33 protein-coding genes and 5 pseudogenes (1 of these 38 running past the window's edge) are annotated in these 57,671 nt (G+C 71.1%); 15 read left to right on the plus strand and 23 right to left on the minus strand.

The genetic code is table 11. The features are described 5' to 3' along the window. Positions 1-677, minus strand: a 677-nt coding sequence (locus M8H82_RS18220) for a PAS domain-containing protein (protein WP_250075280.1), incomplete at its 3' end; no start/stop codon positions are given. Between the two features lie 1,608 nt (positions 678-2,285). Between M8H82_RS18220 and M8H82_RS18225 the strand changes: the two genes are divergently transcribed. The 5 genes from M8H82_RS18225 to M8H82_RS18245 all read left to right on the plus strand — a co-directional run bounded on the left by M8H82_RS18225 (position 2,286) and on the right by M8H82_RS18245 (position 6,634). Further along, on the plus strand, positions 2,286-2,690 hold the full coding sequence (locus M8H82_RS18225; RefSeq protein WP_250075282.1) for a hypothetical protein: 405 nt from the start codon (positions 2,286-2,288) through the stop codon (positions 2,688-2,690). A gap of 9 nt (positions 2,691-2,699) precedes the next feature. Continuing rightward, the gene (locus M8H82_RS18230; protein ID WP_250075284.1) at positions 2,700-3,596 is read left to right on the plus strand and encodes a hypothetical protein; all 897 of its coding nucleotides are present in this window, start codon (positions 2,700-2,702) and stop codon (positions 3,594-3,596) included. A gap of 37 nt (positions 3,597-3,633) precedes the next feature. Continuing rightward, positions 3,634-4,683, plus strand: a complete 1,050-nt coding sequence (locus M8H82_RS18235; RefSeq protein WP_250075286.1) for a caspase family protein — start codon at positions 3,634-3,636, stop codon at positions 4,681-4,683. 93 nt (positions 4,684-4,776) lie between these two features. Beyond that, positions 4,777-5,046, plus strand: a complete 270-nt coding sequence (locus M8H82_RS18240; RefSeq protein WP_250075288.1) for a hypothetical protein — start codon at positions 4,777-4,779, stop codon at positions 5,044-5,046. A gap of 118 nt (positions 5,047-5,164) precedes the next feature. Further along, positions 5,165-6,634 (plus strand): HEXXH motif-containing putative peptide modification protein, encoded by a 1,470-nt coding sequence (locus M8H82_RS18245; RefSeq protein ID WP_250075290.1) that lies wholly within the window; start codon positions 5,165-5,167, stop codon positions 6,632-6,634. Between the two features lie 403 nt (positions 6,635-7,037). On the opposite strand, the gene M8H82_RS18250 is transcribed toward M8H82_RS18245, so the two are convergent. Then, a complete protein-coding gene (locus tag M8H82_RS18250) occupies positions 7,038-7,967 on the minus strand; it encodes a LysR family transcriptional regulator (RefSeq protein ID WP_250075292.1) in 930 nt (309 codons plus the stop codon). 533 nt (positions 7,968-8,500) lie between these two features. Here M8H82_RS18250 and M8H82_RS36450 point away from each other — a divergent pair. Then, a complete protein-coding gene (locus tag M8H82_RS36450; protein WP_284049051.1) occupies positions 8,501-8,629 on the plus strand; it encodes a hypothetical protein in 129 nt (42 codons plus the stop codon). 47 nt (positions 8,630-8,676) lie between these two features. Beyond that, on the plus strand, positions 8,677-8,805 hold the full coding sequence (locus M8H82_RS36455; RefSeq protein ID WP_284049052.1) for a hypothetical protein: 129 nt from the start codon (positions 8,677-8,679) through the stop codon (positions 8,803-8,805). Positions 8,806-9,348: 543 nt separating this feature from the next. Here M8H82_RS36455 and M8H82_RS18255 read toward each other — a convergent pair. Continuing rightward, positions 9,349-10,002 carry a hypothetical protein gene (locus tag M8H82_RS18255; RefSeq protein ID WP_250075294.1) on the minus strand — a complete coding sequence of 218 codons (654 nt, stop codon included), beginning with the start codon at positions 10,000-10,002 and terminating at the stop codon, positions 9,349-9,351. A 142-nt stretch (positions 10,003-10,144) separates the two neighbouring features. Between M8H82_RS18255 and M8H82_RS18260 the strand changes: the two are divergent. Next, positions 10,145-10,339: pseudogene (locus tag M8H82_RS18260) on the plus strand (helix-turn-helix domain-containing protein); the annotation flags it as partial. A gap of 254 nt (positions 10,340-10,593) precedes the next feature. Here M8H82_RS18260 and M8H82_RS18265 read toward each other — a convergent pair. The 10 genes and pseudogenes from M8H82_RS18265 to M8H82_RS18310 form a co-directional block, all read right to left on the minus strand. Continuing rightward, positions 10,594-12,411 carry a hypothetical protein gene (locus M8H82_RS18265; RefSeq protein WP_250075296.1) on the minus strand — a complete coding sequence of 606 codons (1,818 nt, stop codon included), beginning with the start codon at positions 12,409-12,411 and terminating at the stop codon, positions 10,594-10,596. Next, positions 12,408-17,645: a hypothetical protein gene (locus tag M8H82_RS18270; protein WP_250075297.1), complete on the minus strand. Its 5,238-nt coding sequence runs from the start codon at positions 17,643-17,645 to the stop codon at positions 12,408-12,410. Before M8H82_RS18270 ends, M8H82_RS18265 begins: the two co-directional genes overlap by 4 nt. Then, positions 17,642-20,779: a hypothetical protein gene (locus M8H82_RS18275; protein ID WP_250075300.1), complete on the minus strand. Its 3,138-nt coding sequence runs from the start codon at positions 20,777-20,779 to the stop codon at positions 17,642-17,644. The genes M8H82_RS18270 and M8H82_RS18275 overlap by 4 nt, the downstream gene beginning before the upstream one ends. Then, entirely contained in the window at positions 20,776-21,957 is a 1,182-nt protein-coding gene (locus M8H82_RS18280; RefSeq protein WP_250075302.1) for a kelch repeat-containing protein, read from the minus strand. The genes M8H82_RS18275 and M8H82_RS18280 overlap by 4 nt, the downstream gene beginning before the upstream one ends. 15 nt (positions 21,958-21,972) lie before the next feature. Continuing rightward, positions 21,973-26,682 carry a DUF6603 domain-containing protein gene (locus M8H82_RS18285; RefSeq protein ID WP_250075304.1) on the minus strand — a complete coding sequence of 1,570 codons (4,710 nt, stop codon included), beginning with the start codon at positions 26,680-26,682 and terminating at the stop codon, positions 21,973-21,975. After that, a complete protein-coding gene (locus tag M8H82_RS36630; protein ID WP_250075306.1) occupies positions 26,675-29,221 on the minus strand; it encodes a M64 family metallopeptidase in 2,547 nt (848 codons plus the stop codon). Before M8H82_RS36630 ends, M8H82_RS18285 begins: the two co-directional genes overlap by 8 nt. Before the next feature lie 143 nt (positions 29,222-29,364). Next, positions 29,365-29,536 (minus strand): annotated as a pseudogene (locus tag M8H82_RS18295) (transposase); the annotation flags it as partial. Positions 29,537-29,614: 78 nt separating this feature from the next. Beyond that, complete coding sequence (locus tag M8H82_RS18300) at positions 29,615-30,334, minus strand: GDSL-type esterase/lipase family protein (RefSeq protein ID WP_250075310.1); 720 nt, start codon at positions 30,332-30,334, stop codon at positions 29,615-29,617. Then, on the minus strand, positions 30,331-30,801 hold the full coding sequence (locus M8H82_RS18305; RefSeq protein WP_250075312.1) for a cupin domain-containing protein: 471 nt from the start codon (positions 30,799-30,801) through the stop codon (positions 30,331-30,333). The genes M8H82_RS18300 and M8H82_RS18305 overlap by 4 nt, the downstream gene beginning before the upstream one ends. An 82-nt stretch (positions 30,802-30,883) precedes the next feature. After that, a complete protein-coding gene (locus M8H82_RS18310) occupies positions 30,884-31,720 on the minus strand; it encodes a helix-turn-helix domain-containing protein (protein WP_250075314.1) in 837 nt (278 codons plus the stop codon). 64 nt (positions 31,721-31,784) lie between these two features. On the opposite strand from M8H82_RS18310, the gene M8H82_RS18315 reads away from it, so the two are divergent. The 3 genes and pseudogenes from M8H82_RS18315 (at position 31,785) to M8H82_RS18325 (ending at position 34,017) form a co-directional block, all read left to right on the plus strand. Next, the gene (locus M8H82_RS18315) at positions 31,785-32,051 is read left to right on the plus strand and encodes a hypothetical protein (RefSeq protein WP_250075315.1); all 267 of its coding nucleotides are present in this window, start codon (positions 31,785-31,787) and stop codon (positions 32,049-32,051) included. Positions 32,052-32,207: 156 nt separating this feature from the next. Beyond that, positions 32,208-32,590, plus strand: a pseudogene (locus tag M8H82_RS18320) (VOC family protein). Between the two features lie 320 nt (positions 32,591-32,910). Beyond that, positions 32,911-34,017 (plus strand): hypothetical protein, encoded by a 1,107-nt coding sequence (locus M8H82_RS18325; protein ID WP_250075317.1) that lies wholly within the window; start codon positions 32,911-32,913, stop codon positions 34,015-34,017. A gap of 525 nt (positions 34,018-34,542) precedes the next feature. On the opposite strand, the pseudogene M8H82_RS36790 reads toward M8H82_RS18325, so the two are convergent. Both M8H82_RS36790 and M8H82_RS18330 read right to left on the minus strand, forming a co-directional pair. Next, a pseudogene (locus tag M8H82_RS36790) lies at positions 34,543-34,695 on the minus strand (transposase); the annotation flags it as partial. A 195-nt stretch (positions 34,696-34,890) separates the two neighbouring features. After that, positions 34,891-35,493 (minus strand): TetR/AcrR family transcriptional regulator, encoded by a 603-nt coding sequence (locus M8H82_RS18330; RefSeq protein ID WP_250075319.1) that lies wholly within the window; start codon positions 35,491-35,493, stop codon positions 34,891-34,893. Positions 35,494-35,651: 158 nt separating this feature from the next. Between M8H82_RS18330 and M8H82_RS18335 the strand changes: the two genes are divergently transcribed. The 3 genes and pseudogenes from M8H82_RS18335 to M8H82_RS36795 all read left to right on the plus strand — a co-directional run. Continuing rightward, positions 35,652-36,788, plus strand: coding sequence for an MFS transporter (locus tag M8H82_RS18335; protein ID WP_250075321.1), 1,137 nt, complete (start codon positions 35,652-35,654; stop codon positions 36,786-36,788). 172 nt (positions 36,789-36,960) lie between these two features. Next, positions 36,961-37,548 carry a 3'-5' exonuclease gene (locus tag M8H82_RS18340; protein WP_250075323.1) on the plus strand — a complete coding sequence of 196 codons (588 nt, stop codon included), beginning with the start codon at positions 36,961-36,963 and terminating at the stop codon, positions 37,546-37,548. Between the two features lie 9 nt (positions 37,549-37,557). After that, positions 37,558-37,768: pseudogene (locus M8H82_RS36795) on the plus strand (hypothetical protein); the annotation flags it as partial. A 545-nt stretch (positions 37,769-38,313) separates the two neighbouring features. On the opposite strand, the gene M8H82_RS18345 reads toward M8H82_RS36795, so the two are convergent. The 8 genes from M8H82_RS18345 to M8H82_RS18380 all read right to left on the minus strand — a co-directional run bounded on the left by M8H82_RS18345 (position 38,314) and on the right by M8H82_RS18380 (position 56,405). Further along, on the minus strand, positions 38,314-44,217 hold the full coding sequence (locus M8H82_RS18345; protein ID WP_250075325.1) for a non-ribosomal peptide synthetase/MFS transporter: 5,904 nt from the start codon (positions 44,215-44,217) through the stop codon (positions 38,314-38,316). Then, positions 44,214-47,531: an amino acid adenylation domain-containing protein gene (locus tag M8H82_RS18350; RefSeq protein ID WP_250075327.1), complete on the minus strand. Its 3,318-nt coding sequence runs from the start codon at positions 47,529-47,531 to the stop codon at positions 44,214-44,216. Before M8H82_RS18350 ends, M8H82_RS18345 begins: the two co-directional genes overlap by 4 nt. Continuing rightward, on the minus strand, positions 47,524-49,350 hold the full coding sequence (locus M8H82_RS18355; RefSeq protein WP_250075329.1) for a condensation domain-containing protein: 1,827 nt from the start codon (positions 49,348-49,350) through the stop codon (positions 47,524-47,526). The genes M8H82_RS18350 and M8H82_RS18355 overlap by 8 nt, the downstream gene beginning before the upstream one ends. A 191-nt stretch (positions 49,351-49,541) precedes the next feature. Beyond that, positions 49,542-50,843 (minus strand): 2-oxo acid dehydrogenase subunit E2, encoded by a 1,302-nt coding sequence (locus M8H82_RS18360; RefSeq protein WP_250075333.1) that lies wholly within the window; start codon positions 50,841-50,843, stop codon positions 49,542-49,544. A 20-nt stretch (positions 50,844-50,863) separates the two neighbouring features. Next, positions 50,864-52,906: an alpha-ketoacid dehydrogenase subunit alpha/beta gene (locus M8H82_RS18365; RefSeq protein ID WP_250075339.1), complete on the minus strand. Its 2,043-nt coding sequence runs from the start codon at positions 52,904-52,906 to the stop codon at positions 50,864-50,866. Between the two features lie 231 nt (positions 52,907-53,137). Further along, positions 53,138-54,592, minus strand: a complete 1,455-nt coding sequence (locus M8H82_RS18370; RefSeq protein ID WP_250075346.1) for a glycosyltransferase — start codon at positions 54,590-54,592, stop codon at positions 53,138-53,140. Further along, on the minus strand, positions 54,589-56,040 hold the full coding sequence (locus M8H82_RS18375) for a nucleotide disphospho-sugar-binding domain-containing protein (RefSeq protein WP_250075350.1): 1,452 nt from the start codon (positions 56,038-56,040) through the stop codon (positions 54,589-54,591). Before M8H82_RS18375 ends, M8H82_RS18370 begins: the two co-directional genes overlap by 4 nt. A gap of 8 nt (positions 56,041-56,048) precedes the next feature. Next, on the minus strand, positions 56,049-56,405 hold the full coding sequence (locus M8H82_RS18380) for a phosphopantetheine-binding protein (RefSeq protein ID WP_250075356.1): 357 nt from the start codon (positions 56,403-56,405) through the stop codon (positions 56,049-56,051). A 616-nt stretch (positions 56,406-57,021) separates the two neighbouring features. Here M8H82_RS18380 and M8H82_RS18385 point away from each other — a divergent pair. Next, positions 57,022-57,671, plus strand: the 5' portion of a protein-coding gene (locus tag M8H82_RS18385) for an SDR family oxidoreductase (protein WP_250075360.1). The gene runs 100 nt beyond the window's last position; the window shows 650 of its 750 coding nt (coding positions 1-650); the start codon lies at positions 57,022-57,024; its stop codon lies off the right edge, out of view.

Below are 57,671 nucleotides of genomic sequence, written 5' to 3' on the forward strand. Positions count from 1 at the left end.
CGTTCCGGAAGGACGCGCGGGGGCCACTGCCCGGCGGCGAACATCCCGAGCGCGTGCGCACGCGCCACCAGCGCGGGGCGGTTGGGCGCATCGAATCTCCGCAGCATCTGCCCGACGCGGTACTCGATTCCCTGTCGGCTCAGATAGAGACGGGAGGCCAACTGCACGGTGGACTGGCCACTCGCGACCCCTTCCAGAACCTGCGCGTCGAGGGCGCTGAGCACCGGCCCGCCGGACACCCCGTCCGCGGTGCGGCGCAGAAAGACCACCACGCCGACCAAGGCGCCCGAGGGATTCCGGACGGCGACCCCGGTGACTTCCGCGTGGAATTTCCCACCGGTTCCGTCCCGGCCCGTCACGCTTTCCGTGAAGCGCGGACGATGCCCCGCGGAAAGGGCGTTGAACTGTTCTTGGAGCCGGGCGGGAACGGGTGAACGGAGCAGGTCGAGAAGACCGTGTCCGCATATCTCGTCGGCGCTCAGGCCGAATTGCCCGGCGAATTCGGGTTCCGCGGCCGTGATGGCCAGGTCCCCCGGTGAGGCGTGAGCGATGCAGGCGCCGGCCGACGCGGCACCACGGGGCGCGCCGTTCCCGGCGGGTTCGCGGTGGACGGGAGGAGCCGGGGTGGCGGCTTTCTTCTTGCGGGGCGAGGCGTCGGGGAAACTCGTGGTCGCCACGGACGTACCGTCCTTCTTCCTGCGCGTGGGGGCGCGTGGGGGAGGGAAGGGTGAACGAACACGGAACGGACCGATGCGCTGTGCCTGGGTGTCGGCGAGCGCCCGGTGACGGCGGGTGCCACCTCGTCGGTGGCGGGCCCGGGTGTCCGCGTCGTCCCGGAAGCCCGGCTGCGGACGCCGGGCTCCCGGGCGGGATCAGGGTGAGCAGAGGATGCGGCGCCGAGGCGGCCGACAGGGGAACGGGGACAGCACAGCGGATAACGTTGTCATGATCACTCGATCTCGCTGGTCGAACGCGGGCCCGGACGGAAGCAGGGCAGCACGAAAAACCTCCACGGGACGAAGAGGGGATCGCAACAGGGGGAACGACGCATTCGAGATTAAGGGTCGGCCACTCCCGTGGCAAGGGTTGACCAAGTGACCTCGGCAACCTGTCAACTCCTTTACGATCGGGCCTTTTTCGGGCACCGAGAACCCCCAATACAAACATTCCCGGGGAGCCGTACACCGCCTCTGCAATGGGCAGTTGACCTGCACTCAATGGGATGTCGCCTCTTGCCGCGCTCAAAAAGCGCTGCCAACTCCGCGCCCGAACGGGCAGACCCGCAGAGGGGCGGGAGCCGGAAAGGCCCGCCGATCGCGCCACGGAACCAGAGGAGGAGATGTTCGAAGCCGCTGCATTTCGGCCGTCGACCCCTGCCGCGACCGGGTACGGCGCCGGCTGATGGTCATGCCAGGACCGCGCCGACGAGGGCGTCGCCGCCCTGCGACGGCGCCGTCCTGGCAGCCGGTCCGGAGACCTGGAACTCGCCTCACCGGACCCGGCCCAGCGGCGCCTGCGAGCGATGCTGGCTCTCGCCGTACTCAATTGCAGCAAGAGGGACGCGTCCGAGGATCTTCTTGACGGCATCTGTGCCGTCGGGGCCTGGAGCGACCGACGATGCATCGAGGTGGAGTGCCTCCTGGGCCCGCGTGACCAGTGCCGGCACCTTGGCGTGCTCTTCCTGCGGAGCCCGGGGCGCCGGGACGGACGGGCCGGTGGATTCAGGGCATATTTCCATCTGACGCGGAATGCGTGCCGGGTCAGTGGCAGCTGCCCTCTCGGCGTCACCACTACAGGGGACCTGCTGGAACTCCTGGATGTGCTGGCCGCTGTTCTCCCTTGCCGCATTCGCCGTCCTCGCCCTGATCGCCGCTGCCGCGACAACGGCCCACCTTGCCGGACCGGCGCGGCTTGTCCCGCTGACCTGTCCCGAACTTGTCCGACTCCTTCGGGCGCTCGTCCGCACGTCACCTGTCCGGATGCGGAACACGACCTGCACTGGGTGGCCTGGGGCCGCCGCCATCAAGCCATCGCACGAGCCTGCCACCAGCGTCGACACGCTCTTGTGGGCCAGCCGTGACCAGGACGACAGCTGCCGTGCCAGATAGCCCGTTCGTGCCCACGAACTGCGGAACTCAGGTGCGGGCGGTACAACAAATCTGGAAGACGTCGGTCACCGGCCCCGCAACTTCCTTGTCCACGGTAAGCCTGTACTCCCAGATCGTCGGATGCACCTGCGCTGGCGACGGGACTCTACGTCCTGCCTGCAGCGAAGGGGTGATTCCATGGAACGACCCGTGATGTGTCCGAGTGCACCTGCGGCGGAGGGCGCGGTCATCCTGGGCGTGGTGAACGCCGATGGCTCGATCGCCTATCTCGGCCAGAGGCTGATCGCCACGCGCGAATTTGTGGACATCGCACGTGTCGGGCGTGAGCCGGAGCGACGGTTCCGCTTTGCCAGTCCCTGCCGGCAGGACGGTTGCAAGCAGTGGGTCGACGGCGAATGTGGTGTGCCCGGTCGGGTCAAGGAGATTCTTCCCGCAGCTACCGCCGTCGATCACCTGCCGAGATGCTCGATCCGGCCGCAATGCCGCTGGTATCGACAGTCGGGGGCTGAGAGCTGCCGGATCTGTCCATGGGTGATCACGCGCGGCCCTGTCGAGGACGAGATCAGCTCAGCAGCGAACTAGGGAGGCGGCATGAACGGTCGGCAGAGATCGGCTGGGACGCGGTTTGCGATCGACCTCGGGGATGTCCAGCTGCCACCCATGACCGTGAAGGCGGTGGAAGCCGAGATTCGCTCCGTGGTTCTTCGCGCGATCGCGGCGCTGGACTCAGGAGGTCAAAGGGCCAAGGACAAGGACTGGCACAGATTCCCCGGCGGCACTGCCGGCGGCGTCTGGTCTGGTCCCACCCCCCGCAGCGACGCTTGCTTCCTGTGCGGGCAACCGCTACCGGGTCCGTGGCCGCCTCCGGAGGGCGGCGAGGAACTCTCCCCGCAGGACCACACGCTGATCCTGCGGGCGATCATGGCGCATCCCAAGGCGGTGGTCGCGAACCTCAATGGCCGTGAGGGGAGCGCCAACCCGTCGGGCACCGAGGTGTTGGAGGCTGCTCTCCAGGTAGACCAGATCGACCCCTACACCAAGGAACGGATCGAGGCGGTGCTCGATGTTCTGCCGAAGGTCGAGGGGGCGCGAAACAGGATGCCGACCGCGCTGCAGCGTTCCGTGAAGGAGCTTCAGGAGCGGATCACCGACCGGTCCATTCCGGAACGAGTCCGTGTTCTACGAGAATCCAGGTCCAGGTACCGCTCTTCAGGGATGGCTGAGGGTTTGGAGCTGGCAGCGCAGATCCTTGAGGATGGAGCGTCGTCCATCTACTCCCCCGGGCATCCCTTCTTTCGGATGCTGAAGGAGAGCCCAAAAGGAGGCAGGAAGTCATCCCTTCGGGACATGGCGGATGCGATCCCAGCGACGGTCGCCGGCGCAGTCGGGGTGGTGGCTGAGGGCGTAGGCGCCGACCACGGTGCGGTCGCGGCAAGCACGAAAGCGTCTGCTCGCGTGGTGATCAGAGCCTTCATCAACCGGCGCTAACAGCTGACTTAGGAAAGGTCACTACATGCCCAGAGGAATGGCCATTCACATCGGGCTGAACCGTGTGGACCCGGACGCATACGCCGGCTGGGACGGCGCCTTGGAGTTCTGCGAGAACGACGCGCTGTCCATGCGAGAAATTACCGACAGCCTCGGCTACGAGGTCCAGCAACTTCTCAGCGAGGACGCAACCGTAGGCGCAGTTTTCGGCGCCATTCAGGAGGCCGCATCCTCGCTCGAACCCGGCGACATCTGCGTGGTCACCTATGCCGGCCACGGCGGCCAGTTGCAGGACATCAGTGCCGATGAACCCGATAGCCTGGATGAAACGTGGAATCTGTTCGACCGCGAAGTCCTCGACGACGAAATTCACGTGGCGCTGTCTGCATTCGCCGCAGGTGTCAGGGTCCTCGTCTTGTCGGACAGCTGCAACAGCGGCACTGTCGTCCGCAAGCGGGATGGCCGGTCTGTACGCGCGCGCGGGACACCGACTGTGATCCAAAGGGCAGTACTCGCGAAGCACCGAGGACTCTACGAAGAGATTCGGGCGAAGACGCCCAGCCGCGAAGACGTCGGCGTCGATGCCAGCGTCATCCTCATCTCAGGCTGTCAGGACGATCAGTCATCCATGGAAGTCGACGGCCACGGGGTATTCACCGCCGCCCTGCTGGAGGTCTGGAATGGCGGTGGCTTCCGCGGCGACTACCCTGAACTCCATCACGCCATCCTTGGAAGGATGCCTCCGGATCAAGAACCGAATTACCTGACCATCGGCGACCCCTTGCGGGGCTTCGAGGAGCAGGTGCCGTTCTCCATCAACGCCCTGACAGGCAATGATTCAGGCCCAGAAGGCGGCACCGCGGACACTGCTCACGGTGGAAAGGTGAAGCTGTATCAGATCGTCGAACTCAGTCCGGAGGAGCTCGAAGACCTGAAGCTGCACCGGGATGATGACATGGAAGGTCCGAACCCACGCGGCCCACACAACGATCACGGTGTTCATCACGACCACGATTATGGCGGCGCACACCACGATCACGATCATACGAATCCGGGCGGGCAGCACACACACTCGCACCCCCAGTGAACCGGGGTCTTCAACGCGGTTGGCACTTGCTCCTCGTAGAGCATCCGGTAGTCGTCCCGCATCCTCTTCGCAGCTCTCTTAGGAGTGGAAGACATGGCAGAGATATTCGGACCTGACGGCCCTAAGCCGCGACCGTATCGAATCATCGGAATCACCTCGGAGGAGCCGAGACTTGCGCGGATCGTCGAGGTCAGTCCGGAGGAACTCGAAGCCATGAAGCTGAGCGAGGACGGAGTGGAGGAGCCGAACCCGCGGAGTCACATCGATGTCGACAGCACTGGTCATCACAACCATGGGCACGGGTCCGACTTCGATATCGACCATGACTCTGGCGGATCTCATGTTCACACCCATCCAGTATGAGGCACTGAAGGCGGAGGGCTGACGGTTGAGTGTCAATTCATCGCAGGTACTGTCCACGGTTGAGGCCGCCCTGGCATCTCACCGCGGATTTGGGGACTCCGACTACATTCGCGACCAGATGCACGTCGTCTTCATGCGGCGGCTCACGCGGATTGCAGGGACTGTGCCCGAGGCGGGGAGACTGCTCGACGCACTTGACGGCCTGGACGCGATGACACTTCGCCCCGTGATGGGCGACACGGCGCTCAGGTGTGCCATTCAGCACGCGACATGGAGGGTGGAACGAGGCTGGCAGGGTGGTCTGGGGCCGGATCTGTGCGCTGACCTCTTCCGGGAAACGACCGCCTTGCTGGAGCAGGGGTGCACGCGTGCACCGCTCGAGTTCGGCGCCGCTCGACCAGACCGTCTTGGGCTGGAACATCATTCCGGGTGGATCTGGAACAACGAGCATGCTGATGATCCGGCCCTTCGAGCCTTCCAGGATCTCGTCAAACAGAACTATGACGCGTTTCTGTGTTCGCCGAACAAAGAGGAGATCGAGGGGTTGAGGCAAGGTGCTCAGCTACTCACCGAGCTGATGCCGAGACTCAGCCGCAGCGCCCTCAGCCACACCCATGTCGTCGGGATCTGCCCACAGGAGGGCCGGTGGAAGGGAAGCGCATCCAGCTCGCAGTTCCGACTGACCGGAACGATCTTCCTCGACCGCGCGTCGGTGAGCGACCCATGGTGGGTCGTGGAGCACATGTTTCACGAGGCGCTGCATCAGAAGCTGTACGACTTTCGACACGGTCATACACTGTTCGAACCCTACGACCCGTCGCGTGAAGGCCGTACGATCCAGTCACCATGGAACTCATTCGCCGGTGATAGCAACCGGTGGGACGCTTTCCGTGCTTTCGCGGCCTTTCATGTGTACGTGCACCTAGCCCTGCTCGGCGCCTTGGTTGAACAGCGGCATTCGGAACTGCGCGATGAAGACCCAGGACCCGCCGGCCCGATCCGGGTCATCAGCAGCCGAAAGGCCATCGACCGTGCCCGTTACCTCGGCGATGCCCTACGGAGCATTTGCTGGGATCAGCTTGGTGCGGCCGGGAAGCGATTCCATCAGTGGCTGACCGACGTGCTGGATGTCCTGGATCCCGCTCCTGGTCGCGCCGATGCATATGTTCACCTGCTGCTCGACCTTTATCGGAACGAAACCAGCAGGGTGAGTGGCTCCGTGGACGCGGACAGCGCGGAGATCTTGGCATTGGCCACCGAGGAGGCGGAGGCCACCCGGTCGCTACTGCACGACCTCGCCGCCTCCGAAGAAGAAGTACGGCAGTTCAACGCGACGGTGTCTCATCACCTCGGTTCAGGAACTGCCACGGCCCACGAGAGGTTCCGCGAGATTCGCTCATGCGTCTCTGCAGCGATTCAGAGCCTGTGTCGTGACGGCCACCACATCGAGGCAGCTCCCGGCCACCCCGACCCCAACGAAACGGTGTGGCGGATGATCCAACGATCCAGCGAACGCATCAACGTCCTCCTCGCACCACGCAAGGAGACGCTTGAGACGGTGCTCACTCACTCGCCCCGGATCGGATAGAGACTCGATTTCGTCGGCCGAGACGTGAGCAACTACGGAGCTTCCCCGGGCTACGCGGAAGGCAGAGCCGCATGACCTGGACCCTGCCCGAGCCGTTGCTCACCGTGGTCGCCACTCACCCCACCATGACCAGGTGCGACGTCCCCGATGAACTGCAGCTGACCCCCAGCCTGCTCCAGGGGAGAAGGCCACGGCCGAGAACCCCTACTGCCGGCAGCCGTGGAAGGTGCAGGCCCGCAGGGAGTGGATGGCCACCCGGCCCGGTCGCGGACGCCGGGCCGGAGCCGATGTCCAAAGACGGGAGCCGCAGCCACAGACCGCCCCGATCGGGGTACCGCCTGCGCGCGGACTGCATCCATCCGCAGAAGTCGCGCGCCACCCCGACGCATGAAGCTCAGACGCGTTACACGGCGACAGCACAGTCGCGGCTGGTGGCTTCTCGCGCGGCGTGGCGGATGGCTCGGATGGTGGGTTCGGAACGTCTGCGACGCGACCAGGCGAGGGCGGATGTGGAGGGGGTGAGGTCGACGACGTCGATGTATCTGATGCCGGGACGCGGGAAGTATTCGCGGGCGGCCGCCGGCAGAAAGCACATCGCTTCTCCGGCAGCCACTGTGTGCAGCAGGGACTCCATGTCGGTGACGACCGGCCCGTAGCAGACGCGGCTGCCGTCGGGGCGGGGATCGACCGCCCAGAAGTCCCACCACAGGCGGGGAACCTGCGCGGGCATGTCGACCACCGGGATGCCTGAGAGCTGGGCCAGGGTGAGTTGCGGCAGTTTCGCCAAGGGGTGATCGGCACACAGGCAGGCCACTCGTGGCTCGGTGGCCAGGTGGTGCAGTTCGATGTCGTCCGTCACCGGAGGGCGAAGGAAGACCACGTCGGCTTCTTGCTGTGCGAGGGCGGCTATGTGGTCGCCGAAGCCGAGGTTGACCAGTTGCACAGTCGTCCCGGGGTGCCGTTCTTGCAACAGGGCGAGGACGGCGCGGGTGTGCGCCATGGATGCCTCGGCTCCCATGGTGCCCACGATCAGTCGCCCGGAAGCCTGCCTCATCTGCGCGTCGGCGACGCGCCGCAGCCGGTCGACCGCCGCGATCGCCGCTTGGGCTTCGGGAAGGAGTGCCTGCCCGGCATCGGTCAGTGTGACGGTCCGGCCCGTGCGTTCCACCACGCGCAACCCCAGGCGTTTTTCCAGCTCTCTGATCTGCTGACTCAGTGCCGGCTGCGTGATGAACAGGCGCGCGGCGGCACGTCCGAAATGGAGTTCCTCGCACAGCGTGAGGTAGAGCCGGAGCTGGTGAATGCTCGGTTCCTTCGATCCGGACGCCCCCATGCAGGAGTCCCCTTCCATCGTCCAACCTGCCGCGATAACCAGAAAGTTATCAACCAGCAGGCATCATGCGCGCCTGGGATCGATGACATCCCCGCGCGGGCCGTGTGATAGTCGACGGGCCGCCACACGTGATCTTCCCCCTTGACCAAAGGGGGCCCCGAAAGGCACAGCATGTTCTTGCGGAAAGACGAGAGCCGAAGACGCGACCACGTGGGGACCCCGATGACTCGACGCAGTCTCGCACCGGCGGGCCCGGCTCGCCGGTGCGCCGCAGGGGATGCCTAGCAGATCGAGAACCTCAATACACTCAAAACGAAGTGCTGCCTCAGCCTGGGGCCGTTGGTTAAGCCGGCCCTCCACATCCCGGTCCTGGCCCCACACAGATTCGTCCCAGGCAAGGCCCAGCCCGCGGCAGCACCTCCGGCCCACCAGACACGGACATCACAGCACCGGCTTCAGCTTTCGTTGCCACGGCATGCATCAGACACACCGCTTCGAACGTCACCCCACGCCGCCCCTAAAGGAGACCATCTATGCGCAAAACCGTACTCGGCCTGCTCGTGGCACTCACAGCAGCACTCGCCGTCGCACCCCTCACCAACGCCGGAGCCGACCCGTCCCAGACCGTCGCCTGCTGCGGAGGCATGCCCGGCCACGGGTAAAGAGCGACCGCCGATGCCGTAGCTCCCCCTTCCAGCAAGGAGACGAGATGCGCGAAACCGTACTCGGCGTGCTCGTGGCACTGGCAGCAGTACTCGCGGTAGCGCCCATTGCCAGCGCCGGCGCCCACCAGAGCAACACCGTCGCCTGCTGCGGCGGCACGCCCGGCTTCCCGTAGAGGGCGCGCGCCGTTAGCTCAGTGCCTGACGCTTTCGAGCATCCTGCTTCCTGTGGACAGCAACGTCGGCGGCTACCAGGGCGTGCCCAAAATCCACGAGAGCGTCGGCATTTGAGCTATGGACTCCCGACTGCCGGTTCGCACCGTGGTGGTCGATCTACACGATGTGCTCCGCGAGATCGCGCCGGCGCGCGGACGCTGAGCCAGAGGCTGTCTGCGTTCTCGCCTGCGTAGACCATCTAATACGTGACCGCGTTGCTGGACGGTGCTGCACCCCCGCGTCTTGTGGTCGCCAGCACTTTCGCGTACCTCAACCGTGCCGATTCTCCGGCGGCACCCAGCCCGGCACAGTCGGGGCCGACGTGCCCTCGCAGGTCGCCTGCCTAGTGGCCCGCGCGCGGTCCAACTTCAGTGTCGGCGGACAGCGGTGCCGCCCTCAGTCCCGGCTGCTTGAGTGATGATGGGGCGCTGCGTCACTCTCCGGGACGCGTACACGCGGAGCAGCCGGGCGGCCTCGGCCGGATGCAGCTGCCCAGCGGTGTCTCAGGTCTGGCTGCGCCGCAGACCCGGGTCTGACGCGGCGAACGGGTTGGTGTGGCCGGGCAACTGCTGCCCGGGGCGCAGGAACCGCTGGGCGCCCTGTTCGTCGCGTACCGCGAGGAACCCGGCGTCCATCAGCCGTTGCGCAGTCTTCCCACGGCGGATCGCGCCCACCTTGAACGCCACGGTGAAGAGCAGCGCGACCGCCCCGCCGGAGGCGACCGCCTCGACCGGCGACCCTTCGATGAGCAGGAGAACGGTCAGAACCGCGCAGGCAAGGTAGCCCAGCACCTTCTGGGTCCGGTCGGCGCTGTACAGGGCCATGACGTCGAAGGTGACGAGGTCCTTCAGCACGGCCACGGCACCCACCGCTTCGGGGAGCGGCTTCAGCGAGCCCTGCTCCAGCCCCGGCACTGTCCCGCCATTGCCTGCCTGCGGGTGGGTGGTGATGGTGGCCGCCTCGCGGACGCGCGCGTCGGGCCGCGGGTCCCGGTACATCCGGACCTGTACGAGCGAGTTCTTGAACCCGGTCCTGTATGCCGTGCCGTACATGTAGCCGTACTGCTCCGCCACGTGCGCCAAGGCGGCCGCCTTCAGCGTGGTTCCCTGAGGAGCGATATCAATGATGTCCTGCTGACGGGCGATCTGCCGAAGCATCCCCGCTATGTGACGTTCTACGGACACCCTGATTCCCCGCCCCCGGGGCCCTGCGCCTGGGCCCAACCGGCGCATAGCCTACCGACGTTTCCATTTGGTTGTCGGGGCTGACTTGGGTAGACCCCTGCGGTACGCCAGATCTATGAGAGCTGCGCAGGATGGTGGTCTCACGCCGCAGGGCCAGGTCGCGCGGGATCGGGTGCGCAGGCCGGCTGCCGATGGCTTTGCGCGGTGGGAGAAGAACTCGACGATCGCGAGGGAACTACGGGTCAGTGTCAGGTCGGTGGAACGGTGGCGCCGGGCCTGGCGCGAGGGAGGCCGACAGGCATTGCGCCCGTCGGCCCCGGGCAAAGCCACTGCGGCGGCGCTCGGGGCATGGCTGGTCTTCGAGGACGAAGCCGCTGTCTCGATGACGTCGCACCGCTCATGCACCTGGGCACCCGCGGGGTTCACGCCCGCGGTTCGGTTCAACGGCGTCTCCCGCGGGTGTACTTCGATGGCCGCACTGGTGTGCTTGCAGGCTGGCGAACGCAGCCGTCTGATCTACCGGTCTCGCCTGGCGAGATCGCGAAGCGCTGCTGGAGTACGAGGTCAGGTGAGGGGTTTGGTGTCGGTGGGGAGGTCGAAGGTCAGGCCGCTGGAGCCCTCGCCGCGGCCGGTGCCGCGGCGGGCGCTGAGCCAGACGGCGACGCGGCCATTGCCCCAACGAGTCCGGTTGTAGGCGACGGTGACCTTGGTGCCGGTCTGCGGGACCTCCTCTTCGTTGAGGAAGTACGAGCGTTGTGGGGCGGCGTCCAGGCCCTCGCGCAGGATCGTGGTGCGGGGGCGGACGGGTGTGGTGTCGATCTCGCTGGGCATGGCGGCGCGCTGGAGCTGGATCTTGCGGCTGTCGCCGGGGACGTGCACGGGAATGAACGGGATCCAGTGGCCGGGGACCGAGGTCATGGCCTGGTAGGCAATGGGGGCCAGCGGGTCGGTGGGGGGCGTGGGCGGGAAAAGGCGGCGGCGCTGGGCGAGGATCTCGGCGGCGACCTCGCTGCCTCTGCGGCCCGGCCCGGTGGGCAGCCGTACGGTCTGCTCGATGCCCCAGACCATGTTGGCGTTCTCGTCGCGGATGAGGTCGACCTCTTCGAGGACGGGTCCGTCGGCGACCTTGGGGACGGTGGGCGCGAGGAACAGGCCGGTGTCGGCGGGGACGTCGTCTGAGCCGATGGTGTCCAGGGTGAACATGGACCAGCGCTGCCAGTCGTTGTCGGCCCCTGCCCCGGCGGGCGTGATCCACAGGCGCTGGCCGAAGACGTCGGTGACGGCCAGGCCGCGCAGCGAGGCCAGCGTCCCGGTGGGCAGGTCGCACGGCAGGTGGAACCAGTCGTTGCTGTAGACGAGGGCGAATTCCAGGACGACAAGGCGGGCCATGTCGGTGCGGTCCGGACGGACGGCGGCGAAGTTGGTCTTGCCGTCCTCCACCGCCCACCAGCGCGGCAGCGGCATGCCGGAGTAGCGCACCGGCGCCGGGAAGACCGTGCGGTTGATCGGGGCGGGCGGTGCGGCGGCCCCGCCCACCTGTGTGCCGGGATCGATGGAGAAGGCATGCCAGTCCAGCTCGCCGCCCGGGTACTCCTGCGCGGTCAGCACCTGCTCGGCGGCTCCCGGCTGCCCCGCGGCAACCGAGAAACGGTGCTCCAGGCGGCGCGGATCCCAGGTGGCGTCGCCGGCGGGCTGATCGATCAGGCCGTCGAACCAGCCGGTCAGCCGGGTGCCCAGCTCGTTGATCAGCGTGCGGTGCGGTGGCGCGACATGGCCGATGCCGTCGGCGGCCTCATGTCCCGCCTTGATGTGACGGTACAGCTCGTACCCGTCCATCCGGCGGCCGGCGACGGCTTGCAGCGTGGACCAGACCTCGGGGTGAGCCACTCGCGGGGTGTCGGCGTCGCTGGCCGGGGACGGCAGGGCGATGGGATACAGCTCGACGAAGTCCTGCCGATGGTGGCGGATGGGCGGGTGCCGGCTCATCAGCTTGAGCCAGCGGCGGCCGATGGCAAGGCGCAGGTCGTACGAGATCCGCTCCTGCCCGAAGGTGAACGGCAGTGCCCGGCGTTCAGCAACGTCCTCCAACGGACGGTCAGCGGGCAGGTTTTCGGCCGGGCCGCCCGACGCGGACCGGAACCGGCTCGGAACCGCCATCCCCACCGAGTACATGGCGGTGACCGGCGTTCCGGCGTCGGAGCCGCGGAACTCGCCGAGTTGCCACTGCCGGGTGAGCAGCCACAGCGCGTCCCGCACCTCCACACGCAAAGCCCGCTCGAAGTCCGCCGAGCGGGGACGTCCCTCCAGCCGGTTCCACAGGCCGACGGTCGGGTGCTCCCGCTCCGCCAGGGCCTGGGGCAGGTTCTCGATGCGCTCTGTCATGGCTTCTTCCCGCGCAGATTGTTGGTCGCGAAGTCGGTGCTGATGGTGATCGGCTTGCTGGCGGCCGACACCAGCGTGGCGGGCAGCAGGTGGGCATAGGCGGTCTCGTCCAGGTGCGCGGGCTCGACGGCGCGGGCCTTCATCAGGTCGTACGTCTCGTGCAGCGCCGCCACGAGGTCGTCGGTGTTCCACGTCCCGGTACGGGTGGGCGGGGTGACCAGCAGCATGGCCTGCGGCGGCTCGGAATCGGGCTTGTCGTAGTGCAGCGCGATCCCGGTCGTCTCCTTCTGTGCCGGGATGACCTCGGTCCACTCGTCCAGCAGCAGGCCGCAGAAGTCGTCGGTCGGCGGTGCGGGCTTGGCGGCGTAGTGCGCGGTGAACAGCAGCCGGTCCTCATCCAGCGTCGTGCCCGGCGCGAACTCCATGGCCAGCCAGTGGTCGTCGGTCCGGTACGGCAGCTGAATCGGCACCAGCTGCGGCTCCTCGAAGCCGGGCAGATGGCCGAGCAGTCCCCCGTCCCCGCGTAGCGCGTCGCTGAGGATCGCCACCTGCTCCCACAGCCGCGGCTTCTCCCTGACCCGGGCGATGCCGTGCAGCCAGTCGTCCACCGGGAAGTCGCGCCCTGCGTCCTCCAGGTGCTCGATCAGGGCGCCGCTGTCGTCGCGGGCCTTCTTCCAGTTGCTAGCGAGCGCGGCCGACGGCGTGTACTGCGGTACGGCCAGAACATCCTCGCCGAGCAGCGCCTTGAGGGTGTCGAGCGCGGCCTCCACCCGGTCGGGCCCGGTCACTGCGGCGTCGTGCTCGGTCAGCGCCGCGTCGGCGGCGGTCAGCCGCTCGGCGATCTCGGCTTGCAGCGCCCGTGCCCGGTCCAGCAGTTCCCTCCCGTACGCGACGATCAGGTCCTCGTTCGGGGTCAGCGTCAGCCCGGCCGGGTCCAAGCCGGTCAACGGCAACAGCGCGGCGACCTCGGCCAGCAGCCCGCTCAGCGTCTTGTGGCCGGTGTCGGCGACCTCGCGCAGATCCTGCAGCTTGTTCTGGAAGGTCTGCCGCCGGTTGTTGATGATCGAGCGCAGCTGCTGGGGCGTGTTCGGGCGCGGCGTGGTCGGCGTGGTGGTCAGCAGCCGCTCGATCTGCTCCAGGAGCCGGAACCGCTCCGGGGTCACGGTGGCCGCAGGGAGCGCGTCGTAGCCGGCGATGCGCGCGTTGGCGTCGGCCAGCGCCTTGGCCATCCGGTCGGCGACCTCGTCGACGGCCGCGAGCACCTCGGTGTAGCGCTCCCGCCGCCACCCGGCGGCCTCGCCCCAGCCGCTGCGCACCATGCCGAACCCGCCCGCGGTCGCGATCAGATCCCCGTACCGGCGCAGGAGCGTGTCGATGCCGCTGATCACCTCGCTGCGCCGGACCGGCGCAGGCGGCTCGGGGAACAGCGGCCCGAGGTCGTTCAGGTAGCCGGTCACGGCCGTGCGCAGCGCCACCAGCGCGTCCCGCACCGCCACCAGCCGTTCGCGGGGCAGCGTCACGGCCGCGTCGGCGGATCGGTCGACCGGGGCGTCCCCAGCGGCCGGGATCAGGTCGCTGGGCCGCACCGGCCGGGACGTGGTCAGCAGCGACCGCAGAGCGGCGATCAGCGGCGACAGCTCGAAGAACGTCACCTTGCCGGTGATGCGCTGGGTGTGCTCGATCACCAGCCGCGCGTCCGGACGTGGCTGGTCCCGGGTGGCGACCACGCCGATGATCCGGTCGTCCAGATCGGTCATCGACGCCTCGCTCGCGGGCCGGACCGCCCACAGCAGGTCGATCGGCCGCAGCCGCAGGTCCCGCTGGGTGACCACGCTGCTGCGGGCCGCCCCGTTGACCGGGTCGGTCCAGGTGACCAGCGCGGCCACGTCCCGCTGGTCGGGCAGCAGCGTGGGCAGCCAGTCGTCCACGGCGGGCTCGGCCATGGCGCGCGGGCCGTCGCCTTGTACGGACGGTGCGCTGTGGCCCGGCCGGATGCCCGGCGTCAGCTGCAGAGCCATCCGGTGGGTCAAGGTGGTGCCGCTGCGCGGTGTCCGGACCACCTCGGGTTCGGGTGCGACGCCTTCCTTCGCGTAGGCGTCGAGGGTTGTCGTCGCCCGCTCGGGATTGCCTGCGAGCGCCTGGTGCGTGCTCTCCGCCACCGCCAGGTCGGCCAACGCGTCGTGGGTGTCGAGGAGCCGGTGCACCTCGTCGTTGATGGCCTTGCGCTGGTCGGTGTCGGGGGCCGGGAGACCCTGGGCGCCGAACGGGTAGACGTCCGCGCCGGGCACCTGGGTCACCCGCCGCACGAGTGCGAGGCCGTCGATGACGTTGCGGGCCTCGACCAGCTCGACGGCGGTGCCCGGGGCCGGCTTGGTCTCCTCGATACGGCCGGCCCGCAGCGGGAAGGCTCCGCGCAGTGCGGTGATGAACGCGTCCAGTTCGGCATCCGGATACCGGTCGTGCAGGGCCCGTTCGAGCCGGTAGCCGAGCAGGGCGCCCAGGGACTGCCCCTGCCGCAGCCCGTCCAGCAGGGTCAGCGCCACCCGGACGCGTTCGGAACTGAGGTTGACGGCGAACATGTGTCGGTCGGCGGGACTGGCGTTGGCGATGTATCCGGCGCGCAGGACCGCGGCGGTGGTGGCCTGCGCGGGCGAGGGGGCGTGGATGTAGCCGCCGTTGGCCTTGTCGTGCATCAGCGGCTGCGCACCCGGAGGATTGAACACCTCCCCGAGGTCGCCGGTCAGCTCGACCTGTGTCATGCCGGGGCGCGGCGTGGGCCGTACCTCCTCCAGCCAGCCGTACGCACCGAGGTGGATGCCGCGCCGGGCCGGTCCGGTGCCGGACGACCCGTATCGCAGCTCCGCGAGCCGCTCGTTGACCAGCCCCAAGCGCCAGGCGTCGAGCCGGTAGGTCGCGCAGTCCAGGTGCTCGGTCAGTACCCGTTCCAGCCGGGCGGTCGGCTGCCCGGCCAGGTGCTTCAGCGCGTCGATCTGTTCGGTGAGCTGGGTGGTGGCCGGGTTCTGCCCGATGACGTCGGGGATGAAGCTGGCCACCAGCCGGTCCGGACTGCCGGTGATGGCCCGGTCCGGCGAGTACAGCTGGCGGAACCGGCTCTCGCTCTCCACGGGGGGTGCGCCCGGCCGGTTGGGCCGTACGTGGACGAACAGCGGATCGCGCGGGGGCGGCACCGTGCTGCCGGCAGCGGCGGCCAGGCGGCGGGCGGCGTCCTCCCAGGCGAGCAGGACGGCGTGCCGCGCCAGCAGATACAGCAGCGCCGCAGGCGGCTTGTCGCCTTTGAAGCCCAGTTCGAGCCGGATGGTCTCCAAATCGTCCTGGGCGTGCTGGGCGAGCCAGTGCAGGTAGTTGCCGCCGTCGGGCAGGTACGCGCGGATGTGGTCGGTCTCCGACAGCGGCCGGTCATCGACCAGCGGCCCGAGCAGCGGATGCTGGTCGCCCACGAACAGCCGCCGGATCACCTCCGGGTCGGCTCCCGGCGGGATGGCGTAGCCGAGGCGGTTGAGCAGAGCACGGATCGGCTGCGGCATGTTCAGCTGGTCCAGCGCGGGGATGACGCGCGGGCCGCCGCTGTTGAGGTTCTCCTGGTTGAAGATGTCCTCGACGCTCTGCGCATACCGCTGGTAGAACTCCGCCGACGTCGGATGCAGCGCCAGGATGTCCAGCAGCAGCTGGTGCGGGTCCCCGCCCTTGCCCAGGTGGCTGACCTTCGCGACAGCCTTGTGCCAGTCCCCCGCCGCCACGGTGAGCAGCTTGTGCAGCGCGCGGCGGTGCGTCGCGCTGTCCGGGAAGGTCATCTTGGAGAAGGCGGTGGTGGGCAGGATGCCGTACGGCTGCCGCCCGATCTTGACCGCCGGAACCGGGCCGCGCCCCGACACGTATTGCACGAAGAACTCGCGCGTCTGGTCGACCGCCTGCTCGGACAGCATCGGATGCATCATGCCGCGCAGGTACGCGCCCCAAGTCGCGGGCCACAGGGCGATGTTGGCCGCGCGGGCGTCACGCTGGTCGGTGCCGTCGGCGTTGGGCATGCCGCTCAGCACGGCCGGGTCGATGCCGAGCAGGTCGGCCAGCCACTGCCCGTCGGTCCGGGTGCGCCAGTCGTCAGGCGCATCCGCCGCCGCAAACCCGAAGGCGGTGCGCAGCGCGGCCTCGGCTTCGGCGCGGCGGTCCTGCCCGGCGGGGGCGGCCTCGCTGTTGTTGGTCGGGGTGCCCTGGGGCAGCAGCCCGTACCCGGAGGGGCTGCGCAGCTGCCGGGTGATGAGGTCGGCCAGTTGAACGGCCGTCTGCTCCGGGCCGGACTGCTCCCGCAGCCCGAGCACCACCAGCCGGTCCAGGCCGTTGCGGATCTGCGGGGTCAGCGGAATGCGCAGGCCCATGCCGAGCGTCACCGCCCGCCCGAAGTCGGTCAGCCACTGGAGCTCGTCGGGCACCCGCAGCGCGCCGGTCTGCTCGTCCACCTTGAGCTGCTTGTCGGTGTCGGCCTCGGGGTCGGGGCTGACCGCGAGCGCGGCGGGCACCGCCTCGCCGGTCGCTGTCAGCACCTGCTTGCCGCCCACGTATCCGAGCACGGTGAAGCGGTCCGGCAGCAGCCTGGCCTTCGCGGCCTGGGTCCAGGACTGCTCGGCCAGGCTTCCCGCGGCCGGTGGCGGCAGCACCAGGAACGCGACCGTCACCGCGTCGCCGACAGCGGTAGGCGCGGCGTCGAGGCCCACCGGGCGCCGGGACCGGATCGTGTCCGCACGGCCGGCCCCGACGTCGGCGCGCAGCGCGGTGTCGGCGGCGCGCAGCGTGGCCCGGTCGCCGTGCGCGCGCCACACCGCCGTCCAGTACGTGACGGTCGGTTGCCGGTCGGCGGCCGGTACGGCCTGGCCGGTCACGACCACCAGCACGGTCGCACCCTCCGGCACCGTCGCGGGCCGATCGGTGGGATTGAGGGGGGTATGGGTCTGCAGCAGCCAGCTGGCCCGGCCGCCGGGCACCCGGGCGACCAGCTCCTGCCAGGCCGCCTGCTCGGCCAGCGCGTTCCCGCCGGTCCGCCAGTGCGCCGTCCAGTACGCGTCCACCGCCGAGATCTCGGCGCGGGTCGGTTTCGGCTCGAACTTATCGGTGCACCACTCGTCCGGGAAGATCCGGACCAGCAGCTCGGTGGCGGTGAACCGGGTCTCCACCCGGACCGGGCCGAGCAGTACCGGGAAGTCGTCGCTGAGCGCGGTCACAGCAGCATCTCCTGAGCGTGGACGGCCATCAGTACCGGTGCCTGGAACAGCATGTAGGCCACGTCGGCCGAGCTCAGCCCGCCGTGCCAGACGGGCAGGAAGGCGTCCTCCAGGTGCTGGTCGTTCTTCTCCGCGTCGGCCGCGGGGTCGTCGAAGTCCTTGAGCGGGACCTGCACGGTGCTCGCGTCGAGCCGGATGAACCCGGTCCCACCGGGGTCCACGTCGGCCCACGTCAGGTCGTTCCACACCTCGACCCGGGTGGACGGCCCCTCGTCCGCGCCGAACCTGGGGTCGCCGGGACGTTCCTGGATCACGAAGAACCAGCCCGCCGCTCCGGTGGCGACGTCGCCCTTGGCCTCGGCCGCCGTCAGGTCGAAGCCGAGCAGCGTCAGGTCGGGGTCCACCTTGGCTTCGTACAGCGGGAGCCTGATCTCCTGCAGCGTCGGGTGCGCCGGGTCGGCGAGCGTGACCGGGACCCGTTCCTGGGCCGGGTCGGGCGGTCCCGACTCGGGCTGCCAGCGGGCGCGGTGCGCGTAGATCGCGGCGTTGGGGTACTTCTTCAGCAGGTCGCCGCGGATGACCAGCACGAGGTCCTCAGCCTGCTCGCCGGTCTCCCGTGCATCGTTCTCACCGAGCTTGGCGGCCTTGGGCCAGGTGTGCAGCGGCTGGATGTCGTACTGCTTCGCGCCTCCGCGCGTGTCCCAGAATTGCCGGAACGGCGAGCCGCGCTGGTCGGTGGGGTACTCGCGCCAGAGCAGTTCGCGGGCCATCTCGTGGTTGAGCCCGACGAGGTAGGACTCGATGAACTCCTGGTTGGTCTCCAGCAGCGTCACCGTGTTCTGCGGGATCAGCCCGAGGTTGGGGGCGAAGTGGTCCACCGACAGGTCCAGCAGCGCCTTGTACATCGGCAGGTCGATGACGGGATAGGCCATCGCCTCGATGAACCGCTCGGCGAACGTCTGCAGTCGCTCGGGCAGGTTGACCGACGTCAGCAGGCTGGTGGGCACGGTCTGCTCGGCGCGCAGGCCGGTCATCATCGCGTCGGTGGTGGCGCGGACGTTCAGCGGGTTGTCGCCGCCCTCGGTCTGGCCTCCGACGCCCGCCGCGTGCCAGTTCCGGTGGATGTCGCGCAGCCCGTCCTTGAACCGCTTGGCCTCCTCGCTGTCCTCGCCGCCTGCGGAGGGGACGAACGGGTCGCCCGGCAAGGTGATCCGGAAGTCGGCGCTGCGCGGAAGCTGGTCGACCGGATCGGCTGGGTCGGCCTCGGTGGCGGCCGTGAGCCCGATGGGCGGTGGTGCCGGGTGCAGGACATCGTTCAGCTGCTGGGGCGTCACCACCGCGTCGGGAGTCTCCTTGGCGGCGGCCGCCGTCACGGGGTCGTCCGGGTCGTCCATCCGCGGGATCAGCGCGTCGGGCGGCTTGGCCGCGCTGAACGGCAGGTCGCGGATCAGCCGCCCCGGCCGCAGCATCCGCCGCATCGGCGGGGACAGCGGCGCGGCCGTCACGCGGCTGCGCGCCACGTGGAAGCCGACCGCGACCCGCTCGGCCTCGACCGCCACCGCCCCGCGCAGGGCCCGATCACGCGTGGTCACCCGCGAGTTGGCGGGAGCGGTGAGGACGAGGGCCTTGCCGGACGGCACCGGCTGGTCGGCCAGCGTGATCGGTGCGGCGGCGGGCTCCACATGCTTGGCCTGCAGGACGGTCCCGACCTCGCGGGCGAGCTGGGCGGCGCGGATCTTGGCGTTGGCCGCCAGCACGTCGCCGGCCTGAGCCCAGGCGGCGGCCATGAACTCCTCCTGCCGCTCCTTGACGACGCGGGTGCCCAGGTGGGCGGCGACGCGGAAGCGCGGGTCCAGGTTGAGACGGTGCACCCAGTTGCGGTCGGGCGTGATCGGGGTGCCGTCGCGCTCGGTCAGCAGCCGGTTCGCGGGGGCGTGCCAGCGCCCGTACAGCGGCGGGGTGATGATCGGATCGACCTCGCCCGCCACGTCCTGCACCCCGTAGGCGGCGTGCGCGGCGGCCGGGGTCTGGTCGAGGTAGGCGTCGGCCAGGTTGACGACTTTGGCGAGGGCCTTCTGGAAGGGGTGCGGGTACGGCTCGTCCCACTTGTCGTAGGCGTCGCCCTTGGGACGGTTGGGCGACTGGAGTGCGCCGCCCAGCTTGAGCACGCCGTGCAGCTCCGCCGGGCTGGTGATGGGCGGCAGCCCGGGCCCGGCCGGGTTGTGCACGTCGAGGTCGCGGCGGCCGATGGCAGGGTCGGCGGGCCGTGGCTCCAGCAGCCGGACCAGGTACTCGAAGTCGCCCGCGCTGCCGGTGGCGAAGAACCAGCGGTGGTAGTACGGCAACGTTGCGGGCTCGGGGCGGCCCGGGTAGTCGGGGCCCCAGCTGGAGTGCAGCGCGCCGGGCGCGGTGGCCGGGTCCAGGCCGAGCCCGGCCAGGCGGCCCGTCTCGAACGCGGGGACCACGAACGCGTGGTAACCGCTGTCGGGCTTGAGCCGCCGCGGGCACATCAGCCGCGAGCACGCCAGGTCGGCGTTGGTGCTCAGCACCTGGCGCAGGGCGGCGAGCGCTCCGGCCGGATCGTCGTTGGCGACCAGGCCGTCCAGCTCGCCGTTGACGTGCACGTGCGTCCACGCGCCGAGCTGGTCCGGCGGCGGCAGTGTCCCGGCCGGGTCCTTGACCTGGATCGACGGCAGTGGCCGCCCGGCGACCGCGCCCTCGGTGAACTCCGCGCCCGGGTCGCCCGCGGGCTCGGCCGCTGCGGCGAGCACGACGAGCGCCAGCCAGGGCCGCAGCCGCTTGGTGGCCCCGTCGGGCGGGGCCGGGCTGTAACTCCACGGCAGGCCCTCGTCGTAGAACTCGACGTGCGCCAGGTAGTTGGGCTCCACGTTGGTGATCCAGGGACGCGGCTCCACCCGCGAGATCACCCGGGGATCGACCCCCACCACATCGCCCGGTCCGAACAGCTGCACGGTCTTCTCGACGTCGCGGGTGATCGTGCCGCCGGACACGCCGTCCCCGGTCAGCCGCAGCTTGACCGGGAGGACGGCCCGGTCGGCGGTACCCGGATCGGTCGTGATCCGGGTGCTGAGGCCGGTCCGCAGCCACGGCAGGAAGGAGTACGCGTTGCTCACCGTGTCACCGTGCCGGTGCCGAAGATCTCGCTGGTGGCGGTGACCTCGCCGGCGCCAGGATCGGCAGCGGCAAGACCCGCCCGGGTGATGCCGCCTGCGACCAGCACCTTGCCGCCGGTCAGCGGGACCGCGGCGAACCCCCAACGGCCCGCCGCCAGACCGCCGGCCGGACTCCACTTCCGGGTGGCAGCGTCGAAGACCAGCGCGCTGGCATAGCCCACGCCGTTGTCCGGGCTGTCGGTGCCGCCGACCACCAGCACCCTGCCCCCGCCCAGTGAGACCGACCGGTGCAGGCCGCGCCCGGCGGGCATGTCCTCGACCGCGCTCCACGCACCCGCGACGGGGCTGAACGTCTCGGCGGTGGCCCTGCTGAACGGGTCGAAGGTGCCGTTGCCCGGCGCGCCCGGAGGGCTGCCGCCACTGGCCAGGACAGTGCCGTCCGGGAGCAGCGTGGCCTGGTGCCCGCTGCGCGCCACCAGCAGGCTCCCGGTCGGCGTCCAGGTACCGCCGGTGCCCGAGGCCGGGTCGTACAACTCGCAGAAGGCCAGAGCCGCATCGGTCTCGCGGGACACCGGCGCGCTGCCGCCGACCACCAGCACCTTGCCGGTGTTGAGCACGAGCGCCGGGTGGCCGCAGCGCGCGTCGGTCATCGCGGTGACCTCCGTCCATGCGCCGGTGTCCGGGTCGTAGACCTCGGCCGAGCGCAGCGCCTTGACCGACTGCCCGGACCGGGTGGCGCAGCCGCCCGCGACGAGCACCTTCTTGTCGGGCAGCAGCACCGCGCTGTGCCCCCACCGGCCGGTTTTCAGGCTGCCGGTGACCGTCCAGGTGCCCTGCGCGGGGTCGAACACCTCGGCGGAGGCCAGTCCGGCGGACGGGAACGTCGCCGCCCCGGTGATGCCGCCGGTGACCAGCACCTTGCCGCCGTCCAGCAGGGTGACGGTGTGCAGCCGCCTGGCGGTGTGCAGCGCGGCGGCGGCCGTCCACGTCTTGGCGGCCGGGTCGTACAAGGCCGTCTGCCCCAGCGCGGCTCCGGCGGCGTCGGCTCCTCCGGCCACCAGGACCTTCCCGCCGGCGAGCACGGCCGGGCCGTCGTGCTGGCCGGACCACACGCGTGCGGAGGGGAGGGCCCCGGTGCTCACCCACTGGCCGGTAACGGCCACCGTGGGACTGGTCATGAGGTTCCTCCGTCGTCAGGGCGTGAAGATCTCGGCGGTCGGGGTGAGGATGTCGGTGCCGGGGTGCGGGGCGGCAGCGGCCGAGCGGGTCCGGCCGCCGGCCGCGAGCACCCGGCCGTCGGGCAGGTCGATCAGGGCAAACGCCCACCGGCCGGTGGTCAGGCCGCTCGCGAAAGTCCAGGTGTCGGCGGCCGGGTCGTACAGCAGCGCACTGCAAAAGCCGCCGTCGAAGGCGGGGGCACGGGTGCCGCCCGCCACGAGCACCAGGCCGGAACGCAAGGGCAGGGCGCGGTGCCGGGTGCGCCCACCGGGCATGGCGCGGACCGCCGTCCATGTGCCGGACCCGACGGTGAAGCGTTCGGCACTGGCGAGGGCGCCGGGATTGTACGGACCGCGCACCACACCGGCCGGGGCATCGCCGCCGGTCACCAGAACGGTGTCGTCGGCGAGCAGCGTCGCCTGGTGACCCGCGCGAGGCGTGGCGAGCGAGCCGGTCGGGGTCCATGTGCCGGCTGCCGGGTCGTAGATCTCGCAGTAGCCGAGCGCGGCGGTGCCCCGGCCGGTCTTGAGGACGCCGCCGACCACCAGGACCCGGCCGTCCGCGAGCAGTACGGCTTGGTGGTCGCAGCGAGGGTCTGTCATCGCACTCTGGGTCCACTGCCGCTTGGCCGGGTCGTACACCTCGGCGGACGCGAGCGAGTTGCCGCGGGCGCCGGTGCCGCCGGAGACCAGGATCTTGCCGTCGCGCAGCACGGTGGCGCGATGGCCGTGCCTGGCGGTGTGCATCGGCGGAACGTCGCTGCTCCAGGTCGCGGTGAGCGGGTCGTAGATCTCGGTGGTCGCCAGGGGCGCGGCCTGGCTCACGCCACCGGCGGCGAGGACCCGGCCGTCGGGCAGCAGGCAGAGGGTGTGCCCGTCGCGGGCGACCGGAAGCGGCGCGGTGGCGGCCCAGGTCCCGGCGACGGGATCGAAGAGCGCGGCGGCGGCGAGCGGCTCGCCCGCGGCGTCCTGACCGCCGGCGGCGAGGATCCTGCCGCTGCTCAGCCGTACCGCTGCCGGGGCGATGGCCGGGGTGGGCAGGGAGCCGGTGGAGGTCCACGACTGCGGGGTGACGGGCAGGGCCGCCGCCTCGGATTCGGGAATGACGTGGAGCTGGCCGATCAGCGCGGGGTCCGCGATGACCCACTCGGCGAGGGCCTCCTCGGCCGCCGCCTGGCTGCGGAAACTCGCCGTGGCCGAGCCGAGCGAGGCCGGCGGGAAGGCCTGGGCGTTGTTGCGCAGGTAGGCGACCACGAAGCGCTGGCCCTTGACCTGCACGGTCTCGTCAGGGGCGTATGGCTGGCGCTGGTCGGCTTCGCGCCGCGACAGGGGCGAACGGCTGGTGCTGCTGCCCTCCAGAAGCCGGGTGAACACGGCCGGGCTGACGCTGGTCAGCGTCTTGGTGGGCGCGGCGGTGGGGGCGACCTGGCGGACGAGTCCGTCGGCCTGCACGATCGTGCGGGTCGCCGGTCGTACGGTGCCCCGCTGGCGGCGCAGCCTGCTGTCGATGACGATCTGCTCGTAGCGGGCGCTGCGCTTGACGACGCGGGCGGAGGCGATCGCGCCCTGCGCCGCCACCAGCTCCAGCCCCGCGTCCTGGTCCTCGTACGCCGGTCGCGACAGCTTGGTGGCGTCGTCCATGTCCTGGAACTGGGCCATCGCGAACTTCTCGGCGGTGACGGAGGCGCGCACCAGGCCGCTGCCCGACAGGGGCTCGACGGTGAACCGTTTGCCGTCGCGCGGCCGCTGCGCGCCGATGCGATCCAGCCGTACGGCGAGCGGGATCGCACGCTGGCGGATGAACAGCGAGCCGAGGGGGTGCAGCACCAACTCCTCGGTCGGCGCCAAGGTGCGCAGCGTGACCAGCGGGTTGCCGCCGCCGGTCGGCAGCCGGGTCTGCCAGCCTTCGGGCTTGGCGACCTCGCCCGCCAGGAGCGGGAGCACGTCGATCGGGGGCAGCGTGGTGTCGCGGTCCTCGCCCCAGGTGATGTCGAAGTCGGCGGAGATCTCGAAGAACAGCAGCGAGATCGAGCCCCGGCCGTGGGCCCGGAACGGGGCCGGGCCTTCGAGCTGGAAGGCCAGGTCGATACCGAACAGACCGACGCCGAACGCCTTGAGCGAGACCCCTGCGGAGACGGCGATGACGAAGCGGAACGGGGAGAACTGGAAGAGCGCGTCGAAGCTGAGGTGGCCGGAGATGCCGAAGTCGTCGAAGCCCAGCACCATCTCGGCCCGCGCACCGAACTGCACCGTGTTGCTGGTGATCGCGAAGTAGCCGGAGACGGTGATCCGGGCGCCCGGCCGGTTGAGGATGTCCACCCGGATGCGGGGCGGCACCGGGAACGGCAGCGGCGGCGGCTTGTAGGAGGGGTGGAAGCCGCCGACGGAAATGACCAGGTCGGGGTTGTCACCCCAGCCGACCAGCAGCCCCAGCCCGCCTTCGAGGGTCATGAACAGCACGCGCGACTCGAAGAGCTGGGCGAAGAACCACAGGCGCTGCTTGTCGAACTCGATCGCGCCGACGAACTGCACCTGCAGGACCAGCAGCGGCAGGTCGGTGGTGGGCAGCGCGCAGCGCAGCACGCCGAGGATGGCGATGTTGCCGGGGATCTCGATGATCACCGCGAGCGAGACCGAGACCAGCGTGGGGGTGCCCCAGCCGATCTTGGCCATCGGCCCGACCAGGAACGTGCCCTGCTCGGGCGGGAAAAACGCGCGCAGGTCCGACAGGATGCGCGGCGCGTTGGCCACCACGTCGCGCGGGAACATCACCGACTCGATCGAGCCGGTCTGTACCCCCTCGACCAGGGCTTGGAGGTTCATCCGGCGGTTCAGCCCGATGATCCCGCCCACTGCCAGCAGGGTGAAGCCGAAGCCGAGCTGGATGCCGGAGCCGAACTCGGCGGTGATGATCAGCAGCAGCGAGAAGCCCGCGGAGCCGTCCGGCATCCGGGTGGTGATCAGACCGATCGCCTTGACGTCGAACAGTCCGGCGAAGTCCAGCTCCAGTGCCCCGCCGTACTCCCCCTTGGCCGGGTCGAAGAACAGGTAGCCGCCGCCGCTGACCACCCCGGCGTCCACCGACAGGCCCGCACCCTTGGGCGGCTTGAACCCCAGCGAGACGTCCAGCGGGCCGAGGTTGCCGTCGTTGCCGGACCTGAAGCCGAAGGTCGCCGCCAGGCCGAGTTCCTCGACGACCGCCTTGATCGGGCCGAGTTCGGCCTTGAAGGTCGCGCCGAGGTTGATCGGCAGGCCGTCGGCGCCGGGGGCGGCCGAGACGGTCAGCGACTGGATGTCGATGGGGCCCAGGTTGAGGTGGACGGGCAGCTGGATCTCCAGGCCGGAGGTGCCGCGGAAGTAGAAGCCGGTGCGCTGGGAGACCCCGAGCGTCAGGTCGGCCCCGAAGGTGAAGCCGCCGTCCGGCACGATCTTGGCGATGAAGCCGTCGGCCTCGCCGGGGTCGAAGACGAACTCCAGACCGGCCAGCTCGAGTTCGGCGAACACATCCGCCGCGCCGTCGGACATGCGGATGCCGCCGGTGCCGCCGAGCTTGCGATACTGCAGCCGGGTCGCTCCGGGCGAGCCCAGCAACACGATCGGCCCGGCGTCGGCGTTGCCGCGCTCGGCCTTGACCACCAGCGAGCCGTCGGCGTGCGACGGCGAGCCGCCGCCCGCGAAACCCACGATGATCTCGATCGGGCGGCCCGGCCGCACCTGCAGCCCGATCCCGCCTTGCAGGTCCAGGTCGGTGCGGATGGTGACGGCGATGTCGTCACCCAGCTGGAACTTGAAGTCCAGCGCGCCGTTGAAGGCGGGAATCAGCGCCAGACCGGGCGGGTTCCCCGCTGCCGCCGGCACCGGCAGCAGCCTCATCTCGGCGGCCATCCGGCCCGAGGCCTGCGCCCGTTCGAAGAACACCGCCCGGATGCCGCGCACCGGCGGGTCGGTCAGCTTGGGAACAGTGCCCTGCAGGGCGGCCGCACTCGCCGTCGGGATCTCGGCGGTGGCGATGTCCACGCCGATGGCCATCATCAGGTTGTCGACCTGCACGGCCAACGCCTCGAAGTCGAAGTCCGCCTCACCCCAGCCGAAGGCGTTCTTGAGCACCAGCGAGGGTTCGCTCAGCGTCTGGGGCAGGTCCGTCAGGTCGAGCCGGATGTTCATGTACGGCGGCCGATTGCCCTCAGGCGGCGCGTAGCCCGTCTTGGCCACGCCCAGCGCGCGCAGCCCGAACCCGATGGACGGGTGGTACCGCTGCAGGTAGGTGATGACCAGGTGGTCGATGAGCTGGCCGGGGAACTTCTCCTTGAAGCCGTCCGCGCGCAGCGTCGCGGGGATGGCCGAGTCGGGTGCGGTCGCGATCGCCCTGATCGCGTTGACCACCTCCTGGAAGGCCCGCAGCACCCGGCTCACGTCGTCGGGCGAGATCTGCACCGATGCCTCGCCGTCGCCCACGGAGCCGCCGACGTTGAGGCCGCCCTCGCCGAGCAGCCTGGTCAGGCCGTCGTACAGGATCTCCACCCCGCTGCCGAGGTCGCGCAGCGGCTGCGGAATGTCCTCGGCGCGCCAGCCCAGCTTCTGCAGGAACGCGATGAAGGCCTCCGGGGAGGCGAGCGCCTCGCGCAGCGGCAGCAGCGCCTGCCCCAGCTCGGCCACCAGCCGGTCGAACGTGCCGGGCTCAGCCATTCTTCTTCGCCTTCGGGTAGAACATCGCGTCAAGGATGCTGTGGCAACCCGGATCGACCCGGTTGACGATCAGCCACTTGCAGACGAAGCAGAACTCGCCGTCGTTGTCCTCGTCGCCGGAGCGGCGCATCTTGCACGCTCCGGTCGGCCGGTAGTAGCCGCCCGCGAAGTCCAGCGCGCCCTCGTAGACGCCGATCAGCTTCGAGGACTTACAGGGCGCCTTGAAGTCCGGGATGGACCGGGGGTTATCGGCCTCGTCCTTGGGATGCAGGATGTCGGTGTCGACGTTCAGCGGCGTCCTGTTGGCGGGGGTGGGAGTGATCAGGTGTTTGTGCACCGCGGGCTCGACCACGGTGCGGACCTGACCGGCGGCGTCCTTCAGCGGCACGTACACGGCCGAGCCCGCGGCGAACACCGGAAACGGCGCAGGCGGCAGGCCCGGGCCGTCGAGCGTCATGGTGCCCAGCTCGGGCTCGATGTGGGCGATCTTCAGGTTGGTCAGGATCTGGGCGGGGCCGGTGGCCAGTGGCAGCTGGATGCCCTGCGGACTGACGTGAAGGTTGCGCAGGTGCACCTCGGCCGGCGGGGTCTGCGCCGCGATCTTCTGCCACGGCGCGATGTACCGCTTGTCGATCATGATCTCGATGCCGCCGAGACCTGGCGCGGAGTCGATGACCAGCCGTGCGGACTGGCGCATCCGGGGCAGCGCGAACCACTTGACCTTGGTGACGTCGATCTGCCGGTCGGGGGCAGGGTTGACTCGCAAGAACCCCAGCCTGGTCACGTTGTCGCCCGAAATGTCGACCGTTGAGGTCGCCGGCGCGTTCGGGTCGTCTCCCCCGGAGGTCTCGTACTCGTCCTTCAGGCCGAAGCTGTGGCCGAATTCGTGCGCGACCGTGTCGACGGTTTCGGTGAAGTCGACGTCGGGCTCCGCCGACGGCTTGCGTCGCATCACCCGCTTGTCACCCGCGGCGTACTCGAACTCCACCCCGTTGCCCTTGTTGGTCGTCAGGGCCGTCAGGGTGTTGTTGTTGATGTTGCTGCCACCGGTCACCTCGTCATAGGTGATGAGGGCGACCAGTCCGCGGCTGGGCTTGAACTGGGTGTCGTCGGGCTCCCAGACCGGTCCGATGTGATGGAACGGAGGGAACGCGTACTCCAGGCCCGCGAGGTACTGCAGGATCAGATTGCCCGGATTGGTGCTGCCGCGGCCGGCGAACCGCTCGGGAGGATGCCTGCGGGGGTCGGGCGTCAACGCCCTGGTCGCCCGCTCGGGTGTGTAGAACTCATAAAGCCGGGCGATGAACTCGCGCAGCCCTGGCGTGCCCGGCTGGTCGCTCCCCGGCGGGACCAGCGCCGCGTTGCGGTCGGAGAAGCGGTCGCCCCACCGGCAGCCCAGATGCATTCCGAACAGAGTGTCGCGTGCGTGCAGGATCCCGGTCCCCTGGTGCTTCTTCCACGCTCCCAGCACCGTGTCGTCCACCTTGTCGGGATCGAACCCGGTCAGCTCCTGCCCTGCCCAGACGGCCTTGAGGTTGGCCCTGCTCTCGTTGCGCATCGGCAACCCGACCTTGGCAACCAGGTCCCGCAGCGTGTAGACGTTCGCGTTGGTGCTGACCCTGTGGATGAACGGGATGGGCACACCGGTCCCCGTCGTCTGGTCCGCGTCGGCAACCCGGTAGGCGACGGTGGCGCAATGCTCCTGCGAGGCGCCGAAGGCTTTGAAGATGTTGAAGCTGCCCTCCAGCATCGGATACGGCTGATGCCGGGGCTGGTCGAACATCTGGTCCACGACGCGAGTGACGATCTTGTCGAAGGTCCCTTCGTCCGATTTACGGAACCCTTCCGCGAGGAAGACGATGTTGTGCTGCTCAACCGCGTGCGCCACGTTGGGCGTCTGGACCGGCTTCAGGTCGCGGCGATGCTTGGCGTAGTTCACCACCCGCACGGGCAGCCGATGGCTTTGATTGAGGAACGTGCCCGTCAGATCCACGGTCCCGGGGGTGCCGGTGGTCTCACGCAGCCCGCGCAGCCGCCCCTGGGGGTTGACCACGAAGGTGTTGGTGTCGGCCGACGTCAGCGTCACGTACCCGTGCCCGGTGATGTCGCCGATCAGATCCGTACCGGTCGGATCGTCGCTGAACTTGGCGTAGATCGACGGCTGGGCGTGCGCCACGTCGTCCAGGGCGGTGGTGATGGAGTCGTTGCCGAACCACCATCCCACGATCGAGTTGTGCACCTGCAGCCGGCCGACGAAGTAGTCGCTGCCGCGCCGGACTTGAAACAGGTACACCCCCGGCTGGGTGGCGGTGACCTGCCCGTTGGCGCTGTTGTACGCCGGCAGCGGCGGGAGCAGCCGCTGTCCTACTGGGCGATGCGGGGCGAAGAAGTCCACCGCGATTGCCCCCGGGGCGATCGGCGTCAGCGTGTACCCACCGGCCGTCACCGCCCGGTCGAACACCTGCAGCGTCAGCGTCGGCGTACCGGACAGGGCCAGGTGGAGATCGCAGTGCGGGAAGAGAACGATGTCCGGTACCACAAGGGCCCCCATCCAAATGGGACTTCGGACGGCATAAGGAGCGCAGCGTATCATTGCAAGGCGTAACACCTTGAGTACTCAGCGTATTCTGGTCCGCCTGGCAGGGATCGCGTGCACCCCGAGCGTGGTCCGTACCAGCCGGAAGAACCCAGCTCGTCCGGCAGGTCCTGCCAAGGCGAGGCGGTGCGGTACCTCCTCCCGATGGCCTCCAGGGCGACGATGGTCGGCCCACCATCGACCGCGGACCGGACCGGCCGGCATCAACGGCTCGATCCGGTTCCACATCGGATCAGTGATCATCAATCGGAGGGACACATCCGATCAACCGACGAGCAGATCAGGATGCCGCCTCCGCGCGGTTGATGGCATCCGACTGGCCGGGGGCTGGACCAGCTACGTGCTCTGGGTCAGTAGTCCGGCGTGGATGACCTCAGCGATGAGGGTGGCGCCGCGGCTGTTCTGATGGATGTGGTCGGTCGTGAGCACGAGTCCTCTCCGGCGCGAGATGGTGTCGAGGCTGCGGCGCAGCACTGCGTGCTGGACGAGGACGCCGGCGACCGCTGCGGGCGTCGCTTCCCGGTATGGGATCGGCGGCGGGTCCGCTTGGCGCAGTTCCTCGATCTGGCGTTCGTGGAGCGGAAGGTAGGCGACCTCAGTGGTGGCGGCGACCTCGGCGATCATCCGGCTGTACGCCTGCGACGCCTGTGCCGCTGCTCCGTCGAGTTGTTGGCCGAGTACCGGTAGCGACAGCAGAGCGATCGTCGCGTCGGTCTCCGCTCGCAGCCGTGCGACAACGGCTCCCAGGCACTGTTGGAACCAGCCGGCTGACGGGCGATCGGGGAGCTGTTTGCGCTTCATGGCCTGCTCGACGTGGTAGCCGGCAAGGCTCGCTCGGGCGTCGTTGGTCCCGATCAGCACGGTGATCACATCGGGTGGGTTCGTGACGACAGCATCGAGGCGCTGCAAGAGGTTGTAGGCGAAGTCGCCGTTGGCGCCGAAACGGGCAAGCTGCACGTCATCGGGAGGATGGCGTTGTCCGAGAAGATCCAAATAGTCGACGCTGAACTGCGCGCGGGTGAGGCTGTCGCCGAGGCACGCGATGCGTGTTGTCACGGCGCTTGCTCCGGGCTGGGCGTCGCGACGCATTCGGTCGGGCGGGTGTCGGTCCGAGGACGGTGGTCGGTGCCGAGGGTCGCAGTGATGGACAGGAGGGACGTCGGCCCCTCCGTGTCGACCACGTGCCATACCCCGGCCGGGTTGATGGTGGCCTCGCCGGGCCCGAGCTGAACGCGGTCGGGCACCCCGTCCACGTCGCGGGTGACCGTCACAGACCCGCTGAGGCAAACGACCAGTTCGTCGCCCGCGGGGTGGCTCTCCCAATGGTCGCCGAGCCCGTCGCCGTCGAAGATCATCACCATCCGGCCCTCGACGCCGTCTGCCGCGACCGCGGCGCTGTAGGCCTCGAGCACCTCCGGGTCCCAGGCAAAGCCCTCGACGGGTTTCACTCTCGATCCCAGTCCGAGGTGCACCGGGGTGGTCCGCAGGTCCATGGCATTGCGTTCGTGGTTGACGAGTCTCATGCCGACGATCGTCCACGACAGCGACCGGGTGGTCTTGAAGAAAAGGGAAGAGAAGCCGACGCGACGGGCAGACAGGTGGCGGCTACCCGGCTCCGAGGAGGACTTCGCTGCGACGCCAGGCCGTCGGCGATCGGCCCGTGAACTCGCGCCATTCCCGCACGAGATGGGCCTGGTCGGCGTAGCCGGATACGGTTGCCACATCGCCCCACGGGAGCGGATCCTGCGCCGCCGCCAGTTCGTGCGCGTGCTCGAAGCGCAAGACTCGGGCGAAGGTCTTCGGCGACAGGCCCACCTCACCGCGGAATCGCTCGGTGAGGTACCGGCGGCTCCAGCCGAGTTCCGCGGCGACCGCACGAACCTGGACGCAGCCCCGCGCGGCGACGAAGCGGCGCCACGCCTCGGCTACCTCGGGGCGCACCCAGCGCACATGGTCTCCGCAGGCGCCACGACCAACAGCTCGAAGGAGCAATTCGTCCAGCGCGGCGAACCGCGCCGCCCATGTTGTCGCCGATCGGAGGCGGTCGACCAGCTCGACGGCAAGCGCTCCGAGAAGCTCGTCAAGTGGGACCAATTGGTTAACGAGATCGGCGGCGGGCATGCCGTAGATGGCCCGGGCCCCGAGCGGTGTCAGCGATATTTGAACACCTTGCTGGCGTCCGTCGTGGTGAATCGCGACGGGCCGGCACATCAGACCGCCGGCCAGGCTGCCGAATCGGGTGACCGGTGACCCGTCGCCGACGCCCGCCGCCACCTCCAAACAATCTGACAGGCTGATCACCGCGGTGAGCGCGCGGCTCGGCGGGCCGCAGTGCACCCCCGTCGGGAGCCCGCGGAGGTCGAAGCCGACGTACGAGTTGACGTACTGCCGCAAGACGGGCGCCGGATGTGCAGCAATCTCGGTGGCCGTGTGGTCCTTCATTTTCGTCAGTGTACGAGCCGCCAGCCCAGGAATATCACCGTCCAAGGGCTGATTACCGCCGGGCGTGCGCCACCGCCGATGCCAAGTCCCGCGAGCGGCTGCGCTGATCGCGGACGGCAATGGCGAGGACCGCGGGACCTACCGGCGCATCCTCGACGTCGGCCACCCCGTCCTGATCGTCACCGGCACCGACCCGGGCAGCAGGAAACTCGCCGAACTCCGTGCCGTCCGCGAAGCCCTGTACGAGAGCGCCGCCGACCGCATCGCCCTCGCCGGGCTGCAACTTGAAGCAGTCGCACCGCTGTGGTCGAACCCGGACCGGGCCGAATGAGCGCGTGACTTGGCGAGTGAGCCGGTGTCTTGGCCGGGTTGAGCGGTTCCTGGGACTCGGTCCGCGAGGCCGTTACGGCGCATAGATTTCCGCCAGTTGAAGCGCTCAGTCTCAGCGGACAATCGACTCGCGGGTTGTCTACGTACGCTGACAGGCATGGCATGCCGCATCAGTGAGCTGGTCATCGACTGCGCCGACCCCGAACGGCTCACCGCATTTCGGAGCGAGGTTCTCGGCTACGTCGAACTCGGCCATGAAGACGACGGAAGCATCGAGATCGGGCCGCCCGACGCCGGCTTCGTCGGTCCGCAGCCCACCCTCGTCCTCAGCCAGCAGCGATCCGCGGACCGGGAAGCTCCGACTGCACATCGACGTCAGCCCCACCGACCGCGATCAGGACGCCGAGCTGGCGCGGGGTGCTCGCTCTCGGCGCCAGGCCCGTCGACATCGGCCAAACCGGAAGCGAAAACTGGCAGTTCCTGGCTGACCCGGAAGGCAACGAGTTTTGCCTCCTGCACTCCCGGCTCCAGCCCTTCTGACCACGTGCGTCCTGACGGATAGCCCCTCGGCAGGGCCTGTACCGAGGCGAAACCTCGGCTTGGACGACCGGACATGACAGAAGTTGGGCCACCCGCGAATGGGCAGCGGAGGTGCGCCACTTCGGGAGGCGTCGCAGCACACCGGGAGTTCGAACAGCGCTTGAGTCGCTTGCAGTGGCCCGAGGCGGCGGATGGCACTTACCCGCACATCGTTGGCATCCCGCAGCGGTGGGCAGGTGCCGTTCCCGCAGCGGAGAAAAACACGTTGGCCGGCTGCTGGTGAGGTGCGAAGATCCGTCTGTTTACGAGCCGGAGGAAGTTTGTTCGTTTTCGTGTGTGCGGGATGCGGTGCCGAGTTGACCATCCCGCTGTCCCAGGTCTCTCTGCCGGTCCACGCCCGTCAGCAGTACGGAAACGGGGCCCAGCTTCCAGTTCTCATGGAGTCAGGGACGTTTGCCGTGGACCCGGATCCCTGGGGAGGGCCGTGGCGGCTGTGGGACGAGATCGATCCGGGTGAGGCTGAGGCACGCGGCATCTACGCGCCGGTCCATGCCCTGTCCGACGGCACGCCCGGGGCGAGTGTCATCGCGCCCGGCGATATCCGTGGAACCCGGCTGATTCCTGCAATGCGTGGCGGTGCCTGCTGTGGCCTCGACGGGGCCGACGGGCCCAACATGGCCTGCGAGGCATGCGACCTCCCCGTGGCGACCAGGGTGGATGACTGCTCGCTCTGGCAGATGGTGCGACTCGGCTCGGACGTCGTGCACCGCGTCCCCGTCGACGGTATCCCCACTGCGCCCCTCTCCTGGGCGGAGCTGGCAAAGACGGGGGAGAAAACGCCCCCGTTCGAGCCGATCGCCACGTGGGGAGGACGGCTGGGGCCGAACCACTACTGGTCGTGGAGTCCTCGGTGGGAGGCGGCAGCCGGCCAGGCGCTCGCCCACCTGTTGATCGCCTCCCAGGGGCAGCCGGTGAAAGTCCCGGACGGCCTGACCGCGGATGTGTTCCAGCGCGCGCTCGACGCCTTGCTGCCGGCAGGCACCCGGAAGCGGCGCGCCGTCCTGGCCGGACCGGGACAGCCCCTGCCCGACGCGGGCGTCGACATCCTCCTCGTCCCCGTCCACCCGCAGACGGGCTGGACCTGGGCCCCTGCTGACCTGACCGCCCCGGCATACCTGGTGCCCCTGCCGCTGGGGGTGTGGCTGTGGCTGGTCTCTCCCGAACGCAACTTGCCGGTTCCCGCGTCGGGCCGCATAGCCCAAGACGTCCTCCGCGACGACCCGCTCCCGCTGCTCCCCAACCGCCTGTTCCGGGCCGACTGGGCAACGTTCCAACACACCTTGGTTCGGCTACCAGCCGTGCGCAGCCCGTGGCTACGGGCGATCCTGGAGAACCTCACGCAAACCACCTCGGCTGGCCTCTTCTAGGGCACGTCTGCTGAGGTGCTCGGTCCGCTTACAGGTCCTCTCGTATCAAGGTGACCTGGATGGTGGCCTGCCGGGCTTTGTATCGCTCCGCGTCGAGGCCGGGAGATCGTCCACCGGCCGAACCGCGTCGGAGGCGGTGTCCGGCCAGGTCCTGCTTCCGCGGGATCGTATGCGCGATGCCGCGATGCCGCGGCGGCGCAGGGCAGAGCGGGTCGCGCGTGAGGAATAGGCTGGGTCGCCAACACACGGTCGGGTCGGGTGCGTGGGCGTCCACCGGCTGGGCGGTCCACACGGATGCGCTGTATCAGCGGGAGAAGTTGTGGGGCGTCCCCGCCCTGTCCGGCAGTGACGATGACGGGTCGGCACGCACATCGAGGCGGTGCCCACCAGAGCGACCTTGCTGGTCAGGCCCTCGCAGGAGCGGCCGAGAACATGGTCATCGGGCTTGGCCCATCGCGGGCACGTAAGCCCATTTCCTGCGGGCCCCTACAGCGTGCTGGTGCGCCCAGCAGACGGTGGAGTCGATCAACCCCTCCCCATCCAGAATTGCGTCGGCATCGGCGGTGGCGTTCGACGCTGCCAGATCTGGGCCCAGGCGCCGTTTCGCTGCCAGCGGCGAGAGACTGCGTACGCCGTCGCCCACGGTCCGTACCGCTCGGGGATGTCCCGCCACGGCGAGCGGGTCCTGGACCGCTACCAGGTTGCGTTGAACACCTGGCAGCGCCCCCTGGGAGGGCGTCCCCTCGACGGTAGCGGCGGCAGCAGTTCCATACGCCCCCACTGCTGGCCTGTCAGGTCGTAACGGCCCAACGGGAGATGACGCGCCGGAAGTGATCAACGCTCCCGGACTGGCCCTCGCATCTCCCGCTGCTGTCAAGCGAGTTGCGTAGGTTCATCGCCCAGGGCCCGGACCGCAAAATCGATTGCGGTGGTCAGGCGCTCCAGGCTGTGACCGGCGCGCTCCCGCACCCGCAGGCCGAGTACCGTCGTGAACAGCGATTCCACGGCTGCGTCGATGTCGAGATCGGTGGACAGTTCGCCTCGCTCCCGCCCCTTGGCCAGTACCGCATGCAGGATCTGTCGAGTGACCGCGAACGCAGCCTCGGTCCGCTCCTGGACCTGGGCGTCGGTGGTGCCGAGTTCGGTGGCGGTGTTGACCACGAAACAGCCGCGGCCGGACTCGGCGGCTGGGCAGGTCACCAGCCACAACATCCATTCCCGAAGCACCTCACGAACCGCGCGGTCACTCGCATCCAGCCGTCGCTGGGCCTGCGTGGACTCGGTGGCCCGGTAGTGGTCGAGCGCGCGCAGGAAGAGCGTGTGCTTGTCCGTGAACGTCCGATACAGGCTGCTGGGCGTGAGCTTCAGTTCCTCACCCAGGTCGCGGACCGACGTGGCGTGGTAACCGCGCCGCCAGAACAACTCGGTTGCCGCGGTGAGCGCGTCCTGCTCGTCGAACTGCCGTGGGCGTGCCATGAGTTCACCTTACCCCCGCTTGTGGAGCGTTCGCTCCCATACTAGGGTCCCGATTCGGGAGCGATCGCTCCCAATTGTTGGAGGAGGATCCGTTGACGACCGCAGAACAGACCCCCACCCCGACACAGGGACCACGGACGCCGGATCACAGCCGCTGGATGGCGGTGGCCGCGGTGACGCTGGGCACTTTCCTGCTGGTGACCGCCGAGCAACTGCCGATCGGTCTCCTCACCTCGGTGGGGTCCGCGCTGTCGGTCTCCGAGGGGACGGCAGGACTGATGGTGACGGTGCCCAGCATCGTCGCCGGGGTCGCGGCGCCAGTGGTCCCGATGCTTGTCGGAGCACTGGACCGACGCATCCTGCTGCTCGGGCTGATGGCCCTGATGACCGTCGCCAACGTGGGCTCCGCCCTGGCGCCGAACTTCGCGGTGCTGGTGGGCTCCCGAGTGCTGGTCGGCATCGCGGTCGGCGGCTTCTGGGCGGTCGCCGCCGGCCTGGCGGTCCGGCTCGTCACGCCTGCCAACGTGCCCCGCGCCACCGCGATCATCTTCGGCGGCGTCGGAGCCGCGAACGTGTTCGGCGTCCCCCTCGGCACCCTGGTCGGTGACCTGACCGGCTGGCGCATCGCCTTCTGCGCGCTCAGCGCCCTGGCGCTGGTGACCCTGATCGCCCTGCTTGCAGTACTGCCGCGGCTGGCCGCCTCCCAGACCATCCGCCCCAGCCTGCTGATGGAGCAGCTCCGCAACCCAGGCGTGCGCGTCGGCATCATCGCGACGGTGCTCCTGGTGTTCGGACACTTTGCCGCATACACCTTCGTCAGCCCGGCGCTGCAGGAGCACTCGGGGATCGACGAGCGCTATGTGGGTCCGCTGCTGTTCGGGTTCGGTGCGGCCGGCATGATCGGCAACTTTGCCGCAGGTGCGGCGCTCTCCCGCCGCGTACACCGCAGCGTGCTGGCCATCGCCGCGGCCATGATGGCCGCGATGCCGCTCTTCCTGCTACTGGGCCGGACCGCAACCGGCGGCGCCATCCTGCTGATCGTCTGGGGTCTGGCATTCGGCGGTGTGTCCGTGGGCCTCCAGACCTGGATGATCAAGGCCGCTCCGCAGGCAGTGGAAGCGGCCTCCTCGCTGTGGGTGGCGGTGTTCAACCTGTCCATCGGCTTCGGTGCGCTGGCCGGCGGCATCATTGTCGACACCCTTTCGCTCCAGGGCGTGCTGTGGCTCGGTGGCGTCTGCGCCCTGCTCGCCGCTCTGGCGATCTGGACCGCCCGCACCCACGACGCCGTGCGCTGAAACAAGAACCACTCAGCCCGACCGGGCACCGGAGAAAGAATTAAGGCGCCCGGGCAGCCCGCACTTCCAGCTTCAACATTCCAAGCGTCGAAGAAGTCCGTAATGTCGGTGAGGGCGGGGCATGCAGGAATTGAGGTGCCGGAACCGGGCAAGCATCCCTACCCTCGGCCCCATGCGCCACGAAGCCGCTCTGCTGAACGTCATCGATGTGGAAGCCACCTGCTGGGACGGACAGCCGCCGCCCGGCTCGGTGAACGAGATCATCGAGATTGGTCTCACCGTCGTGGACCTCTCAGCAGGGCGTCGTGTGTCCCGGCATCGTGTGCTGGTTCGCCCTGTCCGGTCCACGGTGAGCAACTTCTGCACCGAACTGACCGGACTGACGCAAGCTGAGGTGGAACAGGGCGTCTCCTTCGCCGAGGCGTGCCGCATCCTCGTCGAGGAGTACGAGGCTGAGAAGCGCCCCTGGGCGAGCTGGGGCGAGTACGACCGTCGGCAGTTCGCCCGGCAGAGTCAGGCCGACGGGGTCGCCTACCCGTTCGGCTATCCAACGGAGCGCACCCACACCAACGCCAAGGCCGTCTTCACCGCGGCCTACGGACTGCGCAAGAAACCCGGCATGGACCACGCCCTACAGATAGCCGGACTACCACTCGAGGGACGCCATCACCGCGGAGAGGACGACGCGTGGAACATCGCCGCACTCGTCCTCGATCTGTTGGGCCGCGGGGCATGGCCGGTTACAACCACAGCCGGCTAGAGGTTGTCCGTGACTGGTGGGGCGGTTGCCGCGTTGGCTGGGCACTCATGGGGTGACCTCAGCTGGACCGAGCCGTTCTCTGGGCTTGACCGAGTCACAGTCCGCCAGGCGGGTGGCGTTGGCGCGGCGCCGCAGTGGCGACGTTCAATGCGGGCGTCCCTGGCGGCTGTCACTGGAGGACCGGGTCTTTCAAGCTCCCTGGCAGAGCCCACTGACATTGACGCTCCACTGAGCCCGCAGAGGCCGACCCAAAGGTGGAGCCACACGGGACCCTCGCCGGTCCACCGGGGCAGGCCCGGATGCAAGCATCGACTCGCACGCCCCAGACAACTGCTCGACGATCAGCACCGGAGCAGCCCCCGCCGCGGAAGAAGGCGGCAGCCCATACGTACCAGCGGTAGACCGTGTCGCACAGACGGGAGAAGCGGTCTCGAAGGATAGGACTTCTTCGATGGGCAGTACCGATAATGCTCGGCGTCGGCGAGCGGCTGGTCGCACATCGTGCCTCGTCGAGCCACGTACGGTGCCGCGCCGTGTGCGGAGGGCTCATCTCGAGCGCTTGACGGCCCAGCGACGTGAGGTGTCCTCAGTGGCATGAAGCTACTGTGGTTCGGGGTGCTCCCGAGGGCAGCAGCGAGCCGTTCCGCACCACTCACAACAAGCCTTGTTGCTGGAGTAGGGCAGCCCCCGGCGGTGAGGGAGCGGGACCCGTCACGGGGTCCACTCCTCTCACCGCCGGTTCGCTCCTTCGTAGCCGTCCGTCCGTCAGCTTCCCGTGGGCGGCGCCGACGCGCTGAGCGGTTGCGCGTCGTGTCCGTCCGGGGCTTGAGATCCGTCCGCTTTCGATGGCCCGTCCGGCGACGGGTCCGGCAGTCGGCGGGCGTGCAGGGACTGGAGGCCGACCAGGTCGTCCGGCCGGGCGTCCGGTACCTCGGCGTCGAAACGGGCCAGCGCCGGTATCCGCCGGGCGCACAGGACCACGAGCACGAGCGCCAGGCCGAACAGCACGTACATCAGGCCCAGTCCGCGGCCCTCTCCCGTGCCCAGGATCCGGCCCGCGGTGCCGGCCAGCGTCCCGTCCGGCTCCATGGCGGGCTCGAGCAGCGCGGCGGTGCCGGGTCCGAGGAGCAGGAAGCCCACCGGCATGGTGCACCAGGCGAACACCGTGTTGACCGCGAAGATCCGGCCGTGGAAGCGGGCGGGGACCTTGACCTGGATGATCGTGGCGTAGATCGCGTTCATCACGGTCAGCCCGGCGAACATCCCGAACACTCCCGCAGCCACCAGCGGCAGCGATGGGCGTAGTCCGGTGACCGCGCAGCAGGCGGCCAGGACGAGGAAGGCCAGCAGGACGCCGGTCATCCTGCGCTGCTTCGGCCCGCCCCAGAACGCCATCAGGGCGCCGCCCGCGGCGATGCCCACCCCGCCCGCGAGCGAGACCCGGGCCACGTCGCCCAGTCCCGTGAAGCCGAGGACCAGCGGCTGGAAGAGGATGAGCAGCGGCCCCAGCAGCAGGTTCGTCACGGCGAAGAACAGCAGCATGGCCCGGAAGCCGGGCGTGCTCATGGCCAGTCGGAAGCCGGCCCGGATCTCCTCGCCGACGCTCTCGCGGCGCCGCCAGCCCAGCCGGGCGGGGAACCGCAGGGAGGCGGTGACGGCGATGGCGACGGCGTAAGTGCACACGTCGATGATGAGGATGCCGCGCAGTCCCACGGTCGCCAGCACGGCGGTGGCGAGCAGAGGGACGGCGAACTGGACCGTACCGGCGCCGGCCTGTACCAGGCCGTTGGCGTGGCCGAGGTACTGCTTGGGCGCGAGCTGCGGGACGGCCGAGGCCCAGGAGATGCGCTGGAAGGTCAGGGCTACCGACAGCAGGGTCATCAGTGGGTACAGAGCGGCGTCGGTGAGCGCCCCGGCCAGCAGCAGCGTCAGCATCAGGCCCTGGATCAGCAGAGCGGCAACATCCGCGGCGATCATGACGCGTCGTCGGCTGAACCGGTCGGCCACGGCCCCGGCCAGCGGCGCCACGAGCAGGCCCGGCACCAGCGCCAGGGAGGACAGCAGGCCGAGCTGGAGCAGCGAACCGCTGCCGAGGAACACCCACAGCGGCAGCGCGAATTCGGTCATGGAGGTGCCGGCCATGGAGACGAGCTGCCCGGCGGCGACAGCGAGGAAGCGGGGCATCGCGGGTTCGGGCGGACGGCGGTCCCGTCGCCGACGAGTGCCGGGGGTCAGGGACGGGGTCCCCTTGCCGGGACCGGACTCACCCTCTTCACCGGGCCCGCCGCCGGGCACGGGCACCTCGCCGTGCGACACGTCCGCCAGTCGCCACGTCTTCGACCCCGGCCGCGGTGCGGTGGTCGGCCGCGGTGTGCCGGACTCCGCCTGCTGCGGGCCCGCGTCCGTCGGCGCGGTCAGAGCCGGGTGAACGCTGGTGATGATGTCCGCCAGTTCGGGCGCACGGAAGCTCAGGAAGTAGTGCCCCGCCTCGTCCAGCACCACGAGGGCGCTGGCGTTGGTGACGAAGTGCCACTCCCGGAACCTCTCCTCGTGGTAGAGGGTGATGTCGTCGCGCTCGCCGACCACCGAGATCACCGGCGCCGACAGTGGTTCCACCCGGTCCTGGAGCAGCGCGGTGAAGTACTCCTCGGCGTCCCGGTTGTCGGCGCGCATGTCGCGCACCATGCGGCGGGCCTGCGCCGGTTCCACGTCGTCCATGCTCAGGCCGATCGAGATCAGCCAGTCCCGGTAGCGGCGGTCGCTGCCGAAGCGCTCCAGTCTGTCGAGCATCCGCACCACGGGCCCGCGGGGCCGGGCAAATGGGAAGATGCCTCCGGCGTAGACGGCCTGCACCGGCCGGCCGGCCGCCTCCAGTGCGAGGGCGAGGGCGATCACCAGGGCGCCGCCGACTCCGCAGTGGCCGTACAGGACGAGCGGGCCGTGCACGCGTTCCAGGATCTCGGCGACGGCCGCGTCCACCAGTTCCGGGAGGGCGGTGCGGCGGCCCTGCAGTCCCATCTCCTCACCGGTGCCCGCCAGCGCGAACAGGGCGTGGCCGGGCGGCAGCGCCTCGGCGAGCGGCCGGTACACGACGGCGCTGCCGCCGCCGTACGGCACCGCCACCACGGTCAGCTCCGGTGTGCGGCCCGGCGGCAGGGTGGGTGTCAGTTCGTGCAGTACCCGGGCGGGGCCGCGCTCGGCCTCCGGTGTGGTGAGGTGGGCGGCAAGGCCGCGGACCGTAGGTTGCCGGAAGAGGTCCATCAGGGTGACCCCGGCCGCCTCCGGCAGGGCCCGGCGCAACGCGGCGATGATCCGGATGGCCAGCAGGGAGTGCCCGCCGAGGTCGAAGAAGTCGTCGTCGCGTTCCGGCAGGGGGACGTCGAGGATGCGGGCCCACACCTCGGCGACGGCGCGTTCGGCGTCGGTGGCCGGCGCCCCGCCGCCGGCCCCGGCGCCCCGCACCGGCGCGGGCAGCGCCCGCCGGTCGAGCTTGCCGTTGGGGCCGGTGGGCAGGGCGTCCAGGACGACGTAGGCGGAGGGCAGCATGGAGTCGGGCAGGGTGCGGCGCAGCGACTGGCGCAGTGAGGCCGGGTCGGCGGCCATGCCGTCCGGACCGGCCTCCAACACGTCGTCTGCCAGCCCGCGTTGCGGGGAGCCGCCAGGTCCTTCGGCCGGGCCCCCGGGCGCTTCGGGCACCAAGTAGGCGACCAGGCGCCGGTCGCCGGGGCGGTCCTCGCGCACCACCACCGCCGCCGCGCCGACGCCGGGCAGGGCGCGCAGGGCGGCCTCGATCTCGCCGGGTTCGATGCGCAGCCCGTGCAGCTTGACCTGGTCGTCGGTGCGGCCCAGGTATTCCAGGGCGCCGTCCGGCCGGTGCCGGGCGAGGTCGCCGCTGGCGTACATGCGGGCGCCGGGCTCGCCCCACGGGTCGGCGACGAAGCGCTGCGCGGTGAGGCCGGGCCGGTTGAGGTAGCCGAGGGCCACACCGGGGCCGGCGATGTACAGCTCGCCAGGCATGCCGACAGGCACGGGCCGGCGGTTGCGGTCGAGGACGTAGATGCGCATGTTCTGCACGGGGCGTCCGATGGGCACGCGGTGGGCGCCGGCGAGCGACTCGCGGGTGCAGGGCCAGGCGGTGCAGTCCACGGAGGCCTCGGTGGGGCCGTAGAGGTTGTGCAGTTCGCAGGCGCGGAAGCGGTCGAGGAAGCGGCGGGCGAGGTCGGCGGGGAGTTCTTCGCCGCTGCAGATCACCCGGCGCAGCGTGGTGCACCGCTCGACGCCGTCCTCGGCGAGGAAGACGGCCAGCATGGACGGCACGAAGTGGACGGTGGTGACGGCGTGCCGGCGTACGGCGTCGCGCAGGTAGCCGCCGTCGCGGTGGCCGCCGGGACGGGCCATGACCAGCCGGGCGCCCTCGCGCAGCGGCCAGAACAGTTCCCACACGGAGACGTCGAAGCCGGTTGGCGTCTTCTGGAGCACGGCGTCGTCGGCATGGAGGGGATGGGCGCGCTGCATCCAGTCGAGCCGGTTGTGGATGCCGCGGTGGGTGCAGATCACTCCCTTGGGGCGGCCGGTGGAGCCGGAGGTGAAGATGACGTAGGCGGGGTCGTCCGGAGTGATGTGCGGTGCGGGCGGGGCGGCGGGGTCCGGGCGCCACAGTTCGGGGTCGTCCAGGGACAGGACGCGGGTGCCCTCGGGCGGCTGCGGCAGCCGGCCGTGGACGGCGTCGGCCGCGAGCAGCACCGGGGGCGCCGCGTCGGCGAGCAGGCCGGCCAGCCGTTCGGCCGGGTTGTCCGGGTCCAGCGGCAGGTAGGCGCCGCCCGCCTTGAGCACGCCGAGCAGCGCGGCGACGAGTGCGGCGGAGCGTTCCGCGCAGACGGCGACGACGGTGCCGGGTCCGACGCCCGCGCCGCGCAGGCGGCCGGCCAACGCGGTGGCGCGGCGGTCGAGTTCGCGGTACGTCAGCTCCTCGGTGCGGGGTTGGCCGTCCGGTCCGGCGGGACCGTCGACGACCAGGCACACCTGATGGGGGGTACGGGCGGCGTGCTCCTCGAAGCGGCCGTGCAGGGTGTGCGGGCCCGGCACCTCCTGCCGGACGTCGTTCCAGGTGCTCAGCACGGTCTCGCGCTCCGACTCATCCAGCAGGTCGAGCCGGGACAGCGGCACGTCGGGGTGGCGGACCGCCTGCCGCAGCAGCCGCTCGAACAGCACCGGCAGGCGAGCCGCGGTCGCGGGCGAGAACAGGTCGGTGCTGTAGGTGAAGAAGCCGTGCAGCCCGTCGGGGGTCTGGCGCAGATACAGCTCCAGGTCGAAGCGGGTGGCGCGGATCTCGAACGGCTGGTGGTCCACCTCGAGTTCGAGCTCTTCCACGTCTGGCCCGGCGGGCCGGCCGTGTTCGGTCCGACCGTGTTCGGTCCGACCGTGCTCTGCGCGGCCGCGCTCGGCGCGCTCGTAGTTGAGCAGCGTGAAGGCGGTCTGGAAGATGGGGGTGCGGCTGGGGTCGCGGGGCAGCGCCAGCTCGCCCACGAGCTGTTCGAACGGCATCTCCTGGTGGGCCAGGTCGGCGAGGAAGCCGTCCCTGACCCGGCCGAGCAGGGTGACGAAGTCGGGGTCCCCGGACAGATCGGCCCGCAGGGCCAGGACGTTGGCGAACAGACCGACCAGCGGTTCCAGTTCGGGCAGGGTGCGGCCGGCGACGGTCGAGCCGACGGCGAAGTCGTCCTGGCCGGACCAGCGGCCCAGCAGCGCCTGATAGGCGGCGAGCAGGGTCATGTACGGGGTGGCGCCGTGCGCGGCCCCCAGGTCGAGCACCGCGCGGGAGAGGTCGGCGTCGAGGGCGATGCCCTGCCCGGCGCCGCGGAAGGTGGGTTCGGCGGGGCGGGGCAGGTCCGAGGGCAGGTCGAGCGGTTGTACTCCGGCCAGCCGGGCGCGCCAGTGGTCCAGGTCGGCCTGTCGTACCTCGCCCCGGTAGCGCTCCCGCTGCCAGCTGGCGAAGTCGCCGTAGCGCACGGCTGGTTCGGCGGCGGCCTGTGGTTCGGGAGCGCCGTCGGCGCAGGCGGCGAGGAGTTCACGCAGAAAAAGTTCGCTGGACCAGCCGTCGGAGACGATGTGGTGGTGCACGAGGACGAGCACGTGCTCGCTCGGTGCGGCGCGCAGCAGCGCGGCGTGCAGCACGGGGCCGGTGGCCAGGTCGAAGGGGCGGGAGATCTCCTCGTCGATCCAGCGGGCGACAAGGGCCTCGCGCCGGGCGGGGTCGGTCTCCGGGGGTGGGGTGCGGACGTTCAGGCGGACGCCGCCGTCCGCGGTGACCTCGACGCGGGGGCGGCCGTCGGCGTCGGACGGGAAACGCATCCGCAGGCTCTCATGGCGGGCCACCACCCGGCGCAGCGCGCGCTCCAGCCGCTCCGGGTCCAGCGGCCCGCGCAGACGGACCGCCTGCGGCACGGTGTAAGCGGTGGTGTCCGGGACGAAGCGGTCCATGAACCACAGTCGTTCCTGAGCGAAGGACAGCGGCGGTTCAACACCCTCGGGACGCCGGGGCACGGTGAGCGCCGGGGCGGCGGTACGGGCCCGGCGCAGTCTGCGGGCCAGCAGTTCCGCACGGGCGGCGGACGTACCGCGGGCGTCGTGGCGGTCCTCCGGCTGCGGCCTGTCGTCGACGATGCTCATACGGCCGGATCCCCTTCCTTGATCATCTCTTCGACCTCGGTGTCGCTCAGCGCCGCGATGTCCGCGAGCAGCAGGTCCTCCACGGCCACGGCGGTCTGCGCGACGGTGGGCGCGGTGAACAGGGTGCGTACCGGGACGTCGATGCCGAGGGCGGCACGCAGCCGGGCCACGGCGCGCAGGGCCAGCAGGGAGTGCCCGCCCAGGGCGAAGAAGTCGTCGTCGGCGGCGATCCCGTGCACGGCGAGCACCTCCTCCCATACTTCGGCCACCAGTTGTTCGGCCTCGGTACGAGGCGCGGTACCGGGACCGGTGCGCCCGGCGGCGGGGTCGGCAGTGGAGCCGGGCGCGGGCAGCGCGGCGCGGTCGATCTTGCCGCGTGAGGTCAGCGGCATCCGGTCGAGTACGACGACGGCGCTGGGCACGAGGTGCCCGGGCAGCAGGCCGCGCAGGTGGTTAAGGAGCTGCGCCGGTTCCGGTTCGGCGCCGGGCCGCGGCACGACCCAGGCGACGAGGCTCTGACGGCCCGCGCCGTCGTGCAGTGCGGCGACCGCCTCGGCGATCGCCGGGTGGCCGAGCAGGGCGGCCTCCACCTCGGCGGGTTCCACCCGGTGGCCGCGCACCTTGAGCTGGCGGTCCGTGCGGCCGAGGAACTCCAGTGCACCGTCGCGTCGTTGGCGGGCCAGGTCGCCGGTGCGGTACATGCGGGCGCCGGGCGGGCCGAACGGGTCCTCGGTGAACCGACGGGCCGTCAACTCAGGGCTGCCTGCGTATCCATCGGCCAGACCGTCGCCGGACAGCCACAGTTCGCCGGGCACGCCGGGTGGCACCGGTCTGCGGGCCGGGTCGAGTACATAGGCGCCGGTCGCGGTGATCGGCCGGCCGATGCCGGGCCGTACCAGGGCGTCGTCCGGGCCGAGGCGGGCGGCGGTGGCGATGACGGCGGCCTCGGTGGGGCCGTAGGTGTTCCACAGTTCGACGCGGTCGCCGAAGCGCTCCCGCCAGGCGGCGACCGCCCGGGAGTGCACCTGGTCGCCACCGAGCACGACCGTCCGGAGCGCGGACGGCCAGGCGATGCGGTCGCCGGCCGCGACGAGTTCCTGCCAGTAGGCGGTGGGCAGGTCGAGCACGGTGACGCGGTCGCCGCAGGGTCCGGCCAGCCAGTCCGGCAGTTCGGAGGACGGCACGGGCAGCAGGACCACGGTCGCGCCGGAGCACAGCGCCGGGAAGATCTCCTCGACATGGGTGTCGAAACCGAGCGAGGCGAACTGGAGCACCCTCTCCCCCGGTCCCAGCCGGTAGGCGTCGCGCATCCAGCCGACCCGCACGGCCAGCGCCCGGTGCGGCACCACGACCGCCTTGGGCTCGCCGGTGGAGCCGGAGGTGTACAGCACGTAGGCGGGGTCGCCGGGCGCGGGGGCGGCGGGTTGCTCCTGGGCGGGGTCGGCCGACCGGACGCAGGCGGGGCCGACGGCGGGGTCCCCCGCAGGCTCGGCGGCCCGGTCCCCCGCAGGCTCGGCCACCCGCTCCGGGGCCGCGGTGAGGGAGGGCAGCTCCACGGTGGGCGGGCCGTCCGGGACCGTATGGCTTCCCGCGCCCGCCAGTACCGCCGTCGCGCCGGCCTGTCGCAGCATGGCGGCCTGCCGGGCCTCGGGCAGGCCGGGGTCCAGCGGCAGATAGGCGCAGCCCGCCAGCAGGATCCCCAGCATTCCGGTCACGGTCTCGGCCGACCGGGCGCCGGCCAGGCCGACCGGGGTGCCCGGCAGCGCCCCGGCCGCGCGCAGCAGCCGGGCGACCCGGTCGGCGGCGGCGAGCAGGTCGCCGTAGCCGAGCACCAGGCCGGCCCCATCCTCCAGGGCGGGCGCTTCGGGCGTGGCGGCGGCCTGACGCAGCAGCCACGTCACCACAGTCTCCCCAGCGGCTGTCCCGGGGGCGTCCGGTCCGCGCAGCAGGGCGCCGGTCTCGTCCGCGGCGAGCAGCGGCAGTCGGTCCACGGGCGTGTCCGGGGCGGCGACCGCGGCACGGGCCAGCAGCGGCAGCCGGTCCAGGAGCGCCTGGGCGGCCTCGGGCGCGAGGAGCGCGGGGTCGTGCACGAGGACCAGGTCGATGCCGTCCGGTGCGGGCCAGGCGTCCAGGGACAGGTCGAACGGCGTCGGCGGCGGATCGGTGCGCAGCGGCTCGATGCGCACCCCGGTCCGCGCCCCGAACTCCTCGCCGCCCTCGCCGTTTGCGAGCGCCGCGCTCTCGGTGTGCAGGTTGAACCAGGAGCGGAACAACCGCGGCTGACCGGCCCCGCGCGCGGACCCGAGCGTGCCGAGCAGCTGCTCGTACGGCACATGCGGATGGGTCAGCGCGCCGGTGACCGTGCGCCGGGTGCGCCCCAGCAGCCCGGCGAACGCGACCTCGCCGCCGAGGTCGGCGCGCAGCGGCAGGACGGCGGTGAAGCAGCCGACCAGTTCCTCGTCCTCGGCGCGCTCGCGCCCCGCGAAGGCCGTGCCGACGACGACGTCCTCCTGCCCGGTGTGCCGTCCGACAAGGACCTGGAACAGGGCCAGCCACGCCATGAAGGGCGTGCACCCATGCTCCCCCGCCAGTTCGGCGACGGCGTCCGCGGTCGTGGCGTCCACCCGTGCGCGGGCCGGGGAGGATGGTCCGGGCTCCGTTCCACCGGGCAGGACGGGTGAGCCGGGAGGCAGCCCCGGGCCGGCCGGCTCGGCCAGTTCGGCCGTCCAGCGGGCGAGGGCGCGGTCCGCCTCGGGGCCGTCCAGCCGGGAGCGCCGCCACATGACGTGATCGCCGTAGCCGACCGTCAGCGGGCGCAGCCGCGGCTCGCCTCCGGCGGCGAACGCGGCGTAGCAGTCGGCCAGTTCGCGCAGCAGCAGCTGGATGGACCAGCCGTCGGAGACCAGATGGTGTGCGGCGAGCAGCAGCACGTGCTCGTCGTCGGCCACCCGGTACAGCTCGGCGCGGACCAGCGGTGCGCGGTCCAGCCGGTAGGGCTCGGCGCCGCGCAGTTCCGCCCGCCGTACGGCCTCCCGGCGGGCCTCGGGCGTGCCGCGCAGGTCGTGCCGGACCAGCACGGGGCCGGCCGCGGTGACGCGCTGCACGGGTGTTCCGTCCGTGTCGGTGACGCAGGCGCGCAGCGGCTCGTGGCGGGCCGCCGCGGCGGCGAGGGCGCGCTCGAGCGCGCTCGCGTCGAGGGGCCCGCGCAGCAGGCGGACGGTGGTCAGGTTCTCCGAGGTGTCGCCGGGGTCGAGCCGGTGCAGGAACCACATCCGCTCCTGCACCGGGGTCAGCGGGTACTCGCGGTCAGCCATGGTGGTGCTCCTCGACGAGCCGGGCGAGGGCCGCGCCGAACGCGGCCGGGGTGGGAGTCTCGAAGAACAGGCCGGCGGGCACCGGCACGCCGAAGCGATCCTCGGTCCGGGCGGCGATCCGTACGACGGCGAGGGAGTCGCCGCCGAGCGCGAACAGGTCGTCGTCCGGTTCGATCCCGGGGCGGCCCAGCACCTCGGCCCACAGCGCGCACACGGACTCGATGACGGATGCGGATGCGGAGGCGGTCCCGATGGGCCGGGACAGCGCTTGGGCGGCGTCCGCGACGATGTCCTCCACGCCGAGGGCGGGGGCAGGCCGGGGCCCGGGTAGGTCGTCGTCCAGAACCGGGGCGGGCCGCCACGCCTCCGGGGTGCGCAGCCGGCTCACGGGAGCATCCGGATTGTCCGCCAGCAGGCGCAGCAAATCGGCCAGTTCGGCCGTGAAGGCGCCGGCGGCCCCTGGGGCGAACCGGTCGCGCGGGTAGGTCAGCACCAGTTCGGCGCCGCCCGGGCCGGTGGTCGCGGCCAGGGTGAGGTCGTACGCGGTGCCGTCGACCTCCTGGCCCCACGGGCGGGATGCCAGTCCGGGGCCCCAGCCGCTCCCGGTCCCGCCCGTGGTCGCGCGGGTGCTTTCCTCCCGTTCCACGAACAGCGCCTGGAACAGCGGGTGCACGCCCGGAGCGCGGCGCGGTGCTACCGCGGAGACGATCCGGTCGAAGGGCGCCGCATGCGTCAGCGCGGCGGCTAGCGCGTCGCGGACGCGGTGCGCCAGAGTGCGGAAGTCGGGATCGCCGTGGAGCTTGACCCGCAGCGGCAACAGGTCGGTGAAACAACCGACGACGGTGGCGAGTTCAGGGTGCGGGCGGCCTCCGGAGACGACGCCGACGGTCGCCTCGGCGGTGCGGGCGGCACGCGCCAGCAGCATCAGGTAGCCGGTCAGCAGGGCGGTGTGCGCGGTCAGCGGCACTCCCCGGCCGGCCCCGCGGAGGGCCTCCATCGTGGCGGCGTCCACCCGGGCGACGGCCGTGGCGGTGCTGCGTCCTTCCGCCCGGCCCGGGCGGGCAGGGGGCGCGAGGTCCGGCAGCAGGCGCGGCGGGGCGCCGGCGAGCTGGTGACGCCAGTAGGCGAGCCGGTCGGGCAGCACCCGTTCCAGCCGGTCCCTGGACCACTGGGCGTAGTCCGCGTAGTCGGGGGACTCCGGGCCGGGCGGCACGGTGTGCGGCCCGGCCCGGTAGGCGGTGGCGAGCTCCTCCAGCAAGACCGCGAGGGAAGCGCCGTCGGCGGCGAGGTGGTGGCACGCCAGCAGGAGCCGGTGCCGGTCCGCCGCCAGGTTCAGAACGGTCAGCCGCAGCAGCCGGCCCGTGGCCGGGTCGAAAGGCTGTCCGGCGGCGGACACGGCCATGCCACGGGCGATGTCCTCCCTCTCGGGTTCCGGGAACGGCGTCAGGTCCAGCGTCTCGACCAGGGTGGCCGTCTCGGCCGCGGTGGGCGGTTCTGCGGGCAGGGTCTGCCACGGCTCGGCGTCCGGCCGGCCGTCCGAGCCGGTGCGGGCGGCGAACCGGGCGCGCAGCACCGGGTGGCGGCTCAGGACGGCGGCGAGCGCCGCGGTGAGCCGGTCCGGGTCGAGCGGTCCGTCCAGCGCCAGCCCGGCGGTCACCGGCGGGACCGCGCCCGGTCCGGCGACGAGTTCGGCCAGCCAGATCCGCCGCTGCTCGGCCGAGCACACCAGCGGACGGCCGTCCCTCGGCACCCGCGGCAGCCCCGTGGAACCGCCCGGCGCGGAGGTGCGCCGGCGGGCGGCGAGGAGACGGAGGGCCATCTCACGGCGGTCGGATGGGGCGCCGGGGTCACTCCGGGTGGTGTCGGCGGGCGTGATTGCAGTGCCGGGTGCGGTTGCAGTCCCGGGTGCGGTGCCAGTGCCGGGCGCGGGCCCAACAACGGGCCCGGTTCCAATACCGGGCGCGGCCCCGATGGCGGGCCAGGTCCCGGCTACGGCGGTGTCCTGGTCGCTCATCCCATCGCCTCCGCCAGCCGTGCCGGATCCTGGAGCAGGTCGCGCACTCCGGTGAGCAGTGCCGTCACGTCCCGGCCGTTGACCAGGCGGTGGTCGTAGGCGGCGCCGAGCTGCACGAGGCTGCGCTCGCGGAAACCTCCGGCGCCGTCCGGGACCGCCACGGCTCGCGGCGCGGCGAGCGACAACGCGCAGGCCTGACCGGGGAAGACCACCGGCACGGCGAAGACCACGCCGGGTTCGGTGTGCAGGGTGAGAGTGATGTTGGCCCCGTTCAGGTCGCTCTCGCGGAAGGCGCCGCGCACTGCCGCCATGCGGAACGTCATCAGCGTGCGGGAGATCCCGCCGAGCCCGGCCCGATCGGCGTCCCGCACGACGGGCACGTACAGTCCCGCGCCGACGTCGAAGGTGACGCCGATGTGGGCGCCGGGGAGCAGGCGGGTGGCGGTGCCGTCGGGGGTGAGCGAGGCGAAGCAGGCGGGGTCGTGCTCACGCCGTACGGCCAGGGCGGCGAGTGCGAGTTCCGCCGGTCCGACGAGGGAGCCGGCGGCGGCGCTCAACTTTCGCCCGGCGGCGAGCGCGTCGGTGAGGTCCGCCTCCACGACGGTGAACGCGGCAGGCACCGTCCGGTGCGAGACGGTGACGGTGGCCGCCACGGCCCGCTGCACGCGGGTGAGGGGAGTGACGACGGTACCGGGCGGGCCGGCGTCCGGGACCGCGTCGGCTGCCCCGGCGGCGAAGGCGGGCACGCTGGTTGAGGGTTCGTCAAATGCTGTGCTGAGGGCGGCCGTTGTCGACGTGTCGCCAAATGCCGCTGCCTCAACGGCCGTTGCCGACGTTCCGTGGTCCGCTCCCGGGCGACCCGCCCCCGCGGCGCCCACCACGAGCCGCTCCACGTCGGCCCGGCGGACGACGGGCACGCCCAGCTCCCGTGCCCGCGACTCAGGGATGCCCAGTTCGGCCAGCAGGGCCCGGGCGGGCTGGGTGACGACCGGACCGGGCGCCGCCGCTGTGACGTCGGCGCCGGCACGGGCCGGCTCCGGACCGGTGGCCGTACGGCCACGGGCGGCGGCGAGCGCCTCCTCGTCCGCGTGCAGGCGGGCGAGGAGCGCGCCCGGCGGGTATTCCCGGCCCGGCTCCGCCACCTGTTCGAGCAGTCCGTCCGTCGGCGCGGCCACCTCCTCGAGCGCCTTGGAGGTCTCCACCTCCAGCAACGGCTCACCGGCCACGGCCTTGCCGCCGTCCGCGACGGCCCAAGCCGCCAGCAGATGAACGGCGTCGTTGCTGTTGAGCTTCGGCATGCGGACTTCCGCGGCCCCGGTCATACGTGCGCCTCCAGTCGTGCACCGGCTCCTGCCGCCGTACCGGTCACCCGGCGCACGACGGCGCGCCGGATGTCCCCGGCGCTCAGGAACACCTCGTCCTCCAGATGCGGCGCGGCCGGGATCACCCTGTCCGCCGCGCACCGCAGCTCCACGGGTCCGCGCAGTGTGTGCCACAGGCGGGTGTGCAGTCCGTGGGCCACTTCGGCGCCCCAGCCCGCGCCGGGCGTGCCGTCCTCCAGCACGAACACCGCCGGGGCGTTCCTGCACAGCGCCGCCAGTTCGTCGGCCTGGACCGGCCACAGCCGGGCTGGCACCAGCAGCCGTACGCCGATCTCGTCCTCCAGCAGCAGGTCGCGGGCAGCCTCGACCGCCCGGTGCGCCAGGCCGCCGGGGGCGATCAGCACCGCGTCCGGCTCGGGAGAGCCGGCGGGCTCGACCACGGCGACGCCCGGACCTCCGTCCGGTGCCTCGGTGACGCGGAACCCCAGGACGTCGTCCACCACTCCCCCGGTCCAGCGGCGGGCGGTGTAGAGGATCTTGTCCTCGAAGAGCACCGACGGCGTCCCCGTGCCGAGCGCGTGGGCCAGCAGTGCGGCGGCGTCGTGGAACGGGCTCAGCTCGTACAGGTCAAGGTCGGGCACGCCCATCAGGTGCTTCTGCGGACTCTGGCTGTGGGTGGGGCCGTAACCGCGGCGCCCGCCGACGGGGCAGCGGACCAGCAGCGGCACCGGGACGCGGCGGCCGTACATGGTGACCGACTTGGCGGCGAAGTTGACGAGCTGGTCGACGGCCAGCGTCACGAAGTCACCGAACATGATCTCGACCACGGCCTTGCCGCCGGCCAGTGCCAGCCCGGCCCCGGCGCCGACGATCGCTCCCTCGCTCAGGGGCGTGGAGCGCACCCGCTCACCGAACCGGGTGGACAGTCCCCGGGTGACGCCGAACGCCCCGCCGTAGGGATCGGTGACGTCCTCGCCGAGCAGCCGTACGACGGGATCGGCGGCCATCAGCGTGTGCAGGGCGTCGTTGAGGTGCTCGCCGATCCGCTCCGGCCGTCCCGCCGTACGGGGCACGGGTCCGCCGGTGTCCGCCGGGCCGGTCGCCCGCAGCAGGGGTACGGGCGCGGGCGCGGGCTGCAGCGGTACAGCGGCGGCCCGGCCGTTCGACGGCGGCCGGGCGGAGACCTCGGTCACCAGCCGTGCCACCGTGGCGGCGAGCCGCGCGTCGGCCTCCCGGAACCGCTCCGGGAAGGCGTGCGCGTACCGGCGGTACCAGTCCCTGCGGTGCAGCTCGGCGATGCGCTCCACGGGGCGGGTGTCGTCGCCCTTGCTGTGCGGTCCCAGCCGCATCGTGTCCAGCTCCACCACGAGCGGACCCCCGCCGTCCCGCACGGCCGCCAGCAGGGGCGCCAGTTCGGCGCGCAGCACGGCCGGATCGTTCGTGGCCGAGTGGTGGTACGCGATGCCGAACGCCTCGGCCCGCCCCCGGATCGTGCCGGCCAGCTGGGCCTCGGTCGGAGTGGACTGGGCAATGCCGTTGTGTTCCACGACCACGACGACGGGCAGCCGCCACAGCGCCGCCATGTTGAGCGCCTCGTACACCGCGCCCTCGCCCCAGGTGCCGTCGCCGACGAAGGCCAGGGCGAGGCCACCGGCCGCAAGGCCCCGCCGGTGCAGGGCGGCGCCGACGGCCACGGGCAGGCTCTCGCCCTGCACGCCCGTGGACAGGAACCGGCCGGTGTACAGGTGCTGGCTTCCGCCGACCCCGCCGCACACCGCGCCGGCCCGCCCCATCACCTCGGCGAGCAGTCCCTCGGCATCTCCGGTGAGGGCGAGGTAGTGCCCGTGGCCACGGTGGTTGCTGAACACGAAGTCGTCGGGGCCCAGCAGCGGCGCGAGCGCGACGGGGATGTACTCCTGTCCGAGGCAGGTGTGCGTGGTGCCGGCGATCCGGCCCTCCCCGAACAGTCGCAGCAGCGCCTCTTCGAAGTGGCGGATCAGCAGCAGGGCGGCGAGATCGTCGTCTTCGGGCTCGGTCATCGGTTCCCCCATGTGGTGATGAGTGCGGTGTCGGTTCCGCCGGTGTACGGGACGGCGGCGGAGGCGGTTCGCGGATGGACGGCGTGAGGTGCGGGGCGGCGTCCTGCGGGCAGGCTGTGGCGGACGGGGTGGACGCCCTCGCTGTGGCGTCCGGTGGGCTGCTGCCCGCGGCGCGACAGGGCGCGCCGGAGCGTCCGGAACCGTGTCAAGCGTGCGGAGCACGGCCGCCCATCAGCCGGTGGGCGCTCCTCCGTCCCCCGGCCGCGGCGCGGTCCGTGCCCGGCGGGCCGCCAAAGCGCGCAGTGCCGCCGCCCTCGCCGGCGACGAGCCGGCGTCGCCGGTGCGACCGGAAGTGCGGTCGGGCCGTGGCGCGCCTCCCGGCCCGGGTACGGTTCCCGCTCCGGATAGGCCCCCCGGTCCCGATGTGATTCCCGCTCCGGATACGCCCGGTCCCGGTCCCGCTACGGCTCCGGGGACGGCCGGAGCGGCTCGCCGCGCCGAGGACAGCGCGGTCAGGAAACGTTCCGGTGCGCCTGGGTCGAGCCCGGCGACGAAGGCGTGCGCCGCCCGCCGGGAAGCCGCCGATCTGGCGCGGTACGCCGTCTCGTCCTCCAGCAGTGCGAGCAGCGCCGTCCGCCAGGGCGTCACGTCCTGCGGCGGGATCACCGGCTCGGGACGTGCCTGGCCGGCCCGTGCCGCGTACCCGGTCACCGGGCGCACCGGCAGCGTCCCGGCCACGCCCAGCTCGGCCTCCGCGAGTCCGCCGACCGAAGAGGCCAGCACGGGAATGCCCCGCAGCTGCGCCTCCACCGCGCTGTAGCCGAAGGTCTCGTCCCACAGCGAGGGCATCAGCAGCACCGAGGCGCGGCTCAGGACGTCACCGATGTCGTCGACGGGCGCGGTCAGTTCGATGTTGCTGCGACGGCGCAGCCGCTCCAAGTCCGCCGGCTGGGTGCCCCAAGTCGGCACGGCGAGGAAGGGCACGTCGGGCAGTGCGTCGGCCAGGCCCAGCAGCACCGTGATGCCCTTGTAGCCGCACGGGTTGATCAGCGTGACCGCGCGGCCGTGCGGACCGGCGGCACCGTGGTCGGGAAAGGGCCCCCGCCCGTAGACGTGCGGGTGAATCAGCACCGAGTCCAGGCCCGCGTGTTCGGCGACGTACCGCTGGGCGGCGCGGCTGACCGCAACGACTGCCGCGGCCCGGCGCACCATTGCTGTTCCAGCCGCGCTGGGGTAGAACGCCCCCGGCCCGAAGGGCAGTTGCTGCAACGTGTGCACAAGGTAGACGACGCGGTCGGGGGTGGCCGCGAGAGCCGCGCCGAGCACCATCAGGCCCGGGTCGTCGCTGGGCGTCAAGGTGACATCGGGGCCGAGAACGCGGGCGGCAGCGCGGATCCGGCCCGGCAGCAGGGAGGGCGAGCGCACGGCGTGCACTTCCACGCCCCGGTACCGGTAGACGACGGCGTCGGGACCGTCGTCCAGCACGGTGGCGCCCCGTTCACGCAGGGCCGCTACGGCAGCGTCCGGGCCGGTGACCGCGCCGGTGGCGAGCGCGCCGGTCAGCGGGCCGACCACGAAACAGGTGTGACCGCGGCGGGCCAGCTCCTCCATCAGCAGTCGGTTGGAACGGTTCGCGCCGCCGTGCGAGGGCAGGTGGATGAGGTTCTGGGCGAGCAGGATCTTCACCGGGCCGCTCCGTCGGGGGACGCGGCGGCGCGGGCGGCGCGCAGCCGGGCGTGCAGCCGGGCCCGGTCCTGTGCGGACAGCGTGCGCAGCCGGGCCACGGCGTCCGCCACCGGCCTTGTCAGAGCGGCCAGTTGCCGGGCCGCAGCCACGGCACCACCCTCCGCGAGGGTGGCGCCCGTCGCGCGGTGGTCATGGATGCGGGCGGTCGCGGTGGCTCCGTCGCCGCGGACCGGCACCTCGCAGGCGCGATCCCGCGTGCCGTCGCCGGTTGTCACGCCGGCGACCCGCTCGCCATGACCGACGCCCGCCGCCACACCGGCCGCCCGCTCGCCGTACCCCTCGTCGGCCGCCGCCGCGACAATGGCCTCCGCAAGCTCCTCGGGCCCCCACCCCTCGGCGGGAATTGCGCGGGCCAGGCCGCGGCGGGCGAGGCGGGCGGCGTTGTCCGGGCGGTCGATGCCGTCGGCCATCACCACCTGCGGGCAGCCGGCCGCCAGCGCCCGCGCACAGGTGCCGATGCCGCCGTGATGGACCAGCGCGGCGGCCTGCGGCAGCACGTCGGCGAACCGGATCCCGGGCTGCCAGCGCACGTTGGGCGGCAGCCGGTCGGGCAGCAGGTCGCGGTGGCGCACCACGAGGGTGGTGGGCAGGCCGGTCAGCCCGGCGGCCTCGGTGAGCGCCCGGTAGTAGCGCGGGTGCAGCATCCGGCCGGTTCCGCCGGTGGCGAGGACGGAGCCGGGTGGCGGGGCGTCAGAGCCCCCGGAGGCGTCCTGCACCGCGGCCCTCTCCCCGAGGGCCCGGGACACGGTGTCCGCGAGGGGGAATCCCGTCAGCCGCACCCAGTACGGGGAACGCGGCCCTGCCTCGTCGAACCATCGCGGCCACAGGCCGATCACGGCGTCGCAGGCGTCGAACCAGCGCCGCCAGTCGCGTTCGGCAGGCAACCCGAGACCGGCCCGCACCTCGGTGAAGCCGGCGACCAGTTCGGTCCCGTAGGTGTGGGCGGCCACGGGCGCCGCCATCACCTGGGTCGGCGCCAGCGCCAGCCACGCGACCGGGGCCCCGAGCAGCTCGCCGACGAAGCGCACCGATACCCCCGACGTATGACGGCCGACGAGCACCGTCTCGCCGGGACGGTACAGCTCTCGCAGCATCGCGCACTCCCGGGCGATCTGCGCGAACATGCCGTTGCGACGGTAGAAGGCCTCCCAGCCGAGGCGGCCGGGGGCGGAACCGAGGAGTCCCGGCGTGTCGGCCAGGGTGCGTTCAAAGGCGGACTCGTCGTCGATGGCCCGGAAGCCGAGACCGGCCGCAACGGCGGCGTCCCGGTAGGGCGCGTGGGTCAGCAGCACCACGCGGTGGCCCGCCCCGGCGAGGGCGGCGCCCACCGCCACGAAGGGCAGCACGTCGCCGTCGCTGCCGTGCGTCACCAGCAGGAAGAGGGACATCCGCGCGCCTACGCCGACTCGACGCCGGGGCCACCGCCGGCGCTGGTGGAGTCCGCAAGCAGAGCACTGAGCTCCTCCTCGCTCATGCCGTCCAACTCGGCTTCCAGGGCGCGCAGTTCGTCGGCATCCAGCGCGCCCAGCAGCAGCTCGTCCACCGCGGCGGCGGCACCACGCACGGTGAAGCCCTCGGTGAACAGGCGGTCGAGGGGCAGTTCCACGCCCCAGGTGTCCTGCACCCCGGCGAGCATCCGGACCAGGTTCAGCGAGGTGCCGCCGGCCGCGAAGAAGTCGGTGCCGACGTCTTCGGGAGCGGCGCCGAGCGCCTCGGTCCACAGGGCCGCCACGCACTCCTCGGTCGGCGTCATCGGGCCTCTCCGCCCACTGCGGAACGGACACAGGCGTACGGGACGTCCATCATGGTTCTCCTTGCGCACTTGCACATGACTGACAGTGGGCTCCGCGCCGGAACCGGCCGGACCCGCGACGTACTGATGCGTGCAGCTTGAAAGGGAGACCGGGGAGTCGACTGCTCACCCGGGGCCACGTCGACTGTGGGAGCGCTCCCACGGTGGCCCAAAGCTTTCTTCCCCCCGTCCCGCCGACGGTAGTTCAGCAGCGGTCCGTTGGGCCTGTCAATGAATACGCAAGGTTAAATTGGGCCACAGGCGACCGCGGTTGGCCGCTCGCAGGCCCCGAAACGTCCCCCCGGCGCAGGAGGCGGCAGGCGGATCTCGTCTACGAGGCCCAGTCGGGTGGCCGCAGGATGACGGACCGACCTCGCCACCGTCAGCTCTCCGCGGCGTCGTCGGGGTGAGCGTCCATGCGGCCGTCCGGAGGCGGCTTCTATGACATGCCACGTGGCGCCGCGGCCCACTCGTCGGCACCACATAGCACTCAGCCGATGTCGAGCCGGGCGACGGATTTTCCTCCTGCGGATGGTCTTGACCGGGACCGAACTCGCCCTTCCCTCCGGAGTGTCCGATGCTTGAGTCCCCCTTCGTCCAGACCGCCGTCGTCACCGGCGCCACTCGCGGCTTCGGCCACGCCATCACTGCCGCCTTGATCGCCGCGGACATCCAGGTCATCGGCATCGCCCGCAACGAGCGCGACCTGAAGGCCGTACGCGACGAGTTCGGCGAGAGCTTCGTCCCCGTCGCCGCCGATGCCACCGACGAAGCACGCGCACAGGACGTGATCCGCGCGCACCGCCCCGGCCTCCTCGTCCTCAACGCCGGTGTGACGCCGCTCATGGCACCCGTGCACGAGCACACCTGGGAGACCTTCAGCCGCAACTGGGAGAACGACACACGGCAGGTGTTCACCTGGACCCGGGCGGCACTGCGGATGCCGCTGGAACCGGGCAGCGTGGTCGTCACCATGTCCAGCGGGGCCGTCCTGGGCGGATCCCCGCTCAGCGGGGGTTACGCCAGCGCCAAGGCGGCCGTCCGGTACCTCCGCGGGTACGCGGAAGACGAGTCGCAACGGGCCGGCCTGGGAATCCGATTCGTCACGCTGCTGCCCAACATGACCCCCGCCGGCGGCGTCGGCGTGGCGGCTGTGGCGGGTTATGCCGCGCGCCAGGGCGTGGACGAGGACACCTTCGTGAAGGACAGGGGCCCGGTCCTGACCGC

This window comes from Streptomyces sp. YS415 (assembly GCF_023544665.1).
Classification (GTDB): domain Bacteria; phylum Actinomycetota; class Actinomycetes; order Streptomycetales; family Streptomycetaceae; genus Streptomyces.

Bases quoted from the DNA above. Each gene is read 5' to 3' on its own strand.
- M8H82_RS18230 (WP_250075284.1), top strand. From the start codon at position 2,700: ATGAACGGTCGGCAGAGATCGGCTGGGACGCGGTTTGCGATCGACCTC.
- M8H82_RS18360 (WP_250075333.1), bottom strand. From the start codon at position 50,843: ATGCCGAAGCTCAACAGCAACGACGCCGTTCATCTGCTGGCGGCTTGG.
- M8H82_RS18255 (WP_250075294.1), bottom strand. From the start codon at position 10,002: ATGCTTCGGCAGATCGCCCGTCAGCAGGACATCATTGATATCGCTCCT.
- M8H82_RS18375 (WP_250075350.1), bottom strand. From the start codon at position 56,040: ATGTCCCTCTTCCTGCTGGTGACGCACGGCAGCGACGGCGACGTGCTG.
- M8H82_RS18380 (WP_250075356.1), bottom strand. From the start codon at position 56,405: ATGACGCCGACCGAGGAGTGCGTGGCGGCCCTGTGGACCGAGGCGCTC.
- M8H82_RS18265 (WP_250075296.1), bottom strand. From the start codon at position 12,411: ATGACAGAGCGCATCGAGAACCTGCCCCAGGCCCTGGCGGAGCGGGAG.
- M8H82_RS18340 (WP_250075323.1), top strand. From the start codon at position 36,961: ATGCGCCACGAAGCCGCTCTGCTGAACGTCATCGATGTGGAAGCCACC.
- M8H82_RS18235 (WP_250075286.1), top strand. From the start codon at position 3,634: ATGGCCATTCACATCGGGCTGAACCGTGTGGACCCGGACGCATACGCC.
- M8H82_RS18330 (WP_250075319.1), bottom strand. From the start codon at position 35,493: ATGGCACGCCCACGGCAGTTCGACGAGCAGGACGCGCTCACCGCGGCA.
- M8H82_RS18280 (WP_250075302.1), bottom strand. From the start codon at position 21,957: ATGACCAGTCCCACGGTGGCCGTTACCGGCCAGTGGGTGAGCACCGGG.
- M8H82_RS18365 (WP_250075339.1), bottom strand. From the start codon at position 52,906: ATGACCGAGCCCGAAGACGACGATCTCGCCGCCCTGCTGCTGATCCGC.
- M8H82_RS18335 (WP_250075321.1), top strand. From the start codon at position 35,652: ATGGCGGTGGCCGCGGTGACGCTGGGCACTTTCCTGCTGGTGACCGCC.
- M8H82_RS18250 (WP_250075292.1), bottom strand. From the start codon at position 7,967: ATGGGGGCGTCCGGATCGAAGGAACCGAGCATTCACCAGCTCCGGCTC.
- M8H82_RS18285 (WP_250075304.1), bottom strand. From the start codon at position 26,682: ATGGCTGAGCCCGGCACGTTCGACCGGCTGGTGGCCGAGCTGGGGCAG.
- M8H82_RS18310 (WP_250075314.1), bottom strand. From the start codon at position 31,720: ATGAAGGACCACACGGCCACCGAGATTGCTGCACATCCGGCGCCCGTC.
- M8H82_RS18350 (WP_250075327.1), bottom strand. From the start codon at position 47,531: ATGGCTGACCGCGAGTACCCGCTGACCCCGGTGCAGGAGCGGATGTGG.
- M8H82_RS18355 (WP_250075329.1), bottom strand. From the start codon at position 49,350: ATGGCCCTCCGTCTCCTCGCCGCCCGCCGGCGCACCTCCGCGCCGGGC.
- M8H82_RS18225 (WP_250075282.1), top strand. From the start codon at position 2,286: ATGGAACGACCCGTGATGTGTCCGAGTGCACCTGCGGCGGAGGGCGCG.
- M8H82_RS36450 (WP_284049051.1), top strand. From the start codon at position 8,501: ATGCGCAAAACCGTACTCGGCCTGCTCGTGGCACTCACAGCAGCACTC.
- M8H82_RS18240 (WP_250075288.1), top strand. From the start codon at position 4,777: ATGGCAGAGATATTCGGACCTGACGGCCCTAAGCCGCGACCGTATCGA.
- M8H82_RS18305 (WP_250075312.1), bottom strand. From the start codon at position 30,801: ATGAGACTCGTCAACCACGAACGCAATGCCATGGACCTGCGGACCACC.
- M8H82_RS18345 (WP_250075325.1), bottom strand. From the start codon at position 44,217: ATGAGCATCGTCGACGACAGGCCGCAGCCGGAGGACCGCCACGACGCC.
- M8H82_RS36455 (WP_284049052.1), top strand. From the start codon at position 8,677: ATGCGCGAAACCGTACTCGGCGTGCTCGTGGCACTGGCAGCAGTACTC.
- M8H82_RS18245 (WP_250075290.1), top strand. From the start codon at position 5,165: ATGCACGTCGTCTTCATGCGGCGGCTCACGCGGATTGCAGGGACTGTG.